The sequence below is a fragment of the Achromobacter sp. 2789STDY5608615 genome (genome assembly GCF_001298995.1).
Lineage (GTDB): Bacteria > Pseudomonadota > Gammaproteobacteria > Burkholderiales > Burkholderiaceae_B > Achromobacter > Achromobacter insuavis.
This window is the reverse complement of record NZ_CYTY01000008.1, coordinates 39989-97659: the sequence shown is the minus strand read 5'-3', so window position 1 is coordinate 97659 and position 57671 is coordinate 39989. Positions and strand designations below refer to the sequence as shown.

Annotated in this window: 45 protein-coding genes and 3 pseudogenes (1 of these 48 cut by a window edge); 15 read left to right on the top strand and 33 right to left on the bottom strand. The window is 68.1% G+C overall.

Annotated elements, in window-relative coordinates:
- The 13 genes from nuoL to AOZ49_RS09215 all read right to left on the bottom strand — a co-directional run.
- Nucleotides 1-1506, bottom strand: partial view of an NADH-quinone oxidoreductase subunit L gene (gene nuoL / locus AOZ49_RS09275; RefSeq protein WP_054474934.1) — the 5' portion only. It extends 543 nt beyond the left edge of the window; 1506 of the gene's 2049 nt are visible here — the first part of the coding sequence; the start codon lies at nucleotides 1504-1506; its stop codon lies off the left edge, out of view.
- Nucleotides 1507-1523: 17 nt separating this feature from the next.
- A complete protein-coding gene (gene nuoK, locus AOZ49_RS09270) occupies nucleotides 1524-1832 on the bottom strand; it encodes an NADH-quinone oxidoreductase subunit NuoK (RefSeq protein ID WP_006217969.1) in 309 nt (102 codons plus the stop codon).
- Nucleotides 1829-2470, bottom strand: coding sequence for an NADH-quinone oxidoreductase subunit J (locus tag AOZ49_RS09265; protein ID WP_054429649.1), 642 nt, complete (start codon nucleotides 2468-2470; stop codon nucleotides 1829-1831). Before AOZ49_RS09265 ends, nuoK begins: the two co-directional genes overlap by 4 nt.
- 17 nt (nucleotides 2471-2487) lie before the next feature.
- Nucleotides 2488-2976 (bottom strand): NADH-quinone oxidoreductase subunit NuoI, encoded by a 489-nt coding sequence (gene nuoI, locus AOZ49_RS09260; RefSeq protein ID WP_006389216.1) that lies wholly within the window; start codon nucleotides 2974-2976, stop codon nucleotides 2488-2490.
- A gap of 21 nt (nucleotides 2977-2997) precedes the next feature.
- Complete coding sequence (nuoH, locus tag AOZ49_RS09255; protein ID WP_054429650.1) at nucleotides 2998-4071, bottom strand: NADH-quinone oxidoreductase subunit NuoH; 1074 nt, start codon at nucleotides 4069-4071, stop codon at nucleotides 2998-3000.
- Nucleotides 4071-6398: an NADH-quinone oxidoreductase subunit NuoG gene (nuoG, locus tag AOZ49_RS09250; protein ID WP_054429651.1), complete on the bottom strand. Its 2328-nt coding sequence runs from the start codon at nucleotides 6396-6398 to the stop codon at nucleotides 4071-4073. Before nuoG ends, nuoH begins: the two co-directional genes overlap by 1 nt.
- 15 nt (nucleotides 6399-6413) lie before the next feature.
- Nucleotides 6414-7781, bottom strand: a complete 1368-nt coding sequence (gene nuoF / locus AOZ49_RS09245) for an NADH-quinone oxidoreductase subunit NuoF (protein ID WP_054429652.1) — start codon at nucleotides 7779-7781, stop codon at nucleotides 6414-6416.
- The gene (gene nuoE, locus AOZ49_RS09240; RefSeq protein WP_006393404.1) at nucleotides 7778-8272 is read right to left on the bottom strand and encodes an NADH-quinone oxidoreductase subunit NuoE; all 495 of its coding nucleotides are present in this window, start codon (nucleotides 8270-8272) and stop codon (nucleotides 7778-7780) included. Before nuoE ends, nuoF begins: the two co-directional genes overlap by 4 nt.
- 49 nt (nucleotides 8273-8321) lie before the next feature.
- Complete coding sequence (locus AOZ49_RS09235) at nucleotides 8322-9578, bottom strand: NADH-quinone oxidoreductase subunit D (RefSeq protein WP_054429653.1); 1257 nt, start codon at nucleotides 9576-9578, stop codon at nucleotides 8322-8324.
- Between the two features lie 3 nt (nucleotides 9579-9581).
- Complete coding sequence (locus AOZ49_RS09230; RefSeq protein WP_049072038.1) at nucleotides 9582-10208, bottom strand: NADH-quinone oxidoreductase subunit C; 627 nt, start codon at nucleotides 10206-10208, stop codon at nucleotides 9582-9584.
- 82 nt (nucleotides 10209-10290) lie between these two features.
- Nucleotides 10291-10767: a NuoB/complex I 20 kDa subunit family protein gene (locus AOZ49_RS09225; protein WP_006217960.1), complete on the bottom strand. Its 477-nt coding sequence runs from the start codon at nucleotides 10765-10767 to the stop codon at nucleotides 10291-10293.
- Between the two features lie 42 nt (nucleotides 10768-10809).
- Nucleotides 10810-11169 carry an NADH-quinone oxidoreductase subunit A gene (locus AOZ49_RS09220; RefSeq protein ID WP_006217959.1) on the bottom strand — a complete coding sequence of 120 codons (360 nt, stop codon included), beginning with the start codon at nucleotides 11167-11169 and terminating at the stop codon, nucleotides 10810-10812.
- Nucleotides 11170-11494: 325 nt separating this feature from the next.
- Complete coding sequence (locus tag AOZ49_RS09215; RefSeq protein ID WP_054474933.1) at nucleotides 11495-12658, bottom strand: porin; 1164 nt, start codon at nucleotides 12656-12658, stop codon at nucleotides 11495-11497.
- 445 nt (nucleotides 12659-13103) lie between these two features.
- On the opposite strand from AOZ49_RS09215, the gene AOZ49_RS09210 reads away from it, so the two are divergent.
- Genes AOZ49_RS09210 through AOZ49_RS09200 form a run of 3 tightly spaced genes read left to right on the top strand, consistent with a single transcriptional unit; the run spans nucleotide 13104 to nucleotide 14592 of the window.
- Nucleotides 13104-13718: a TetR/AcrR family transcriptional regulator gene (locus AOZ49_RS09210; protein ID WP_054474932.1), complete on the top strand. Its 615-nt coding sequence runs from the start codon at nucleotides 13104-13106 to the stop codon at nucleotides 13716-13718.
- A complete protein-coding gene (locus AOZ49_RS09205) occupies nucleotides 13715-14161 on the top strand; it encodes a PaaI family thioesterase (RefSeq protein ID WP_054429656.1) in 447 nt (148 codons plus the stop codon). The genes AOZ49_RS09210 and AOZ49_RS09205 overlap by 4 nt, the downstream gene beginning before the upstream one ends.
- Nucleotides 14158-14592, top strand: coding sequence for an NAD(P)-binding domain-containing protein (locus tag AOZ49_RS09200; RefSeq protein WP_054429657.1), 435 nt, complete (start codon nucleotides 14158-14160; stop codon nucleotides 14590-14592). The genes AOZ49_RS09205 and AOZ49_RS09200 overlap by 4 nt, the downstream gene beginning before the upstream one ends.
- Here the strand turns inward: AOZ49_RS09200 and AOZ49_RS09195 are convergent.
- From AOZ49_RS09195 to axyZ, 7 genes and pseudogenes are all read right to left on the bottom strand, one after another.
- Nucleotides 14563-15330 carry a phosphatase PAP2 family protein gene (locus AOZ49_RS09195; protein WP_054474931.1) on the bottom strand — a complete coding sequence of 256 codons (768 nt, stop codon included), beginning with the start codon at nucleotides 15328-15330 and terminating at the stop codon, nucleotides 14563-14565. The genes AOZ49_RS09200 and AOZ49_RS09195 overlap by 30 nt on opposite strands.
- A 30-nt stretch (nucleotides 15331-15360) precedes the next feature.
- A complete protein-coding gene (locus AOZ49_RS09190) occupies nucleotides 15361-16155 on the bottom strand; it encodes a metallophosphoesterase family protein (RefSeq protein WP_054429659.1) in 795 nt (264 codons plus the stop codon).
- Nucleotides 16152-17144: a diacylglycerol/lipid kinase family protein gene (locus AOZ49_RS09185; RefSeq protein ID WP_197286439.1), complete on the bottom strand. Its 993-nt coding sequence runs from the start codon at nucleotides 17142-17144 to the stop codon at nucleotides 16152-16154. The genes AOZ49_RS09190 and AOZ49_RS09185 overlap by 4 nt, the downstream gene beginning before the upstream one ends.
- Nucleotides 17145-17202: 58 nt before the next feature.
- Nucleotides 17203-19003 (bottom strand): annotated as a pseudogene (locus AOZ49_RS09180) (gamma-glutamyltransferase family protein).
- Nucleotides 19004-19095: 92 nt separating this feature from the next.
- Nucleotides 19096-20598, bottom strand: coding sequence for an ABC transporter substrate-binding protein (locus tag AOZ49_RS09175; RefSeq protein ID WP_054429662.1), 1503 nt, complete (start codon nucleotides 20596-20598; stop codon nucleotides 19096-19098).
- A gap of 258 nt (nucleotides 20599-20856) precedes the next feature.
- Nucleotides 20857-21753: a LysR family transcriptional regulator gene (locus AOZ49_RS09170; protein ID WP_054474930.1), complete on the bottom strand. Its 897-nt coding sequence runs from the start codon at nucleotides 21751-21753 to the stop codon at nucleotides 20857-20859.
- A gap of 84 nt (nucleotides 21754-21837) precedes the next feature.
- A complete protein-coding gene (gene axyZ / locus AOZ49_RS09165) occupies nucleotides 21838-22476 on the bottom strand; it encodes a multidrug efflux transcriptional repressor AxyZ (RefSeq protein WP_054474929.1) in 639 nt (212 codons plus the stop codon).
- Nucleotides 22477-22719: 243 nt separating this feature from the next.
- Between axyZ and axyX the strand changes: the two are divergent.
- From axyX to oprZ, 3 genes and pseudogenes are all read left to right on the top strand, one after another.
- Nucleotides 22720-23896, top strand: a pseudogene (gene axyX / locus AOZ49_RS09160) (multidrug efflux RND transporter periplasmic adaptor subunit AxyX).
- A gap of 6 nt (nucleotides 23897-23902) precedes the next feature.
- Nucleotides 23903-27040, top strand: coding sequence for a multidrug efflux RND transporter permease subunit AxyY (gene axyY / locus AOZ49_RS09155; protein WP_054474928.1), 3138 nt, complete (start codon nucleotides 23903-23905; stop codon nucleotides 27038-27040).
- Nucleotides 27037-28428, top strand: coding sequence for a multidrug efflux RND transporter outer membrane subunit OprZ (oprZ, locus tag AOZ49_RS09150; protein WP_054474927.1), 1392 nt, complete (start codon nucleotides 27037-27039; stop codon nucleotides 28426-28428). The genes axyY and oprZ overlap by 4 nt, the downstream gene beginning before the upstream one ends.
- Nucleotides 28429-28476: 48 nt before the next feature.
- Here the strand turns inward: oprZ and AOZ49_RS09145 are convergent, their stop codons facing one another.
- The 6 genes and pseudogenes from AOZ49_RS09145 to AOZ49_RS09120 form a co-directional block, all read right to left on the bottom strand.
- The gene (locus AOZ49_RS09145) at nucleotides 28477-29139 is read right to left on the bottom strand and encodes a helix-turn-helix transcriptional regulator (protein WP_054474926.1); all 663 of its coding nucleotides are present in this window, start codon (nucleotides 29137-29139) and stop codon (nucleotides 28477-28479) included.
- 25 nt (nucleotides 29140-29164) lie between these two features.
- Entirely contained in the window at nucleotides 29165-30595 is a 1431-nt protein-coding gene (locus AOZ49_RS09140) for an efflux transporter outer membrane subunit (RefSeq protein ID WP_054474925.1), read from the bottom strand.
- 8 nt (nucleotides 30596-30603) lie between these two features.
- Entirely contained in the window at nucleotides 30604-33723 is a 3120-nt protein-coding gene (locus AOZ49_RS09135; protein WP_054474924.1) for a MexW/MexI family multidrug efflux RND transporter permease subunit, read from the bottom strand.
- A 16-nt stretch (nucleotides 33724-33739) separates the two neighbouring features.
- Nucleotides 33740-34871: pseudogene (locus AOZ49_RS09130) on the bottom strand (efflux RND transporter periplasmic adaptor subunit).
- Between the two features lie 184 nt (nucleotides 34872-35055).
- Entirely contained in the window at nucleotides 35056-37026 is a 1971-nt protein-coding gene (locus AOZ49_RS09125) for a BCCT family transporter (RefSeq protein WP_054429672.1), read from the bottom strand.
- A 186-nt stretch (nucleotides 37027-37212) separates the two neighbouring features.
- On the bottom strand, nucleotides 37213-37836 hold the full coding sequence (locus AOZ49_RS09120) for a TetR/AcrR family transcriptional regulator (protein ID WP_054429673.1): 624 nt from the start codon (nucleotides 37834-37836) through the stop codon (nucleotides 37213-37215).
- Nucleotides 37837-38002: 166 nt separating this feature from the next.
- On the opposite strand from AOZ49_RS09120, the gene AOZ49_RS09115 reads away from it, so the two are divergent.
- The 3 genes from AOZ49_RS09115 to AOZ49_RS09105 are packed head-to-tail and all read left to right on the top strand — an operon-like array spanning nucleotide 38003 to nucleotide 43883.
- Nucleotides 38003-39181: an efflux RND transporter periplasmic adaptor subunit gene (locus tag AOZ49_RS09115; RefSeq protein WP_369815782.1), complete on the top strand. Its 1179-nt coding sequence runs from the start codon at nucleotides 38003-38005 to the stop codon at nucleotides 39179-39181.
- A complete protein-coding gene (locus AOZ49_RS09110) occupies nucleotides 39178-42351 on the top strand; it encodes an efflux RND transporter permease subunit (RefSeq protein WP_054474923.1) in 3174 nt (1057 codons plus the stop codon). Before AOZ49_RS09115 ends, AOZ49_RS09110 begins: the two co-directional genes overlap by 4 nt.
- Nucleotides 42352-42353: 2 nt before the next feature.
- On the top strand, nucleotides 42354-43883 hold the full coding sequence (locus AOZ49_RS09105) for an efflux transporter outer membrane subunit (RefSeq protein ID WP_054474922.1): 1530 nt from the start codon (nucleotides 42354-42356) through the stop codon (nucleotides 43881-43883).
- A 41-nt stretch (nucleotides 43884-43924) separates the two neighbouring features.
- Here AOZ49_RS09105 and AOZ49_RS09100 read toward each other — a convergent pair whose 3' ends face one another.
- Nucleotides 43925-44695, bottom strand: coding sequence for an IclR family transcriptional regulator (locus AOZ49_RS09100; RefSeq protein ID WP_054429676.1), 771 nt, complete (start codon nucleotides 44693-44695; stop codon nucleotides 43925-43927).
- 14 nt (nucleotides 44696-44709) lie between these two features.
- Here AOZ49_RS09100 and AOZ49_RS32410 point away from each other — a divergent pair, with 14 nt between their 5' ends.
- From AOZ49_RS32410 to AOZ49_RS09075, 6 genes are all read left to right on the top strand, one after another.
- The gene (locus AOZ49_RS32410; protein ID WP_156355621.1) at nucleotides 44710-44964 is read left to right on the top strand and encodes a hypothetical protein; all 255 of its coding nucleotides are present in this window, start codon (nucleotides 44710-44712) and stop codon (nucleotides 44962-44964) included.
- A complete protein-coding gene (locus tag AOZ49_RS09095) occupies nucleotides 44961-45974 on the top strand; it encodes a Bug family tripartite tricarboxylate transporter substrate binding protein (RefSeq protein ID WP_054429677.1) in 1014 nt (337 codons plus the stop codon). Before AOZ49_RS32410 ends, AOZ49_RS09095 begins: the two co-directional genes overlap by 4 nt.
- Complete coding sequence (locus AOZ49_RS09090; protein ID WP_054429678.1) at nucleotides 45974-46864, top strand: polysaccharide deacetylase family protein; 891 nt, start codon at nucleotides 45974-45976, stop codon at nucleotides 46862-46864. Before AOZ49_RS09095 ends, AOZ49_RS09090 begins: the two co-directional genes overlap by 1 nt.
- On the top strand, nucleotides 46861-47631 hold the full coding sequence (locus tag AOZ49_RS09085; protein ID WP_054429679.1) for a polysaccharide deacetylase family protein: 771 nt from the start codon (nucleotides 46861-46863) through the stop codon (nucleotides 47629-47631). Before AOZ49_RS09090 ends, AOZ49_RS09085 begins: the two co-directional genes overlap by 4 nt.
- A 228-nt stretch (nucleotides 47632-47859) precedes the next feature.
- Nucleotides 47860-48996 (top strand): C45 family autoproteolytic acyltransferase/hydolase, encoded by a 1137-nt coding sequence (locus AOZ49_RS09080; RefSeq protein ID WP_054474981.1) that lies wholly within the window; start codon nucleotides 47860-47862, stop codon nucleotides 48994-48996.
- A gap of 73 nt (nucleotides 48997-49069) precedes the next feature.
- Entirely contained in the window at nucleotides 49070-50632 is a 1563-nt protein-coding gene (locus AOZ49_RS09075) for an ABC transporter substrate-binding protein (RefSeq protein ID WP_054474921.1), read from the top strand.
- A 307-nt stretch (nucleotides 50633-50939) separates the two neighbouring features.
- Here the strand turns inward: AOZ49_RS09075 and AOZ49_RS09070 are convergent, their stop codons facing one another.
- The 6 genes from AOZ49_RS09070 to AOZ49_RS09045 form a co-directional block, all read right to left on the bottom strand.
- The gene (locus AOZ49_RS09070; protein ID WP_054474920.1) at nucleotides 50940-52499 is read right to left on the bottom strand and encodes an ABC transporter substrate-binding protein; all 1560 of its coding nucleotides are present in this window, start codon (nucleotides 52497-52499) and stop codon (nucleotides 50940-50942) included.
- A 190-nt stretch (nucleotides 52500-52689) separates the two neighbouring features.
- Nucleotides 52690-53310, bottom strand: coding sequence for a GntR family transcriptional regulator (locus tag AOZ49_RS09065; RefSeq protein ID WP_054474919.1), 621 nt, complete (start codon nucleotides 53308-53310; stop codon nucleotides 52690-52692).
- A gap of 91 nt (nucleotides 53311-53401) precedes the next feature.
- Nucleotides 53402-55057 carry an ABC transporter ATP-binding protein gene (locus tag AOZ49_RS09060; RefSeq protein WP_054474918.1) on the bottom strand — a complete coding sequence of 552 codons (1656 nt, stop codon included), beginning with the start codon at nucleotides 55055-55057 and terminating at the stop codon, nucleotides 53402-53404.
- A complete protein-coding gene (locus AOZ49_RS09055) occupies nucleotides 55054-55875 on the bottom strand; it encodes an ABC transporter permease (protein ID WP_054474917.1) in 822 nt (273 codons plus the stop codon). The genes AOZ49_RS09060 and AOZ49_RS09055 overlap by 4 nt, the downstream gene beginning before the upstream one ends.
- On the bottom strand, nucleotides 55872-56816 hold the full coding sequence (locus tag AOZ49_RS09050; RefSeq protein WP_054474916.1) for an ABC transporter permease: 945 nt from the start codon (nucleotides 56814-56816) through the stop codon (nucleotides 55872-55874). The genes AOZ49_RS09055 and AOZ49_RS09050 overlap by 4 nt, the downstream gene beginning before the upstream one ends.
- Nucleotides 56817-56877: 61 nt before the next feature.
- Nucleotides 56878-57671 (bottom strand): alpha/beta hydrolase family protein (locus AOZ49_RS09045; protein ID WP_054474915.1); only part of this gene is annotated, 794 nt, incomplete at its 5' end.

Below are 57671 nucleotides of genomic sequence, written 5' to 3'. Positions count from 1 at the left end.
CGGCAGGGTCACGACCCAGGGCGACTCGTGCGGCTTGCCGCCGTGGTGGCCGTGGCCATGGTCGTCGTGACCGTGGTCGTCATGGCCATGCGCGTCGTGGCCGTGGCCGTGGCCATGACCGTGGTCGCTGGTGTCGAAGCGTTCCTTGCCGTGGAAGACCAGGAAGTACACGCGGAACGAGTACAGCGAGGTCACGAACACGCCGATCAGCGTGGCGTAGTAGGCGAAGCTGGCGCCCCAGACGTGGGCGGCGCCGGCGGCCTCGATGATGTGTTCCTTCGAGTAGAAACCCGAGAAGAACGGCGTGCCGACCAGGGCCAGCGTGCCCAGGAGGAAGGTGATCCAGGTGATGGGCATGTACTTGCGCAGGCCGCCCATGTTGCGGATGTCCTGGTCGTGGTGCATGCCGATGATGACCGAGCCCGCGCCCAGGAACAGCAGCGCCTTGAAGAACGCGTGCGTCATCAGGTGGAAGATCGCCACCGAGTAGGCCGAGGCGCCCAGCGCGACGGTCATGTAGCCCAGCTGCGACAGCGTCGAATACGCCACCACGCGCTTGATATCGTTCTGGATGATGCCCAGGATGCCCAGGAACAGCGCGCCGATGGCGCCGATCACGATGATGAACGACAGCGCGGTGTCCGACAGCTCGAACAGCGGCGAGAAACGCGCGACCATGAAGATGCCGGCCGTCACCATGGTGGCGGCGTGGATCAGCGCGGAGATCGGGGTCGGGCCTTCCATCGAGTCGGGCAGCCAGGCGTGCAGGGGCACCTGCGCCGACTTGCCCATGGCGCCGATGAACAGGCAGATGCAGGCCACGGTCAGCAGCATCCAGTCCGAACCGGGCAGCGTCAGCTTGGACAGCTTGTCGGCCTGGGCGAACACTTCACCGTAGTGCATGGTGCCGGCGTAGGCGAACAGCAGGCCGATGCCGAGGACGAAACCGAAGTCGCCGACGCGGTTGATCAGGAACGCCTTCATGTTGGCGAAGATCGCGGTCGGGCGGGTGTACCAGAAACCGATCAGCAGGTACGAGACCAGGCCCACCGCTTCCCAGCCGAAGAACAGCTGCACCATGTTGTTCGACATCACCAGCATCAGCATGGAGAACGTGAACAGCGAGATGTACGAGAAGAAGCGCTGGTAGCCGGGATCGTCGGCCATGTAGCCGATGGTGTAGATGTGCACCATCAGCGACACCGAGGTCACCACGACCATCATCATGGCCGACAGCGGATCGATCAGGAAGCCGATTTCCAGCTTGGTCTGGCCGATCAGGCTCCAGGTGTAGACCGCGCCGTCGAAGCGCAGGCCGTTGAGCACGTCGCCCAGCACCACCACCGAACCGATGGCGGAGATGAGCACGCCCAGGATGGTGATGACGTGCGAGGCGCGGCGGCCGATCGGACGGCCCAGGAACCCGGTGCCGAAAAGGCCCGCGAGGATTGCTCCGGCCAGCGGCGCCAGCGCGATGAGCAGGTAGAGATTGGGTGAGCTAGACATTTTCTTCCAATACCCCGTCAGCCCTTCAGGCGATCGAGTTCGTCAACGTTGATCGTGTTCAGGTTGCGGAACAGCAGCACCAGAATGGCCAGACCGATCGCCGCCTCGGCGGCGGCCACGGTCAGGATGAAGAACACGAACACCTGGCCGGCGGTGTCGCCGAACCAGCTGGAGAACGCCACGAAGTTCATGTTGACGGCCAGGAGCACCAGCTCGATGGACATCAGCAGGATGATCAGGTTGCGGCGGTTCAGGAAGATGCCGAAGATCCCGATGGCGAACAGGATCGCCCCCAGGATCAGATAATGGGCCAGCGTCAGCGTCATTGTTTTTCTCCTTGGGGCGCGGCGGTACCGTTCTGGGCCTGGGCGCGCTCGCTCTGGGCGGGCATGCTCACCATGCGGAAACGGTCCTTCGAGCGCACGCGAACCGCGGCGACCGGGTCGTTGTACTTCACGTCGCGGCGGCGGCGCAGGGTCAGCGCGATGGCGGCGACCATGCCGACCAGCAGCAGCGCGGCGCCGACTTCGATGGCGTAGATGTAGTGCGTGTACATCGCTTCACCGAGCGCGCGGGCGTTGTTGTAGTCGCCGGCGACCGGGGCTTGCGGGCCCGAGCCGTACCAGGTCGAGCCCAGCACGAAGGCCATTTCCAGCACCATCACCAGGCCGATCACCAGGCCCAGCGGCAGGTAGGTCTTCATGCCTTGGCGCAGGGCATCCATGCGGATGTCCAGCATCATGACGACGAACAGGAACAGCACCATCACGGCGCCCACGTACACCAGCACCAGCAGCAGCGCGAGGAACTCGGCGCCCAGCAGCATCCACAGCATGGCCGCGTTGGCGAACGCCAGGATCAGGTGCAGGACGGCGGTGACCGGGCTGCGCGCGGTGATCACGCGGAACGCCGCGATCACCAGCACGGCGGCCAGTATGTAAAACAGGACAGTGGTAAAAGTCATGGATCAGGACCCTGGGCTCAACGGTAGGGAGCGTCTTCGGCCCGGCGGCGGGCGATTTCGGCTTCGTAGCGGTCGCCCACGGCGAGCAGCATGTCTTTGGTGAAATACAGGTCGCCGCGCTTTTCACCGTGGTATTCGTGGATGTGCGTTTCCACGATCGAGTCCACGGGGCAGCTTTCCTCACAGAAGCCGCAGAAAATGCACTTGGTCAGGTCGATGTCGTAGCGCGTGGTGCGGCGGGTGCCGTCGTCACGCTGGTCCGACTCGATGGTGATGGCCAGCGCGGGGCACACGGCTTCACACAGTTTGCACGCGATGCAGCGCTCTTCCCCGTTGGGGTAGCGACGCAGCGCGTGCAGGCCGCGGAAACGCGCCGAGGTCGGCGTCTTTTCCTGCGGGTAGCGCAAGGTGACCTTGCGCTTGAAGAAATACTTGCCCGTCAGGCGCATGCCCTTGAGCAGTTCGGCCAGCATCAAGCTGCCGAAGAAATCTTTGATCGCTTCCATATCCTGCCTCTGCCTGGCGGCTTAGCGCCAAATGTTCCAGGGCGTCTGCATCCAGATCGCCACAACGACCAGCCAAACGCCGGTCAGCGGGATGAAGATCTTCCAACCCAAACGCATGATCTGGTCGTAGCGGTAACGCGGGAACGACGCACGGAACCACACGAACAACGAAACCACGACGAACGTCTTGAGACCGAGCCAGATCCAGCCCGGGATCCAGGTCAGCGGCGCGATGTCGATCGGCGAAGCCCAGCCGCCCAGGAACATGATCGACGCCATGCACGACAGCAGGATCATGTTGGCGTATTCGCCCAGGAAGAACAGCGCGAAGGCCATGCCCGAGTATTCGACCATGTGGCCGGCCACGATTTCCGATTCGCCTTCCACCACGTCGAACGGGTGGCGGTTGGTTTCGGCCACGGCCGAGATCACGTAGATCACGAACAGCGGCAAGAGCGGCAGCCAGTTCCAGGACAGGAACGTCAGGCCCTTGTCGGCGAACCAGCCGCGGTTCTGCACATGCACGATCTCGGACATGTTCAGGCTGCCGGACACCAGCAGCACCGTCACCAGCACGAAGCCGATGGCCAGTTCATACGACAGCATCTGGGCCGAGGCGCGCAGCGCGCCCAGGAACGCGTACTTCGAGTTCGAGGCCCAGCCGGCGACGATCACGCCGTACACGCCGATCGACGTGATGGCCATGATGTACAGCAGGCCGGCGTTGACGTTGGCCAGGACCACGTCCGGGCCGAACGGCACCACCGCCCAGGCGGCCAGCGCCGGCATCAGCGTGACCACGGGGGCCACGATGAACAGCACCTTGTTGGCCTGGCTGGGGACCACGACTTCCTTGGTCAGCAGCTTGAACACGTCGGCGAACGGCTGCAGCAGCCCCTTGAAACCGACGCGGTTCGGACCCATGCGCACGTGCATGGCGCCGATCATCTTGCGCTCCCAGTACGTCAGGTAGGCGACGCACAGGATGATGGGCACGGCGATGACCACGATCTTGATGAGGGTCCAGAGGACCATCCAGACCGTCGGGCCCAGCAATGCCGTGCCGTGGCTTTCAAGAACATTGAGCCATTCCATCAGGCACGCTCCACGCTGAGTTGACCAAATGCGCCACCCAGGGCTGCGGTATTTTCAAAGGCTGCGGCGATGCGCACGGCGCGATCGGCCACGGCGTCATCCTGCACGGTTTCGAGCTCGACAGCGCCCTGCCCGCCCGTCACGCGCACCTTGACGCCGGCGGTCAGGCCGAGGCTGGTCAGCGTGTTGCCGTTCATGCGCGCGGCGGGCAGCTTCGAGGCCGGCGCGGCCTGCAGCGGCTCCGAGCGGCGCACCATGGCGTCGGTACGGTAGATCGGCACGTCGGCGACGCGTTCCAGGCCGGTCAGGGCCTGGCCCAGGCCCAGCGGCGCCTTGATGTCGTTGGACAGGCGGCCTTCGACGCCACCGGCCAGCGCGGTGTCGCGCACGGACTCGGAGGTTTCGTCATCGAAGCCGGCCAGGTGCAGGACGTTGCCCAGCACGCGCAGGACCTTCCAGGCCGGACGGGTCTGGCCGAACGGCGCAACCGTGCCCTTGAAGCTCTGGGCCAGGCCCTGGGCGTTGACGAACGTGCCCGAGGTTTCGGTGAACGGCGCCACCGGCAGCATGACGTCGGCCCATTCGGCGGCGGCCGAACGGTAAGGCGTCAGGGCCACGGCGAATTGCGCGCCGCGCAGCGCGGCGATGGCTTGCTGGCCGTTGTCGGCATCCAGCAGCGGCTCGGCGTGCAGCACCACGTAGGCCTTGAGCGGCTCGGCCAGCATGGCGGCGGCGTTCTTGCCGCCCTTGCCCGGGATGGCGCCGGCCAGGTAACCGCCGACGGTGTTGCCGCCGGAGGTCAGGAAGCCGAACTTGCCGCCGGCCAGGTCGGCCACGGCGCGGCCGTTGGCGGCCAGGGTCGAGGCCTGGGCGCTGGCCACGGCCAGGTTGCCCATCAGCACGGCGGTGTTGGAACCCGACGCCAGGCTGGCGGCGATGATCTTGGCGTTCTCGCCCGGGGTGACCGAGGCGAACTCGGCCGGCACCGCGGCTTCCTTGGCTTGCGCCAGGGCCACGGCCACTTCGGCCAGGGCGCGCGGCAGCTCGGACGGAGCCACGGTGAGGCGGCCGGCGACCGGCATCAAGGGATCGTCGGCGGCGCTGTCGACCATCAGGATCTGCGTGCCGCGCTTGGCGGCCTGGCGCAGGCGCTGGGCCATCAGCGGGTGATCCTTGCGCAGGAACGAGCCGACCACCAGGACGCGGTCCAGGTTGTCGAGTTCGGCGATCGGCATGCCCAGCCACGGCGCGCCGGTCAGGGCGGCGTCGAAGGCGGCATCGGTCTGGCGCAGACGGAAGTCGATGTTCTCGGAACCCAGCGCGCGGACCAGGCGGCCCAGCAGCGCGTATTCCTCGGTGGTGGCGTATTCGGACGCCAGGGCACCGATCTGGCCGGCGCCGAAGCTGTCACGCACGCGCGACAGGCCTTGGGCCACGGCGGCCAGGGCGTCAGCCCAGGAGGCTTCCTGCCACTTGCCGTCGGCGCCCTTGATCATCGGGGCGGACAGGCGGTCTTCGCTGTTCAGGCCTTCGTACGAGAAGCGGTCGCGGTCGCTGATCCAGCATTCGTTGACGGCTTCGTCTTCGAACGGCACCACGCGCATGACGCGGTCGCCCTTGACCTGGACCACCAGGTTGGCGCCCAGGCTGTCGTGCGGGCTGACCGAACGGCGACGGGCCAGTTCCCAGGTGCGGGCGCTGTAGCGGAAGGGCTTGGAGGTCAGCGCGCCCACCGGACAGATGTCGATCATGTTGCCCGAGAGCTCGGACTCGATCGAGCGGCCCACGAACGAGGTGATCTCGGAGTGCTCGCCACGGCCCAGCATGCCCAGTTCCATGACGCCGGCGATTTCCTGGCCGAAGCGCACGCAGCGGGTGCAGTGGATGCAGCGGCTCATTTCCTCGGCGGAAACCAGCGGGCCCAGGTCCTTGTGGAACACCACGCGCTTTTCTTCCTGGTAACGCGAGGAAGAGCCGCCGTAGCCCACGGCCAGGTCCTGCAGCTGGCATTCGCCGCCCTGATCGCAGATCGGGCAGTCGAGCGGGTGATTGATGAGCAAGAATTCCATCACCGACTTCTGAGCGGCGCGAGCCTTCTCGGAGCAGGTGTGCACGACCATCCCGTTCGTCACGGGGGTGGCGCAGGCGGGCAGCGCCTTGGGCGCCTTTTCCACTTCGACCAGGCACATGCGGCAGTTGGCCGCGATGGACAGTTTCTTGTGGTAGCAGAAATGCGGCACGTAAAGCCCGACTTTCTGGGCCGCATGCATCACCATGCTGCCCTCGGGCACTTCTACCGTATTGCCGTCGACGGTTAGTTCAACCATTGCTGTTCCTGAGACCTACAGATATTGCGGAACCACACACGACTTGTGCTCGATGTGGTGCGCGAATTCGTCGCGAAAATGCTTGAGGAAGCCACGCACGGGCATGGCGGCGGCGTCACCCAGGGCGCAGATGGTGCGGCCCATGATGTTGCCCGCCACGTTGTCCAGCATGTCCAGATCTTCCGGACGGCCGTGGCCGTTTTCGATGCGGTGCACCATGCGGTACAGCCAGCCGGTGCCTTCGCGGCACGGCGTGCACTGGCCGCAGCTTTCCTCGAAATAGAAATACGACAGGCGCAGCAGCGACTTGACCATGCAGCGCGTCTCGTCCATGACGATCACGGCGCCCGAACCCAGCATGGAACCCGCCTTGGCGATGGCGTCGTAGTCCATCGTGGTTTCCATCATGATGTCGGCCGGCAGCACCGGGGCGCTCGAGCCGCCGGGGATCACGGCTTTGAGCTTCTTGCCGCCGCGCATGCCGCCCGCCAGTTCCAGCAGGGTCGAGAACGGGGTGCCCAGCGGGATCTCGTAGTTGCCGGGACGCTCGACGTCGCCGGTGATCGAGAACAGCTTGGTGCCGCCGTTGTTGGGCTTGCCGACTTCGAGGTAGGCCTGGCCGCTGTTGCGGATGATCCAGGGCACCGCCGCGAAGGTTTCGGTGTTGTTGATCGTGGTGGGCTTGCCGTACAGGCCGAAGCTGGCCGGGAACGGCGGCTTGAAGCGCGGCTGGCCCTTCTTGCCTTCCAGCGATTCCAGCAGCGCGGTTTCCTCGCCACAGATGTAGGCGCCGTAGCCGTGGAATGCGTGCAGCTGGAAGTTGTATTCCGAACCCAGGATCTTGTCGCCCAGGAAGCCGGCGGCGCGCGCCTCTTCCAGGGCCTCTTCGAAGCGCTCGTAGACTTCGAAGATTTCACCGTGGATGTAGTTGTAGCCGACGCTGATGCCCATCGCGTAGGCGGCAATCGCCATGCCTTCGATCACGATGTGCGGATTGAAGCGCAGGATGTCGCGATCCTTGAACGTGCCGGGTTCGCCTTCGTCCGAGTTGCAGACGAGGTACTTCTGGCCCGGGAAGGCGCGCGGCATGAAGCTCCACTTCAGGCCGGTCGGGAAGCCCGCGCCGCCACGGCCGCGCAGGCCCGACGCCTTGACTTCGGCGATCACGTCTTCCGGCTTCATACCGGTGGTGAGGATCTTGCGCAGGGCTTCGTAGCCGCCGCGCTTGACGTAGTCGGCCAGGCGCCAGTTGGCGCCGTCGACGTCGGCCATGATCTGCGGCTTGATGTGGCGGCCGTGCAGGCACATCGAATTGGACAGGTCGTTCAGCGGGTTGGGCTCCAGGCCCTGCGCGAACTGCTTGTAGATGTCCGGCGCGTTCATGCCGACTCTCCTTGCGCCTTGAGGGTCGCGACCAGCGCGTCCAGCTTCTCTTCGGTCATGCGCACGCACATATGCTTGTTGTTCACGATCAGCACGGGGGAATCGCCGCAGGCGCCCATGCACTCGCCCTCGACCAGGGTGAACTGGCCGTCGGCGGTGGTCTCGCGATAGTCCACGCCCAGCTTGCGCTTGAGGTAGTCGCCGGCACGTTCGCCGTCGCGCAAGGCACAGGGCAGGTTGGTGCAGACCGCGATCTTGGTCTTGCCGACGGGCTTGACGTCGAACATGTTGTAGAAGGTGGCGACTTCCTGCACCGCGATGGGCGGAACGCCGATGTAGTTGGCCACATCTTCGATGATGTCGGTAGCCAACCAGCCCTTCTCTTCTTGCGCGATCGCAAGAGAGGCCATGATGGCGGACTGCCGCTGGTCGGCCGGGAACTTGGCGAGTTCTCGGTCGATTTTCTGGTAGGCCTGTTCGGAAAGCAGCATAGTTTGAATCCGGGTTAAGCGGGCGTGCTCGTGACTGTCTCTGGGCGGATCAGCGATCGATCTCGCCGAAAACGATGTCCTGCGTACCAATGATGGTGACGGCGTCGGCGATCATGTGACCGCGCGACATTTCGTCCAGCGATTGCAGGTGGACGAAGCCGGGCGCCCGAATCTTCAGGCGGTACGGCTTGTTGGCGCCGTCCGACACCAGGTAGATGCCGAACTCGCCCTTCGGGTGTTCCACCGAGGCGAACGCTTCGCCCGGAGGCACGTGGAAACCTTCGGTGAAGAGCTTGAAGTGGTGAATCAGCTCTTCCATGTTGGTCTTCATGGCGGTGCGCTTGGGCGGGGCGATCTTGTGGTTCTCGATCATGACCGGGCCCGGGTTGTTGCGCAGCCATTCCACGCACTGGCGGATGATGCGGTTGCTCTCGCGCATTTCGGCGATGCGGACCAGGTAGCGGTCGTAGCAGTCGCCGTTGACGCCGACGGGGATGTCGAAATCGAGCAGGTCGTAGACTTCGTAGGGCTGCATCTTGCGCAGGTCCCAGGCCACGCCCGAGCCGCGCAGCATCGGGCCGGTGAAGCCCAGCGCCTTGGCGCGTTCGGGATCGACCACGCCGATGCCGACCAGGCGCTGCTTCCAGATGCGGTTATCGGTGAGCAGGGTTTCGTACTCGTCGACGCACGCGGGGAAGCGGTTGGTGAAGTCTTCGATGAAGTCCAGCAGCGAGCCCGAACGCGCGTCGTTCATGACGCGCATTTCCTTCTCGCCGCGGTATTTGCTGGTGTCGCCGTACTGCGGCATGGTGTCCGGCAGGTCGCGGTAGACGCCGCCCGGACGGTAGTAGGCCGCGTGCATGCGCGCGCCCGAGACCGCTTCGTAGCAGTCCATCAGGTCTTCGCGCTCACGGAAGGCGTACAGGAACACCGCCATGGCGCCCACGTCCAGCGCGTGCGAACCGAGCGACATCAGGTGGTTCAGGAGACGCGTGATCTCGTCGAACATCACGCGGATGTACTGCGCGCGCAGCGGGGCTTCGACGCCCAGCAGCTTCTCGATGGCCATGACGTAGGCGTGCTCGTTGCACATCATGGACACGTAGTCCAGGCGGTCCATGTAGGGCAGCGCCTGGATGTAGGTCTTGTGCTCGGCCAGCTTTTCAGTGGCGCGGTGCAGCAGGCCGATGTGCGGGTCGGCGCGCTGGATGACTTCGCCGTCCAGCTCGAGCACCAGGCGCAGCACGCCGTGGGCGGCCGGGTGCTGCGGGCCGAAGTTGAGCGTGTAGTTCTTGATTTCTGCCATGATTCAACGTCCCAAGCCGTAGGTGTCTTCGCGCACCACGCGCGGCGTGATCTCGCGCGGGTCGATCGTGACGGGCTGGTAAATGACGCGCTTCTGTTCCGGGTCGTAGCGCATTTCGACGGTGCCGGAAAGCGGGAAGTCCTTGCGGAACGGGTGGCCGATGAAGCCGTAGTCGGTCAGGATGCGGCGCAGGTCCGGGTGGCCTTCGAAGACGATGCCGTACAGGTCGAACGCCTCGCGCTCGAACCAGCCCACGGCCGGCCAGCATTCCATCAGCGACGCGACCATCGGGAACTCGTCGTCCGGCGCCCAGGTGCGCACGCGCAGGCGCCAGTTGTTCTCGACCGACAGCAGGTGCGCGACCACGGCGAAACGCGCGCGGTGCACCTTGGCGTTGGTTTCCTCGGGCAGCTGGCGCGTGCCGTTGCCCCAGGTCAGGTAATCGACGCCACAGAGGTCGATACAGATTTCGAAGCGCAGGCCGGCTTCGGTGCGCAGCTTGTTGCAGACGGAGAACCACTGCTCCGCGGGCACTTCGAGCGTCAGCTCGCCCAGCGCCTCGGTCAGCGCGATGTCCGCGCCGAGGGTGGTCTGCAAATTGTTTTTCAGGGTTTCGAGCCTGGTCATCATCTTGTACGCTTAGGTGAACCGATACGCTGTTTCGCGGGGTCCTGCGGCGGCGTTTGCGGCGGCCGCGGACCGGAGCGCAAACTCAGCGCGCAATCGTGTTGGTCAGACGGATCTTGTTCTGCATCTGCAGCAAGCCGTAGACCAGCGCCTCGGCCGTGGGCGGGCAGCCCGGCACGTAGACGTCTACCGGTACGATGCGATCGCAGCCGCGCACCACGGAATACGAGTAGTGGTAGTAACCGCCACCATTGGCACAGGAGCCCATGGAGACCACCCAACGCGGTTCGGGCATCTGGTCGTAGACCTTGCGCAGCGCCGGCGCCATCTTGTTGCACAGCGTGCCGGCGACGATCATCAGATCGGACTGGCGCGGGCTGGGGCGGAAGATGATGCCGAACTGGTCCAGGTCGTAGCGGGCCGCGCCCGCGTGCATCATCTCGACCGCGCAACAGGCCAGGCCGAAGGTCATGGGCCACATGGAGCCGGTTTTCGCCCAGTTAAGGAACTTGTCGGCGCTGGTTGTGATGAACCCTTGCTTGAGAATGCCGTCTATAGCCATATTCGTCTCTGATAGCGTGCGGTGATGAAATAACCCGGCGGGTTATTCCCAGTCCAGCGCGCCCTTTTTCCATTCGTAGATGAAGCCGACGGTCAACACGGCGAGGAAAACCATGACCGTCCAGAAGCCGACGAGCCCGACCGTACCTTGGGCGATGGCCCACGGGAACAGGAACGCGATTTCCAGGTCGAAAAGAATGAACAGAATCGCCACCAGGTAGTAGCGCACGTCAAACTTCATGCGCGCGTCTTCGAACGCTTCGAAGCCGCACTCATAGGGGGATAGCTTCTCGGCGTAGGGACGCCGCGGGCCAAGGAGGGAGCCGGCCGTCAGAAGCGCGAACCCGATAAGGGTGGCCACTACGATAAACAGCAGGACGGGGAAATACTGTTGCAGGTTCATTCAGGCGTCCGTCAAATGCGCAAACCTTAGGATTGTAGCATTCGCGCGGTTACTTCCGGCTGAACTCTGTAGCGTGAACAGCGGGTGAAAGACTGCATTTCTCCAGTGGAACAATCGCAGTATTCAAGGGGGGACACGCAAGCTTACCGCCACGCGCGCCGATATGTCGCGCCGGCAGGGCAAAACGCCCGCACAGCGGTCGCGAATTACCGTAAAAACAGACTGACCGCAAACAAAAAACCACCCCGAAGGGTGGTTTCATATGAGCGGGCCGAAGCCCGCTCATGCACTAAGAATCTAGGCAGGACTTACGCCCTGCTTTCGATTAGAAGCGGTGACGCAGGCCCACGCCAACAGCGGTCGCCTTGACGCCGTCGTTGAACGCGTAGTTCTTCGAGTACGAACCGTAGGCGTACAGGTTGGTACGCTTGGACAGGTCGTAGGTGTAGCCGGCCGAGAACACGTTCATCGTGGCATCGTCGCCAGTCAGCTTGTTGTTCGACGGGTCAACGCGCTGCCACGAACCGAACAGGCTCGAAGCGCCGCCGATCGGAGCCGACAGACCCAGCAGGTACGAGTTGGCCTTGAAGCCATCAGCGAACTGGTTGGTGCCGAAGCCGAGCTTGCGCGACGTACCGTCAACGGTAATCGAGCCCGAAGCGCCAGCCGGGTTGGACGTGGCGAACCAGCCGTCGGTGGTGCGAGCGTAGGCCAGGGCCAGCTTGACCACTTCGAAGTCATACGAACCGCCGATCATGTACGAACGGGGCGTCGCGTCGACTTCGCCTTGGGCTTGGTTGTGCGAAGCGTTCAGCTGGTCGTACGACAGAGCGACGTTCAGGGGGCCGTTGACGTAACGCAGGCCGGTCGTGATGGCGCGGACGTTGTCGGCGGTCTTGAAGCCAACGCGAGCCGGATCAGCCTTGGTCGAACCGTCAGCATTGCCGCCATCGGCGCTGAACGAGTAGCCAACGCCGAACTGGAAGCCGCTGAACGACGGGGTTTGGTACATGACCATGTTGTCGTAGCGTTGCGTGTTGGCAGCGCTCATGCCGGTACCGATGTTGGCGACGTTGAAGCCGGCGCCGAACGGATCGATCGAGCCGAAGTACTTCGACGCGATGTTGGTTTGGCGACCGAAGTCCAGTTGACCCCAGGCGTCGCTGGCCAGACCGACGGTGGCTTGACGGCCGAACAGACGGCCGTTTTGGCCCGACTTGCCGTTACCCGAGTCGAAACCCGATTCCAGTTGGAAAACAGCGCGCAGGCCGTCACCCAGATCTTCCGAGCCACGCAGACCCCAGCGCGAACCGTTCTGGACGCCGTTGATCATGCCGATCTTGCTGCCGTTCTTGGCATCGCCAGCACCGCTGATCTTGTTGTAGCCGATACCCGTGTCGATGATGCCGTACAGGGTGACAGACGTTTCTGCCTGGGCGACACCGGCGAAACCGGCGAGCAGGGCGGCAGCGAGCAGAGTCTTTTTCATTTAAGAAATCTCCGTTGATTTGAGTGACAAGGGCAGCAATCCAGCAAACCAGCCTGCCGCCCCCTCCCTAACTCCGCGAAGGGAAGTTGACGCTATTGCATCAAAAATCAGGGGGGGCTGGCTATGGTCGACACCAGAAAAGTGCAGGTTTGCGACAGCCCTGTTGGGATATTGCAACATCAGACCAATCTCACTAGGGCTAACCCTGCATTTTTCAAATCACCACGTATTCATGCGACTTTCAGCCCTGGCCCCAATAAACAACGAATCGCCACGATCTTTCTTTCAGACTCCTTCCGCACTCCCCGCAGGCCGGTTGGGCGCATTTTCGCGGCGACCGCCGGGGACGCCCGCCAAGCCGGCATCCGTCAGTTTCGATAACATTGTTATTTAAATAAACCACCGATATTATTTCGGAACAACGCAATGGTCCTGATCCCCGCCCATGCCCACGCCCACCCAGCGCGCCGACCGCAATGAACGCCTGAGCGCCCTGCGCCGCCAGATGATCCTGGACGCCGCCCAGCGCGTCTTCGAGCGCGACGGCCTGGAAAAGACCACGCTGCGCGCCATCGCCAAGGAAGCCGGCTGCACCACGGGCGCGATCTACCCCTGGTTCGCGGGCAAGGAAGTCCTGTACGGCGCCCTGCTGGACGAATCGCTGCAGCGCCTGCACACCCACCTCTTGAGCGCCACGTCGGGCGGCAGCCCCGCGGCGGCGGCCCGCCAGGCGATCCAGGCGTTCTTCGGCTACTACGCCGAGCGTCCAACCGATTTCTCGCTGGGGCTGTATTTGTTCCAGGGGCTGGGGCCGCGCGGCCTGGGCCGCGACATGGACGAGCGGCTGAACCAGCGCCTGCGGCTGTGCGTCGACGTGCTGGGCCAGGCCGTGGCCCGGACCAAGTCCTGGCCGCCCGAGGCGGTGCAGGTCGAGCAGATGAACGTCTTTACCTATCTGATCGGGCTGTTGCTGCTGCTGCACACCCGCCGCCTGAAATCCCTGGGCCAGCAAGCCGATGTCCTGCTGGATCACTATTGCCTCGCGCTGGAACAACGATGACGCCCTCCCCCCTGCCCCGCGACGACGCCGATGCGTCGCTGATCAGCCTGGCCGACTTCCGGCTGCTGCTGGCCGAGCAGCATCCGTTTTCCCTGCTGTTGGGGATCGAGGTGGAGCGGATCGGCCGCGGCACCGCCCTGGCCGTCCTGCCCGCGCGCGACAGCCATCAGCGGCTCGGCGGCATCGTCGCCGGGCCGATGCTGATGGGGCTGGCCGACCTGGCGATGTACGCCGCGGTGGTCGGCGCCACGGGCCAGGCCCACGCGGTAACCGCCAGCCTGACCATCAATTTCCTGCGCAAGAGCCCGGCCGGCGCGATCCACGCCGACGCCCGGTTGCTGAAGGTCGGCCGCCTGTCCGCCGGCGAGGTCATCCTGACCGCCGCCGGCGCCGCTGAGCCGCTGGCGCACATCGTCAGCACCTGGTCGGTACCCAAATCATGAGCCTGCGCATCAGCATCGTCGGGATGGGCCACACCGGCACCCAGGCGGCGCGCCGCCTGCTGGCGGCCGAACCCGATATCGCCCTGACCGTTTACGACATCGATCCGGACCGTTGCGAGGACTTTCGCGGCAGCGCCACGCTGGCGACCTCGGCGCGCGAGGCGCTGGCGGAGTCCGACACCATCGTGCTGGCCCTGCCGCGCGAGCGCGAGATCGACCGCACGCTGGAACGGTTCAGCGATGGCGAGGTCAGCGCGCCGGTGGCCGGCAAGCTGATCGTGGATCTGGAGCCGCCGCCGCCCGAGCGCGCGCGGCGCCTGGACCAGGCCATCGCCAGCGCCGGCGGCCGTTATGCCTGCGCGCCGCTGCGGCCGGCGGGCGCGGGCGAGCCGGGCGCGCGGCTATTGAACGCCTTGATCGCGCCGCGCTGAACCCGCCAGGCCTTCAGTGGCCGCCACGCATAGCGACAGCCAGACGAAGGTGATGGCGAAGCCGGCCGCCACGTCGCTGGCGAAGTGCACCTGCAGCAGCACGCGGCTCAGGCCGATCGCCATCACCAGCCCCGCCGCCAGCGCCACGCCGGGCAGCCGCCAGGAAACCGGCGCCAGGCGCCAGGCCAGGTAGCAGGCCCCGCCGTACACCGCCATGGCGGCCGAGGCATGGCCGCTCGGAAAGCTCCAGCCCAGCGCGGTGGCGAATCCATGGTCATGCTCGGGCCGCACGCGCTCGAAACCCAGCTTGAGCATCCGGTTGAGCAGACCGCCACCAGCGGTGGCCACCGCATAGAACGCCGCCAGCCGCCACTGCCGCCGCCACAGCAGCGCGGCGGTCGCCAGGACGGCGAGGACCGTGAGGAACATCCGGTCGCCGAGCGTGGTGAACCACGACAGCAGCCACAGCGCGGAATCCCCCAGCGACATGCTGAGGGCGCCCGCCAGGGCGCTGTCGAACTCGACCACCACGCCGGGACGGGTCACCGCCGCGGCCAGCGCCAGGAACGCCGCGGCCGACAGGGCCACCGCCCCGATCCAGCCGGCCATGCGCATGGCCGGCGCGGCCTGCGCATAGGCGCGCGTCAGCGCCACCGCGATGGCGGCGGCGCCCAGCGGCAGCAGCGTGAACAGGAGCAACGCATGGGAGGCCACCCAGGCCGCATCGGCATCGATCATCGCGCCCCCTTCATGATGGCCCCGTCACTGCTAGCCGGCGACCAGGGTCTTGTCGACCGGCGCGAAGGCGTGGGTGGCGGCGGCATAGTCCCACCGCTCGACATGGCAGACCCGCGTGTCGCCGTCCGCTTCGCAGGTGATCACGTTGACCGAATTGGGAATGTTGCCGCGCACCCGGCGCGAGCACGTGGTGCCGGCCTGCACCACCCAGCCGGCCGCCACCGCCGGATTGGCGCTGGCGGGCAGGACATAGGGCAGGTGGATGTGGCCGCCCAGGATCAGGTCGACGCCGGCCTGGCCCCAGGCCGACAGCGCCCGTTCGCGGCCGATCAGCAGGTTGAATCGGTCGGATTCCACCTTGGCGCGCACCGGATGGTGCGCCACCACCACGCGCAACTGGCCCGGCCTGGCCTGGCGCAGGCGCTGCGCCACCCGCGCGATCTGCGCGTCGGAAATCTCGCCGTCCTTGCGCCGCCGGGGCCGCGTGGTGTTGACGCCGATGGCCAGCAGGCCCGGCGTCTCGTAGATCGGCTCCAGCACGGCGCCGAGCGCGCGCTTGTAGTTGCCGTAGGGATTGAGCGCGCGCGCGAAAAGATTGAACAGGGGGATGTCGTGGTTGCCCGGCACCGCCAGCACGGGCAGCGACAAGCGCTCGATGAACTTGCGGGCGGCGGCGAACTGGCCGCGCCGGGCGCGCTGGGTGATGTCGCCGCTGATCACCACCAAGTCCGGCGCCAGCGCGCGGGCCAGGTCCAGGGCGGCCTCGACCACCGGCTTGCGCTCGGTGCCGAAATGCGTGTCGGAGAATTGCAGGATGCGGGTCATGGGCGCGCTCCGTCCGGCGCATCGACCGGCACGACCAACGGCAGCGGCGTTTCGGACACCTTGAATTCCAGCGGGGCATCCATCCAGGAAATCTCTCCATCCATGGCGACCTTGACCCGGCGGCGTCCGCGGATGGACACCGCCAGGCGGTCGAAAGCGAAATTGACGACGTGTTCGGCGTCGCCCAGGCGGCTGAACAGCCCGCGCAGCAGCAGGCCGTACAGCGCCAGCGTGCCGACCGGCCGGGTCGCCATGGCCACCAGGCGGTTGCGGTCCAGTTCGGTGGGGTCGATGCCGATGTGTTCCAGCTGCAGGCGGTTGTTGCCCACCACCAGCGTCGGCGCGCGCAAGTCGCGCACGCGGCCTTCGTATTCCAGGCGCAGGCCGAGCTGGCGCGGCGCGCGCAGCAGGGTCACCAGTCCGGACCAGAGCGCCACCAGGCGGCTGCGGCCGAAGCGCTGCTTGTAGGCTTCGCGATCTTCCAGCAACTGGGGATACAGGCCGAGGCTGGCGTTCACCAGGAACAGGCGGCCGTTGAGCAGGCCGACCTGCACCGGCCGCAGCTCGCCGCCGAGCAGGCCGCGCAGCGCCGCTTCGGTGTCCTGCGAAATGCCGTAGCGGCGGCCGAAGTAATTGAAGGTGCCTTGCGGCAGGATGCCGAAGGGCACGCCCTGCCCCAGCACCTGGCTGGCGACGGCGTTGAGGGTGCCGTCGCCGCCCGCGGCGACCACGATGCCGTCGGCCTGGCGGGCCTGCGCCACGGCGTCGCGGGCGGTGGCGGTCAGGCGCGACGGGTCGTCGACCGGCATCAGCTGGTAGCGCCGGCCCGCTTCGTCGAGCACGCGGCGGATGATGTCCTGCAGCGCTTGCGCGTCGCCGCGCCCGGAGCCGGTGTTCAGGACGATGAAGAGAGGTTCGTGTCCCGTCAGGGGACGAGCCCCTGTCGCCGGGCTCTGCTGGATAGGCGTCATGGGCAAAAGATAGCCCATGCCGGCAAATCGTCGCAACCGTGCCGGCACGCCCCTCGCGGGCGCGCCGGCACGCGGCTCACCGGCCGACCGCGTAAGCCTGCATCAGGCGCGGCGTGGCGGCCGCGTGCAGCAGGCCGTCGGCGTCGCGCGAGGCCGCGGTCAGGCGGCCGACCGACCATTGCGGCACCTCCTCGATCTGGTGGCCGCGGGCGCGCAGGGCGGCGATGGTCTCGGCGCCGAAGCCGCTTTCCACCGCCAGATGGCCCGGCTTGCGGTCGCGCGGGTAGAACGACGAGGGAAAGTGCATGGTGTGCGACATCGGCAGGTCGATGGCCTCCTGCAGGTTCAGGCCATGGTGCGCGTGGCGCAGGAAGAACAGCAGCTGCCATTGCTCCTGCTGGTCGCCGCCCGGCGTGCCGAACGCCAGGTAGGGCCGGCCCTCGCGCAGCGCCAGCGACGGCGTCAGCGTGGTGCGCGGACGCTTGCCCGGCGCCAGCGTGCCCGGCAGGCCCTCTTCCAGCCAGAACATCTGGGCGCGGGTGTTCAGGCCGAAACCCAGTTCCGGGATCACCGGCGAGGACTGGAACCAGCCGCCCGACGGCGTGGCCGAGATCATGTTGCCCCAGCGGTCGATGACGTCGACGTGGGTGGTGTCGCCGCGCTTGACCGAGGCGCGCATGTCGGCCATCGTCGGCTCGTTGGTCGCGCTGCCGGGGGCCGAGACCTTGGACAGGCGCTGCAGCGTGTCCATCACCCGCGCCACCTGTGCCTCGAAACCGGGGATCTGGCCGGGCCGCAGGTCCTGCGAGGCCTGTTCGCCGATGAGGGTGCGGCGCGCGTCGTTGTACTCGTCGGACAGCAGCTGGGCCAGCGGCACATCGACGAAGGCGGGATCGCCGTAGTAGGCCTCGCGGTCGGCGAAGGCCAGCTTCATGGCCTCGGTGACGCGGTGCACGAACTCGGCGCTGGTCGGGCCGACGCCGGCCAGGTCCATGTCCTTGAGCAGCGCCAGGGTCTGCAGGAACACCGGCCCCCTGGCTCCAGGCGCCCGCCTTGGCCACGGTATAGCCGTGGTAGTCATAGGTGGCGGGCTGGTCGTAGCTGGCGGACCAGCCGGCCAGGTCGTCGGCGGTGATCACGCCGCGATGGCGTTCGCCGCTTTCGTCCATGACCTCGTTGCCGCGCGCGAACTTGTCGATCGCCTCGGCGACGAAGCCGCGGTAGAAGGCGTCGCGGGCCGCCTCGATCTGGCGCTCGCGGTCGCCGCCGGCCTGTTCGGCGGCCTGCAGCACGCGGGTCCAGGTGGCGGCCAGCGCCGGGTTGCGGAACAGCTTGCGGGCCTCGGGCACGTTGCCGCCAGGCAGGTAGACCTGCGCGGTGGTGGGCCAGTGGGCCTGGAAGAAGTCCTTCAGGCCGGCGATGGTGTTGGAGATGCGCGGCATCAGCGCGTGGCCGTGCTCGGCGTAGTAGATGGCAGGTTCCAGCACGTCGCGCACGCGCATCGTGCCGTGGTCGCGCAGCAATTGCATCCAGGCGTCGAAGGCGCCGGGAATGACGGTGGCCAGCAGGCCGTTGCCGGGAATCAGCTTGAGGCCTTCGGCGCGGTAGCGCTCGAGCGTGGCGGCGGCCGGGGTGGTGCCCTGGCCGCACAGCACTTCGACGCGGCCGGTGCGGGCCGAGTAGAACACCGCCGGCACTTCGCCGGCCGGGCCGACCAGGTGGGGCTCGACCACCTGCAGCACGAAGGCCGAGGCGACACAGGCGTCGAATGCGTTGCCGCCGCGCTCCAGCAGCGACATGCCGGCCGAGCTGGCCAGCCAATGGGTGGAGGTCACGACACCGAAGGTGCCGAGGATTTCCGGGCGAGTCGTAAACATGTTGCGATCCTGTTGCGGACGGCGCGCAGGCCGGTGGCCGCAAGATAAGTAAAAACGGGACCCGCAACCGGGTCCCGCGTCTGGCTTGATGCCTACTTCCTGGCGAGGCTGACGCCCTTCAGGCGGATCAGGCCATCGGGATACGGCACGAAGCCTTCCAGCTTCTTCTGCGTGCCGAAGGTCCACGGCAGGTAGAACAGGTAGACGATGGGACGCTGGTCCTGCATCACCGACAGCACCTTGTCGTACATGGCGCGGCGCTTGGCGGTGTCCGGCTCGGCGCGGGCGTCGTTGAGCAGCTTGTCGGCCTCGGGGTCGCAGAACTTGCCGTCGTTCAGGTTGCCCTTGCAGCTGAGGTACTGGTGGATGTTGCCGCTGGGATCGACCCGGCCCGACCAGCCGCTCTGGCCCACCTCGAAGTCACCGCGCGCCAGCGACGATTGCAGCGAGGCGAACTCGACGGGACGCAGGGTGATGTCGAAACCGGCCTCCGCGCCCATGGCCTGCACCAGCTCGAAGACCTGCTGCATGGTGGTGTTGTTGCCGAAGGTGATCTCGAACTTGACGCGGTCGAAGCCCGCTTCCTTGAGCAGGGCCTGGGCCTTCTTGGGATCGCGGCCGGCGTGCTCGAACGACTTGTTGTAGGCGAAGCTGGCCGGCGGGAACGGCTGGTAGGCCGGCTGGTACTGGCCTTCGCCGATGACCTGGTTGAGCACGTCGCGGTCGATGGCGAGGTCGAGCGCCTGGCGCACGCGCTTGTCCTTGGCCAGCGGATTGTTGGCGCGCGCGCCGTTGCCCAGGTTGACCGAGATCGACTGGAAGCCCAGGCCGGTGACCGGGGCCAGGCGCAGGTTGGCGTCGTCCTTGACCGCCTTGGCGTCGCTGGGCGCCACGCGCTCGATGATGTCGAGGTCGCCGGCGCGCAGGTTGTTCAGGCGCACGGTGTTGTCGGGGATCGGCGTGAAGACGACACGGTCGAAGTGATAGTTGGCGGCGTCCCAATACTTGGGAAATTTCTCAAGCACGATGCGGTCGTTCTGCACCCGTTCCTTGAACTGGTACGGGCCGGAGCACACCGGCTTGCCGCCGGGGTCCTTGTCGAACGAGGCGGGCGAGATCATCATGCCGGCGCGGTCGGACAGCTGCGACAGCAGCGAGGCGTCGGGCTCGGACAGGTGCAGCACCACGGTGCTGGCGTCGGGCGCGTCGACGCTGGCCACGGTGGCCAGTTCGCTCTTGCGGTTGCTGTCGGGCAGCGTGCGGGCGCGATCCAGGTTGGCCTTGACCGCGGCGGCGTCGATCGGCGTGCCGTCATGGAACACGGCGTCGGTGCGCAGCTTGAAGGTCAGCGTCTTGTTGTCCGGGCTGGTGCTCCAGGACTGGGCCAGCTGCGGCACGAACTTCAGGTCCGGGGTGATGTCGACCAGCTTGTCGCACAGCGAAGCGAACACGATGCGGCCGACGAAGGTGCGGGCGCGGGTCGGATCGAGCACGTCCGGGTCGTCCTGCAGGCCGACCCGCAGGGTCGATTGGGCGTGGGCCAGCCCGCTGGCCAGCATTCCCGCCATGGCCATGGCGAGGCAAAGTTTACGCATGAATGATCTCCGTCGATTCAGGCGGCCTGCTTCCCCGCGCGCCAGGCGGCGCGCCGCCTAGCAGTGAGGAAACAGACCCCGAGCCGTGCTGCATCGCCGGGCCCATCCCCCCGTTGCGCACGTTCTTGTTTGGATTCTGCGCCAGGCGCGGCACGATTGTATAGAGCGGCGGCTGTCAGCGACCCAAACGCCCCCGCGGCGACCACCTTGCGGACAGGTCGCCCGCGCGCCGTTGCCCGCCGGGCCCGAGGCGCGGTCTCAAGGCAGGCGGCAAGGCGCCGAGAAATCGACCGCCGCCAGCACGGATTCCCGCAGCTTGCCGACCAGCGGCCGGGTGTCGTCGCGGCGGTGCTGGAAGGAATAGGGCAACGCCGCCGGCGCCGGATCGCAATCGAGCACCCGCAGGCTGCCCTCGTCCTGCAGCGCCCGCGCCCAGTGGCTGGGCAGCAGCCCCACCCCGGTGCCTTCGATCAGCAGCCCGGCGATGGCGCCCCAGTTGTTGCAGCAGAGCCGCTCGCCGGCCACGTCGCGCCCGGCCAGCCAGTCGTCGACGATGCGGGTGGTGCCCGCGCCCGCAGGCAGGGTCACCAGCGGCAACCGCGCCAGCAGGCCGGGCGCCATGCGGGTCGCGCCCGCCAGCGCGGCCGGCGCCGCGGCCCAGGCGAACGCGGCTTCGCCGATCGGCGTGGAAGCGATGTTGGGGCGCGAGGAGCGCCCGGCGATGACGGCGAAGTCCAGTTCGCCGTCGGCCACGCGCTGCTCCAGCACCTGGCCGATATCCACATAGGGCTCCAGCACCAGGTCGGGATAGGCGGCGCGCACCACGCCGATCAGGCGCGGCAGCCAGGTCAGCGCGGTCAGCTCGCCCACGCCGAAACGGCAGCGGCCGCGCAGGCCCGGCGTCTCGGCCAGCGAGGCGCGGATCCGGTCGACGGCGGCCAGCAGCTCGCGCGCCTGCGGCAGCAGCCGCTGGCCGGCGTCGGTCAGGACCGCCTTGTGGCCGCTGCGGTCGAACAGCGGCTGGCCCAGCGCGTCCTCGAGTTCGGCGATGCGCTTGGACAGCGACGACACCGACAGGTGCAGCCGCTCGGCCGCCACGGCGAAACTGGCGCAGGTGGCGGCCCAATAGAAGGCTTCGAGTTGCTTGAGGGTCATGCCCGGATTGTAGGGGCGCGCGGATCCCCCCGGCGCGGCATCGCCACGCGGACGGCCGTGGCGGCGGCGTCCGCGTCGACGGGGTCAGGCGGCCTGCGGCAAGCGCAGTTGCGGCGACAGGCGCAGCGTGTCGATGGCGGCGCGGAGCATGCGCTCGACGCGCGGCCAGATATCGCCCTTGAGGCGATCGGACCAGCAGATCGTGCCGAACACGCCCTCGACCAGGGAGTGCAGGTAGACATTGGACAGGCGCACGTCGAGCGCGGGCAGCAGGTCCTCGCGGCTGACGGCGGCGCGCAGCAGTTTTTCGGACGTGCGCAGCGCGTGGCGCTCCCACAGGTCGCGGCGGCGCAGCAGCGGCGCGTTCTCGTCGCTGCGCTCGCATTTCAGGTAGAGGATTTCCAGCACGCGCTGCACCGAGCCCTCCTCGGCGTAAATCTGCACGTACTGGCGCATCGAGGCATAGAGCGCTTCCAGCGCCTCGCCATCGGTCGACACGCGGGTCAACGACACCGCTTCCCCCAGGGCCCGGTCGCACATGGCGATGCAGACGTCGATCTTGTTCTTGTAGTGGCCGTAGACGGCGCCCCGGGACACGCCCGCGAAATCGGCGATATCGCTCATGGTGGTGCTGGCCACGCCCCTGGACAGGAACACGTGCTCGGCGGCGTCCAGGATGCGGTCGCGGGTGCGTTGGGATTCTTCTTTCGTCTTGCGGGCCATACAGGGATCTCCTTGGGAAACAGGGGTTGAGGGAACGGGAACAGGCGATATGAAAACGGCGGCCCGTCTTGCGGGGGCCGCCGGCTGCGCACTGTAAAGAAGTATGCAGACGCCAGCATACTTTCGAACAAAACAATTAATCAAGCATGATGGATTAAATGATAGACTGCCGACCCCACAGGGAAAACCCGCGACTTTCCCTCTCTCGCCCGCAACGGGCGCCTCACAATAATTTTTAAAAAAATGACGCACCGAGTTCCCCTCAGAACGCTCGCATTCGCATCCGTACTGGTTCTCGTTTCCGCATGCTCGAAGCAGGAACCCCCCCGAAGCCGCCAAGGCCCCCGCCGAAGTCGGTGTCATCGTGGCCAAGGCCACGCCCACCGCCGTCGCCAGTGAACTGCCCGGCCGGCTGGAGCCCTATCGCGAAGCCGAGGTCCGCGCCCGCGTGGCCGGCATCGTGACCCGCCGCCTGTATGAGGAAGGCCAGGAAGTGACGCGCGGCACGCCGCTGTTCCAGATCGACCCGGCGCCGCTGCAGGCCGCCTACGATTCCGAGGCCGCCTCGCTGGCGCGCGCCCAGGCCAACCTGTCGGCCGCCGCCGACAAGCTGCGCCGCTATGCCGATCTGGTGTCGGACCGCGCCATCAGCGAACGCGACCATGCCGAAAGCGTGGCCGAGGAGCGTCAGGCCCGCGCCGAAGTGGCGCTGGCCAAGGCCAACCTGCAAAGCGCCAGGCTGCGGCTGGAATACGCCCGCGTCACCTCGCCGATCGACGGCCGCGCGCGCCGCGCGCTGGTCACCGAGGGCGCGCTGGTGGGCGAAGGCCAGGCCACGCCGCTGACGGTGGTGCAGCAGCTCGACCCGATCTACGTCAACTTCTCGCAGCCCGCGGCCGAAGTCATGCAGCTGCAGAAGCAGATCCGCGCCGGCGCCCTGCAAGGCGTCGCGCCCGACAAGATGCGGGTGCGCCTGCTGCTGCCGGACGGTTCCGAGTACGGCCAGGGCGGCACGCTGTCGTTCGCCGACCTGGCGGTCGATCCCGGCACCGACAACGTGACCATGCGCGCGCTGTTCGACAACCCGGGACGCGAACTGCTGCCGGGCATGTACGTGCGGGTGCGGCTGGAGCAAGCGGTCAACCGCGACACCTACCTGGTGCCGCGCAACGCCCTGCTGCGCAACGCCGACGGCGCGCACCTGCTGGTGGCCGGCGATGACGGCGAGCTGCGCAGCGTGCCGGTGGCGGCGCATCGGCTGCTGGGCCCGAACTGGGTCGTCACCGAGGGGCTGGCGGGCGGCGAACGCGTGGTGGTGGAAAACGCCGCGCAGCTGGCCCCGGGCCAGAAAATCAAACCGGTCGAGCGGGCCGCGCCGAGCGCGCCCGCGGCGACCGCGGGAAATCACGAAAAAAGGTAAACCGCCATGGCGCGTTTCTTTATCGATCGCCCCGTTTTCGCGTGGGTGATCTCGCTGCTCATCGCGCTGGTCGGCCTGTTGTCGATCCGCGCGCTGCCGGTGGCGCAGTATCCGGACATCGCTCCGCCCGTCGTCAACATCGGCGCCAGCTATCCCGGCGCTTCGGCCAAGGTGGTCGAGGAAGCCGTCACCGCCATCATCGAACGCGAGATGAACGGCGCCCCGGGCCTGATGTACACCTCGTCCAGCAGCGATTCGACCGGCTGGGCCAGCATCAACCTGACCTTCAAGCAGGGCACCAACCCCGACATCGCGGCGGTGGAAGTGCAGAACCGGCTGAAGGCGGTCGAGCCGCGCCTGCCCGAATCGGTGCGGCGCGACGGCGTGCGGGTGGAAAAGGCGGCCGACAACATCCAGCTGGTGGTGTCGCTGAAGTCCGACGGCAGCCTGGACGACATGCAGCTGGGCGAACTGGCCGCCTCCAACGTGCTGCAGGCGCTGCGGCGGGTCGAGGGCGTGGGCAAGGTGCAGCTGTTCGGCGCGGAAGCCGCGATGCGCATCTGGCCCGACCCGGTCAAGCTCACCGCCCTGTCGCTGACGCCGGGCGACATCGTCTCGGCCCTGCGCAGCCACAACGCGCGCGTCACCATCGGCGAACTGGGCAACCAGGCCGTGCCGAAGGACGCGCCGCTGAACGCCAGCATCGTGGCGGGGGAATCGCTGCACACGCCGGAGCAGTTCGCCAACATTCCACTGCGGGCGCTGCCGGGCGGCGCCACGCTGCGCCTGAAGGACGTGGCGCGGGTGGAGCTGGGCGGCACCGACTACATGTACCTGTCGCGCGTCAACGGCCTGACCGGCACCGGCCTGGGCATCAAGCTGGCGCCCGGCTCGAACGCGGTCGAGACCACCCGCCGCATCCGCGAGACCATGCGCGAGCTGGCGCAGTACTTCCCGCCGGGCGTGAGCTGGGACATTCCGTATGAAACGTCCACCTTCGTCGAGATCTCGATCAAGAAGGTGCTGATGACGCTGCTGGAGGCGGTGGCGCTGGTGTTCTGCGTGATGTACCTGTTCATGCAGAACCTGCGCGCCACGCTGATCCCGACGCTGGTGGTGCCGGTGGCGCTGCTGGGCACGCTGGGGGTGATGCTGGGACTGGGCTATTCGATCAACGTGCTGACGATGTTCGGCATGGTGCTGGCCATCGGCATTCTGGTGGACGACGCCATCGTGGTGGTCGAGAACGTCGAGCGCATCATGGCCGAGGAAGGCCTGTCGCCGCATGACGCCACGGTCAAGGCCATGGGCCAGATCAGCGGCGCCATCGTCGGCATCACGGTGGTGCTGGTGTCGGTGTTCGTGCCGATGGCGTTCTTCGACGGCGCGGTGGGCAACATCTACCGCCAGTTCGCCGTGACGCTGGCGGTGTCGATCGCCTTCTCGGCCTTCCTGGCGCTGTCGCTGACGCCGGCGCTGTGCGCCAGCCTGCTCAAGCCGATCCCGGCGGGCCACCACGAGAAGCGCGGCTTCTTCGGCTGGTTCAACCGCGCCTTCGCGCGCCTGACCACGCGCTATACGGCGCGCGTGGCCGGCGTGCTGGCGCGGCCGGTGCGCTTCGGGCTGGCCTACGCGCTGGTGATCGGCGTGGCGGCGCTGCTGTTCGCGCGCCTGCCGTCGTCGTTCCTGCCGGACGAGGACCAGGGCAGCTTCATGGCCATGGTGATCCTGCCGCAGGGGTCGCCGCAGGCCGAGACCATGGCGGTGGTCAAGGACGTCGAGCGCTACATGATGGAGCACGAGCCGGTGCAGTACGTGTACTCGGTCAACGGCTTCAGCCAGTACGGCAGCGGGCCGAACTCCGCCATGTTCTTCGTCACGCTCAAGGACTGGCAGGAGCGGCGCGACGCTTCGCTGCACGTCGATGCGGTGGTCAAGCGCATCAACAAGGCATTCGCGGATCGCAAGAACCTGATGGTGTTCGCGCTCAACTCGCCGCCGCTGCCGGACCTGGGCTCGACCTCGGGCTTCGACTTCCGGCTGCAGGATCGCGGCGGCCTCGGCTACGAAGCCCTGACACAGGCGCGCCAGAAGCTGCTGGCCAAGGCCGCCGAGCATCCCGCGCTGACCGAAGTGGTGTTCGCCGGCCAGGAAGAGGCGCCGCAACTGCAATTGCGCGTCGACCGCGACAAGGCGCAGGCCATGGGCGTGCCGATCGACGAGATCAACACCGCGCTGGCGGTGATGTATGGCTCGGAGTACATCGGCGACTTCATGCTCAACGGCCAGGTGCGGCGCGTGACGGTGCAGGCCGACGGCAAGCGCCGCGTGGACGTGGACGACATCTCGCGCCTGCACGTGCGCAACCTGCAGGGCCAGATGGTGCCCCTGTCGGCGTTCGCCACGCTGAAATGGTCGATGGGCCCGCCGCAGCTGAACCGCTACAACGGCTTCCCGTCGTTCACCATCAACGGCTCGGCGGCGCCGGGCCACAGCAGCGGCGAGGCCATGCGCGCCATGGAAACGCTGGCGGCCGAGCTGCCGCGCGGCATCGGCTTCGACTGGTCGGGCCAGTCGTACGAAGAGCGGCTGTCCGGCAACCAGGCGCCGGTGCTGTTCGCGCTGTCGGTGCTGATCGTGTTCCTGGCGCTGGCGGCGCTGTATGAAAGCTGGTCGATTCCGCTGGCGGTGATCCTGGTGGTGCCGCTGGGCGTGATCGGCGCGCTGTTGGGCGTGACGGTGCGCGGCATGCCCAACGACATCTACTTCAAGGTCGGCCTGATCGCCACCATCGGCCTGTCGGCCAAGAACGCGATCCTGATCGTGGAAGTGGCCAAGGACCTGGTGCGCGACGGCCAGGGCATCCTGTCGGCCACGCTGGAGGCGGCGCGGCTGCGGCTGCGGCCGATCGTGATGACCTCGCTGGCGTTCGGCGTGGGCGTGCTGCCGCTGGCGCTGGCCAGCGGCGCCGCCTCGGGCGCGCAGGCCGCCATCGGCACCGGCGTGCTGGGCGGGATCATCACCGCGACCGTGCTGGCGGTGTTCCTGGTGCCGCTGTTCTTTCTCATCGTGGGGCGCATGGTCGGCATGCGCGCCCGCCCCGCGCGCCCCGAGGGCCGCGAATCGCTGGAGACGACGCCATGAAACCCGTGGCAATGACCCTGCTGGCGCTGGCCCTGTCCGGCTGCTCGCTGGCGCCCACCCATGAGCGCCCCGCGGCGCCGGTGCCGGCGCAGTACGACACGCCGGCGCAGCCCGGCCAGGCGGCCGCGCCGCCGGACTGGCGCGCCTATTTCAACGACCCGGCGCTGCAGGCCTGGATCGCGGCCGCGCTGGCCAACAACCGCGACCTGCGGGTGGCGGCGCTGCGCATCGAGGAGGCGCGCGCGCTGTATGGCGTGCAGCAATCGGAACGCCTGCCGTCGATCGACGCCAGCGGCGAATTCGGCCGCGGCCGCGCCGCCGAACCGGGCCAGCCGCGCATGCCGGTGGCCAACCGCTACCGCGCCGCGGTCGGCATCACCGCGTTCGAGCTGGATTTCTTCGGCCGGGTGCGGAGCCTGTCGGATGCGGCGTTGGCGCGCTACCTGGCGAGCGAAGAGGCGCACCGCGCCGCGACGCTGGCGCTGGTGGCGGAAACCGCCACCGCCTACTTCAACCAGCGTTCGCTGGCCGAGCAGTTGCGCCTGACCGACAGCACCCTGGCGCTGCGCGAGGCCTCGCTCAAGCTGACCCAGCGCCGTTATGACGTCGGGCTGGAGACCGCCATCGGCCTGCGCACCGCGCAGATGCTGGTGGAAAGCTCGCGCGCCACGCGCGCCGAGCTGACCCGCGAGGCCAGCCTGGCGCGGCATGCGCTGGGCCTGCTGGCGGGCGACTTCACCCTGCCGGTCGGCGTCGATGCGACGCCGCTCGAAAGCCAGGCGCTGACGCCGCTGGCGGCTGGCCTGCCGTCCGAGCTGCTGATGCGCCGCCCCGACCTGCGCCAGGCGGAACAGGCGCTGCGCGCGGCCAACGCCGACATCGGCGCGGCGCGCGCGGCGTTCTTCCCGTCGGTGCAGCTGACCACGGACATCGGCACCACCGCCGACCGCTTCTCTGACCTGTTCAGCGGCGGCACCGGCGGCTGGAGCTTCGCGCCGCGCCTGACGCTGCCGATCTTCAACGCCGGCCGCAACCGCGCCAACCTGTCGCTGGCCGAGACCCGCAAGCACATCGCGGTGGCGCAGTACGAGGGCAGTATCCAGGCGGCGTTCCGCGACGTGGCCGACGCCCTGTCGGCGCGCGACGCGCTGCGCGACCAGATCGAGGCCCAGCGCAAGGTGCGCGACGCCGACCGCGAGCGCCAGCGGCTGGCCGAGCGGCGCTATGCGCGCGGGGTGGCGAACTACCTGGAGATGCTGGAGGCCCAGCGCAGCCTGTTCGAGTCGGAGCAGGAATACATCCGGCTGCAGCAGCGCCGGCTGGTCAATGCGGTGGATCTGTACAAGGCCCTGGGCGGCTGGGACGACGGCGCATCGCCGGCGTCCTGACGCCACCGGGCCATTTGGGGGGGATGCGGGACGCGCCGCCCTGGCGGGTCAGGCGCGCGCGCTGACGCGGTAGGCGCAGCGGCGCGCGCCCAGCAGGATGTGCTCTTCGCGCTCGACCCGCACGCCCTCGCCCAGCACCTGTCGGAACAGTTCCAGCTCGCTGCGGCAAAAGCCCATACAGGCCTGGGCCGCCGCACAGATGGGACAGTGGTTCTCGATGAACAGGAAGTCGTCGCCGTCGCGGCGCATCTCGGCCATGTAACCCTCGGCCGAGCGCACCCGCGCCAGGCATTCGAGCCGCTGCGGCAGATCGCGGGCGCCTTCCAGCGCCTGCCGGTAGGTGGCCAGCATGGCGACCTCGCGCACCGAGATCAGCTTGTCCACGCCATCGTCGCCGAACACCTGGCGCACGGCGTTGATCATCTGCACCGTCATGTCGACGTGCGTGTCGGGGAAGCGCCGGTTGCCGGCATCGGTCAGGAACCAGATCTGCGTGGGCCGGCCGCGCCCGGCGCTGCGGCTTTCCGAATCCACCAGGCCGTCCGCGTGCAGGCGCGCCATCTGCTGGCGCACCGCCTCGGCCGTGACGTCGAGCGCCTTGGCGATGACCGCGACCGACTGCGGGCCGCGCGTCTTGAGCGTCATGAGCACGCGGTCCGCCGGCTGGTGCGGTTGCCAGGAAATGGGATGGGACAGGCTGTCGTCGGACATGGAAAGTGGGAAAGGCGCCAAGCCCCTATGGTGCCACGGATTGCGCCTCCCAGCCGCCGCCCAGCGCCTTGTAGAGGGCGACCAGGCTGGTATAGGAAGCCGTTTCGGCCTGCGCCACCGCATCCTGCGCCCGCAGTTGCGTGCGCTGCGCGTCCAGCACCGTCAGGTACGGCGCGCTGCCTTCACGGTAGCGCAGGCGCGCCAGCTCCGCCGCGCGGCCGCTGTGGCCGGCCGCCTGCGCCAGGTTGCCGAGCCGCTGCTGGGTCTGGCCGTACTGCGTCAGCGCCCCCTCCAGTTCCTCGACCGCCTGCAGCACGGTCTGCTCATAGCGCGCCACCTCGCCCTGCGAACGCGCCTGGGCGGCGCGCTTGCGGGCCAGCGCGGTCGGCAGGTGGAAGGCCGGCCAGTTGACACCGGGCGCCACGCTGAAGGCGCGGCTGGAGGCGCTGCCGAAATCGGCCCCGCGCAAGGCCACGAAGCCGAGGAAACCGCCCAGGTCGATGCGGGGATACAGCTCGGCGGTGGCCACGCCCACGTCGGCATTGGCCGCCGCCATGTTGCGCTCGGCCGCCCGGATGTCGGGACGGCGCGACAGCAAGGCGCCGACGTCGCCGATCGGCAGGCGCGCCGCCAGCGGCGGCTGCGGCGTGGCCGCGTCCAGTTCGCCCAGTTCCACCGGGCGCAGGCCGGCCAGCACCGCCAGGCGGTACAGCGCCAGGCGCCGGGCGGTTTCCTGCAGCGGCACGCTGGCCTGCACGGTTTCGAGTTCGGCGCGGGCGCTGGCCAGGTCGCCCTCGTCGCCGCGGCCGGCCGACACCATGGCCTGGATCACGCGCAGGCTGTCGCGCCGGCTGTCCAGGTTGGCGCGCGCCACCGCCAGGCGTTGCTCGGCGCCGCGCAGCTCGAAGTAGTTGCGCGCCACCTCGGCCACCACCACGATGCGGGCCTGCGCCAGGTCGGCGGCCTGGGCTTCGCTACGCGCCGCCGCGCCCTTGGCCGCGCGGCGCAGGCGGCCGAACAGGTCGATCTCCCAGGTGGCGTCAAAACCGGCGCGATAACTCTTGGCCAGGTTGCGCTCGCCCGCCACGCCGGGATTGGCCTGCGACAGGCTGCGCTCGAAGCGCCCGCCCAGCGTCACGGTGGGGAACTGGTCGAGTTCCTTCTCGTCCAGCACCGCGCGCGACTCGGCCAGGCGGGCCTGGGCGATACGGATGTCATGGTTGCGTTGCAGCGCCAGCGTGATCAGCCGGTCCAGTTGCGGGTCCTGCAGCTGCTTCCACCAGTCCTGCTGCAGCCGGTCGGTGGAGAACAGCGCCTGCTCGGGGCTGGCCAGCGCCACCGGCGCGGCCTGGGGTTTCTGGTAGTCGGGGCCCGCGGCGCAGCCGGCGGTGGCCAGCGCGGCCAGCAGCACCGTGGCGCCGCGGCGCAGACGTTTGGAGAGGTCGGGATGTTTCATGAGATTCCTCAATGCGTGGCGGCCGGCTGCGACGTCGCGAGCGGCGGCGCGTCCTCGGCCTGCGCCTGCGCCAGTTCGCGGGCGCGCGGCGTGTCGTTGGCGGCGCGGTGATCGCGCGCCAGCACGGTGTAGACGGTGGGCAGCACGAACAGCGTGAAGAGCGTGCCGACCAGCATGCCGACCACGATCACCAGCCCCAGGCTGTAACGGCTGTGGGCGCCGGCGCCACTGGCGAACAGCAGCGGAATCAGGCCCACCACCATGGCGGCGGTGGTCATCAGGATGGGGCGCAGGCGGATGCGGGCGGCGTGTTCCATCGCGCTGCGCCGGTCCAGGCCGTGGCTGACCTGCATCTCGTTGGCGAACTCCACCATCAGGATGCCGTGCTTGCTGATCAGCCCGATCAGCGTCACCAGCCCGATCTGGGTGTAGATGTTGATGGTCGCCATGCCCAGCGCCAGCGGGATCAGCGCGCCGCAGATCGACAGCGGCACGCTCACCAGGATGATGAACGGGTCGCGCAGGCTTTCGTACTGCGCCGCCAGCACCAGGTAGATGACGATGATGGCGAAGATGAAGGTGATCATCAGCGCCGAACCTTCCTGGCTGAACTGGCGCGCGTCCGATTGCCAGTCATAGCTGAAGCCGGCCGGCAGCTGCTGCGCCTGGCGCGTCAGGAACTGCACCGCGTCGCCCATGGTCACGCCCGGCATCGGGATGGCCTGGAAGGTGGCGGCGTTGAGCTGGTTGAACTGGGTCAGCTTGTTGGGCTCGACGCCCATCGACACCGACACGATGTTCGACAGCGGCACCTGCGCGCCGCTGGCGCTCTTGACGTAGTACCGCGCCAGCGATTCGGGCGAGATGCGCTGCTCGCGCAGGCTCTGCGGGATCACGTCGTACGAGCGACCATCCATGCCGAAGCGGTTGATGTAGTTCTCGCCCACCAGCACCGCCAGTGTGTCCCCCACCGCCTTCATGGTGACGCCCAGGCTGTTGGCCTTGGCGCGGTCCACCTTCAGCTGCACCACCGGGTTGTTGTAGTCCAGGTCGCTGTCGACCACCATGAAGAGGCCGCTGGCGCGCGCCGCCTGCTTCAGGTTTTCCATGGCCTCGTAGACCACCGGGTAGTCGGCCGCGCTCATGATGACCATCTGCACCGGCAGGCCGCCGGTCGAGCCGGGCAGCGGCGGCAGCTGGAAGGCGAAGATGTTGCTGCCCTCGATCTGGTTGACCATCGACTGCATGTCGGCCTGGATCTGGTCGGCCGAGCGCTTGCGCTCGTGCCAGTCGACGAAGTCGACGCCGCCGATGCTGTTGGACACGCCGTCCGAGCCGTTGATCAGCCAGCGGCCCTTCTGTTCGGGCAGCGTCGCCATCACGTCGTCCCACTTCTTGCCGAATCTCTCGACGTAGTCGATGTTGGCGTGCTGCGGCGACTTGATCGCGGTGAGCACGGTGGACTGGTCCTCGACCGGCGCCAGCTCGCGCTGGGCGGCGTTGTACAGGAACGGCAGGCTGGCCATCACCGCCACCGCCAGCAGGCCGGTGACCCAGCGATGGTGCAACGACACATCCAGCAGCCGGCCGTAGGCCTCGCCCAGGCGGCCGAAGAAATGCTCGGCGCGGCGCGCCATCCAGCCTTCGGACACCTGGCTATTGAGCAGGAACGAACTCATCACCGGCGACAGCGTCAGCGCGATCACGCCCGACACCACCACCGCCCCCGCCAGCGTGAAGGCGAATTCCTTGAACAGCGAACCGGTCAGCCCGCCCATCAGCCCGATCGGCGCGTACACCGCCGCCAGCGTGATGGTCATGGCGATCACCGGGCCGGCCACTTCGCGCGCGCCGATCAGGGCCGCGCGCACCGGCGACTTGCCTTCCTCGATATGGCGGTGCACGTTCTCGACCACCACGATGGCGTCGTCCACCACCAGGCCGATGGCCAGCACCATGGCCAGCAGCGTCAGCAGGTTCACGCTGAAGCCGAACAGCGCCATGATGGCCGCGCCGCCCAGCATCGACAGCGGAATGGTGACCACCGGGATCAGCACCGCGCGCAGCGAGCCCAGGCACAGGAAAATCACCGCCACCACGATGACGATGGCTTCCATCAGCGTGTGCACCACGCCGTCGATCGAGGCGCTGATGAAGCGCGCCAGCTCGAACGGCACTTGCACGCTGGTGCCGGGCGGCAGGTTCTGCTTGATGTTGGGCAGCAGTTCGTTCAGGCGCTTGACGATCACCAGCGGGTTGCCGACCGGCGTGGCGTTCAGGCCGAAATACACGGCCGGCTCGCCATCCATCAGGCCGCTGGAGTCGGTCGAGGCCGCGCCCAGTTCAACCGTGGCCACGTCACCCAGGCGCACGATGGCGTCGCCCTCGCGCTTGATGACCATGTCGCGGAACTCGGCCACGTTGACCAGGTCGGTGTTGACCTTGATGTTGGACACCACGTACAGGCCCTTGGCCTGGCCGGGCGCCGCCTGCACGTTGTTCTGGCGCAGGGCCTCGGCCAGTTCGCCGGCCGAGATGCCGCGCGCGGCCAGCCGGTCGGGGTCGAGCCAGACGCGCATCGCCAGCTTCTGGCCGCCATACAGCTCCACGCTGGCCACGCCGTCGATGGACGACAGCTGCGGCTGCACCACGCGCGACAGGTAGTCGGTCAGCGCCGGCAGCGACATGGTGGAACTGGAGAACCCCACGTAGGCCACGGCGGTGGCCTCGCCGGCGGACTTGACCAACACCGGGTCGTAGGCGTCCTGCGGCAGGCGGTATTTGACTTCGTTGACCTTGGCCATGACCTCGGTCATGGCCTTGTTGGAATCGGCATTGAGCTTCATGCGCACCGTGATCACGCTGCGCCCCTGGGTCGAGGACGACGACAGGTAGTCGATGCCCTCGACGGTGGCGACGGATTGCGCGATGGGCTGGGTGACGAAGCCCTGCATCAGGTCGGGCGAGGCGCCCGGGTACTGCGTGGTGATGGTGATGGTGGTGCTTTCGGTCAGCGGGTACTGGCGGATCGGCAGGCCGCTCAGGGCGCGCAACCCGAGCAACAGCAGCAGCGTGCTGACCACCAGCGCCAGCACCGGCCGGCGGACGAACAGATCGGTGAACTTCATGATCGGCTCCGCGGGTTCAGCGGGCTTGCGCCACGGATTGCGGCGCGGCGTCCAGCGCCACGGTGTCCTGGGCGCTGATCTCGACGGGTGCGCCGTTGTGCAGGCGCAGCTGGCCCGAGGTCACCACGCGGTCGCCCGGCTTGAGGCCCTTGGTCACCACCACCCGGCCGCGCACGCGCTCGGCGGTCTGCACGTAGGCCTGGGTCACGGTCGGCGGCGCCGACGCCTCGCCGCCCTTGGGCGGCGTCACCACGTAGACCGAGTCGCCATAGGCGCTGTAGCTGATGGCGGTTTCTGGCACGGTCAGCACGCCGGGCCGCGGCGGCAGCACCACCTGGCCATGGGCGAACATGCCGGCCGCGAGCGCGCCGTCGGCGTTGGCCAGCGTGGCCTGCACCCGCACGGTGCGCGAGCCCGGGTCGACCTGCGGTTCGATGGTGGTGACGGTGCCGTCGAAGACCCGGCCGGCGTGGGCGTCGACCGTCACGGTCACCGGCTGGCCGGCGCGCAGCGCGCCCAGCGCCTGCTCGGGCAGCGTGATGTTGGCGTAGACGCTGGCCGCGTCGGTCAGCGACACCAGCGGATCGCCGGCGCGGGCGAACTGGCCCAGGTTGACCCGGCGCACGCCGAGCACGCCGTCGAACGGGGCCTTGATGCGCTTCTGCTCGATCAGGGCCTGGATCCGCTTGATCTCGCCGGCGGCCTGGTCGTAGTCGGCCTGGGCCTGGTCCAGCTGCTCGCGCGTGGCCGCCTGCTGCGGCACCAGGCGGCGGGTGCGTTCCAGCAGCGCCCGGGCGTTCCTGGCCTGGGCCTGCAGCCGCGCCAGTTCGCCCTGCTCGGGCGCGTCGTTCAGCTGCACCAGCAGCTGCCCGGCGCGCACCCGCTCGCCGGGGGTGAACAGGATCTGCGCCACCCGGCCGTCGACTTCGGCCGGCACCAGCACCTGCCGGGTCGCCTCGAGCGAGGCGATGCCCGACAGCGCCGCCGGGAAATCCGCCTGCAACACGGGCGCCACCGCCACCTTGGCCGGCGCCATGGCCCAGCCGCCCTTGTGCGACGCGCCGCCGAATTTCCAGTACAGCCCGCCCCCCCGCCACTACCGCCAGGGCCAGCACCCCGGCCGCCCATGCGCCTGATTTCGCCTTCATGACTCTCTCACTATTTATCAAAGGAATTGCTTGGATAATCCTTGAAAAATCGGACGAAGTCAAAAAACCTAAAGTAATGTTTAGGATTAAGAAAACCTATCGGCGGGAAATGGCCAAAAAAAACGCCGGCGAAGGCCGGCGGTTTGCGGGGAAACAGGCTTGCGCCCAGGGCGCAACGCCAGGGCTACGTGCGCACCATGTGCAGGTAGTGGCGGTGGCGTTCGTACTGGTCGAGGATGTCGCCGATGACGGCGTCGCGGCTCCAGCCCATGATATCGTAGTCCTGTCCGCCCTCGCGCAGGTGGACCTCGGCGCGGAAGTACTTGCGCTCTTCCTCGTCGGCGGCCTCTTCGGGCGTCAGGCTGGGCCGCACGAAGGCCTGCGGCCGCACCGAATAGAAGAAGTCCAGGTGTTCGCCGTGGTTCACCTCCAGCACCACCCCGCCCTCGCCGTCGCTTTCCTTGACCGCGACGGCGTAGCCCTGCTTGCGCAGTTCATCGGCCACGTCCTCCAGCGCCGGGGTCACCACATCCGCGATGAAGCGCAGCACGTGGGCGCGGCGCGGCATCATGACCATGTTGCGCAGCCGCCGCTCCCACGACTGGCCACCGCGCGCGGGGCGCGACAGCGTCAGCGACTGGTAGCGGATGCCACGCTTGGTGGCGTCGAGCCTGAGCGCCTTGAACAGCCCCCACAACGACAGCAGCAGGATGATCGAGAACGGCAGCGCGCTGGCGATGGTGGCCGTCTGCAACGCCGTCAGGCCGTCGGCCAGCAGCAGCGCGATGGCCACCGCGCCCATCGACAGCGACCAGAAGATGCGCTGCCACACCGGCGTGCGGTCGGCGCCGCCCGAGGCCAGCAGGTCCACCACCAGCGCGCCCGAGTCGGCCGAGGTGACGAAGAACACCGCCACCATCGCGATGGCGAAGATCGAGATCACGCTGCTCCAGGGCAGCAGCTCGAAGAACGCGAACAGCGCCAGCGAATTGTCTTGTTTGACCGTATCGGCGAACCCCTTGATGCCATCGACCAGGATGAAGTGGATGGCGGTATCGCCGAACACCGTCATCCAGAACAGCGTGAAGCCGGCCGGCACCAGCAGCACGCCGCTGACGAATTCGCGGATGGTGCGGCCGCGCGAGATGCGGGCGATGAACAGACCCACGAACGGCGACCAGGCGATCCACCAGCCCCAGTAGAACAGGGTCCAGCCGCCGATCCAGTCGGTCGGCTCGTAGGCGTACAGATTGAAGGTCTTGTTGACGATGTCCGACAGGTAGGCGCCGGTGTTCTGCACGAAGGTCTGCAGCAGGAACACGGTGGGGCCGGCCACCAGCACGAACAGCAGCAGGATCACCGCCAGCACCATGTTGGCCTCGGACAGGATGCGGATGCCCTTGTCCAGGCCGCTGGCCACCGACAGCGTGGCCAGCCCGCAGGTGATGACGATCAGGATGATCTGCGGCATCACGCCCACGGGAATGCCGAACAGGTGGTTCAGGCCGCTGTTCATCTGCGCCACGCCCAGTCCCAGCGAGGTCGCCACGCCCAGCACGGTGCCGATGATGGCGAACACGTCGACCGCGTGGCCGATGGGGCCGTGGATGCGGTTGCCGATCAGCGGGTACAGGGCCGAGCGCAGGGTCAGCGGCAGGCCATGGCGGAAGCTGAAGAATGCCAGCGTCAGCGCCACCACCGCGTAGATGGCCCAGGCGTGCAGGCCCCAATGGAAGAAGGTGATCTTCATGGATTCGCGCGCGGCGGCCGCGGTGGCGCCCTCGCCCACCGGCGGCGACATGAAGTGCATGACCGGCTCGGCCACGCCGAAGAACATCAGGCCGATGCCCATGCCCGCCGAGAACAGCATGGCGAACCAGGTGAAGTTGCGGTAGTCGGGCTCGCTGTGATCGGGCCCCAGCTTGATGTCGCCATAGCGGCTGATGGCCAGGAACGCCACCGACAGCAGGATGATGGCGACCACCAGGATGTAGAACCAGCTGGCGTTGCCCAGGATCCAGGCCTGGATCGATTCGAACAGATTCTGCGCGGTCCTGGGCGCCGTGATGGCAAAGCCCACCAGCAGCAGCGTGAACAGCGCCGCCGAATAGAAGACCGGGCGGTTGATGGTGGATGGTCGGGTTTCTGAAGACATGCTGCCGCTCCTTTCGCCCGAGGGATGCCAAAGGCTGCGGCGCTGGCCCCCTCAGTCCAGCCGGCGCGCCGCCGTTATTACTATCATGCCGCCGCTGGCCGTGACAATGCCCGCGTCGCATGGCCGCACCGCGCCCGGCATCCGGGCCCGGGCCGGCCGCGCGGGTCGCCGTCGGGCCGGGCGGCCCTAGCCGGGGTCGCGTTCGCCGAATACCACGCGGCGGAAGAACCCCGCCAGCACCGATTCGGTGGTCTCGGCGCTGACGTTCTGCGGGTCGAAGGCGAAGCTGAATTGCATGCCGTCGGACAGCGCCAGCAGGCCGATGGCCAGCTCGCGCGCGGGCAGCGGCAGGGGCGTGCCGACGCGCTCGGAGAACTGGCGGATGTATTCGGTGGTGGCTTCGCGCAGCTCGCCCATACAGGCGATGAAGCCGACGCGGAATTCGGGATCGCGGGCGGCCTGCAGCTTGGCTTCCATCCACAGCAGGAAGCACTCGTTGTCGCGGAAATGGTTGCTGTAGTAGTGCAGCACGCTGTCTTCCATCTGCTGGCGGGTCTCGCCGGCCTCGAAGATGGCGCGCATGTCGCTCATCACGTTTTCATGGTCGCGCTTGAGCAGCTGCAGGAACAGTTCGGACTTGCTGGCGAAATTGGAATAGAAGGCGCCGCGGGTATAGCCGGCCAGTTCGGCGATGTCCTCGACGCTGGCGGCGACGAAACCCTTGGTCAGGAAGATCGATTGCGCGGCATCGAGCAGACGCTGGCGCGTCTGGTCGCGGCTTTGCTCTCGGGTAAGGCGGACTTTTGACATGGGGCGATTCTATCATCTGGAACGATTTCAGATTCACACTTGTATTTGAATACACACCCGAATTAGAATCCATCCCGTATCGGATTGCCAGGGTGCCGCGCCGGCCTGCAAGGGCCTGCCGCCTCGCGTCCCGTTTCCCCCTCCTGCCCGCGTCGCGAGGTGTTTCGTGAATTCTTCAGGTTCTTGCGCGCCCGTCGCCGCGCGCAATCCCGCCGCCCGTGCCGCGGCGCTTTCCCATCCTGTCCTGCGCCGCCCCTGGCCCGCGCTCGCCCTGGCGCTGACGCTGGCGCTGGCCGGCTGCGGCAGCAAGGAGGCCGAGCCGCCGCCGCCGCGTCCAGTGGTGGCCATGCCGGCCAAGGCCGATTCGGCGCTGCCGGCCTGGACCCTGCCCGGCGAAGTGCAGGCGCGCTACAGCACGCCGCTGTCGTTCCGGGTGGGCGGCAAGATCATCGAACGCAAGGTCCGGCTGGGCGACACGGTCAAGCCGGGCCAGGTGGTCGCCAGGCTCGACCCCGCCGACGCCACCAAGAACGCCGCCGCCGCCCGCGCCCAGCTGTCGGCCGCCCAGCACCAGCTGGACTACGCCAAGCAGCAGCTGGACCGCGACCGCGCCCAGTCCAGGGAAAACCTGATCGCCGCCAACCAGCTCGAACAGACCCGCAACGCCTACGCCTCGGCGCTGGCGCAGCGCGACCAGGCGGCGCAGCAGGCGGCCCTGTCGGCCGACCAGCTCAACTACACCACCCTGGCCGCCGACCACGCCGGCGTCATCACCGCCGAGCAGGCCGACACCGGCCAGAACGTGGCGGCGGGCCAGGCGGTCTACAACCTGGCCTGGGCGGGCGACGTCGACGCCCTGTGCGACGTGCCCGAAAGCGTGCTGGCGGGCCTGGCCATCGGCCAGCGCGCCACCGTCACGCTGGCGCCGCTGCCCGGCCAGACCTTCAGCGCCGTGCTGCGCGAGATCGCGCCGGCGGCCGATCCGCAGAGCCGCACCTACCGCGCCAAGCTGACGCTGGAGTCGCCCTCGCCCGAGGTGCGACTGGGCATGACCGCCAACATCAGCTTCGACAACCGCCAGGCCAACGGCGCCACCACCTACACGGTGCCGGCGACCGCGCTGTTCCATGACAACGGCGAGCCGGCGGTCTGGATCGTCAAGCCGCAGGAAGACACGCTGGAACTGCGTCGCGTGCAGGTGCTGCGCTACGACGCCCGCAGCGTCACCCTGACGCAGGGCGTGCAGGCCGGCGAGCGCGTGGTCTGGCAAGGCGTGCACGCCGTGTCGGCCGGCGAGAAGGTCCGCGCGGTGCCGCCGCTGCACCCCGAGGACTTCGCATCATGAGCGCGCCGGTTCCCGAGAATCAGAACGCCGCGCACCGCCACGAGGAAGGCAAGTTCAACCTGTCGGCCTGGGCGCTGCGGCACCAGCCGCTGGTGATCTTCCTGATCACGCTGGTGACGCTGTTCGGCGTGCTGTCGTATTCGCGCCTGGCGCAGTCCGAAGACCCGCCCTTCACGTTCCGCGTGATGGTCATCAAGACCCTGTGGCCCGGCGCCACCTCGCAGCAGGTGCAGGAGCAGGTCACCGACCGCATCGCCAAGAAACTGCAGGAAACACCGTCCACGGACTTCCTGCGCAGCTACTCGCGTCCCGGCGAATCGCTGATCTTCTTCACCATGAAGGACTCGGCGCCGGCCAGCGAGGTGGCCAACGAGTGGTACCAGGTGCGCAAGAAGGTCGGCGACATCGGCGCGACGTTGCCGCAGGGCGTGCAGGGGCCGTTCTTCAATGACGAGTTCGGCGACGTCTACACCAACATCTACACCCTGGCGGGCGACGGCTTCTCGCCGGCGCAATTGCGCGACTACGCCGACAGCCTGCGCACCGTGCTGCTGCGCGTGCCGGGCGCGGCCAAGGTCGATTACTTCGGCGAGCAGCCCGAGCACGTCTATATCGAGATCAGCAACACGCAGCTGACGCGGCTGGGCGTGTCGCCGCAGCAGATCGCCGAGGCCATCAACAGCCAGAACGCGGTGGCCAGCGCCGGCACCCTGACCACGGCCGACGACCGCGTGTTCGTGCGTCCCAGCGGCCAGCTCCAGGACACCCGGGCGCTGGCCGAGACGCTGATCCGCGTCAACGGCAAGTCGATCCGGCTGGGCGATATCGCCACCATCCACCGCGGCTATGACGATCCCCCGGCCGAGCAGATGCGCACGCGCGGCGAGCCGGTGCTGGGCATCGGCATCACCATGCAGCCCGGCCAGGACGTGGTGCACCTGGGCAAGGCCCTGGACGCCAAGTTCGGCGAACTCAAGGCGCGGCTGCCGGCCGGCCTGACGCTGACCGAAGTGTCGAGCATGCCCAAGGCGGTGTCGTTCTCGGTGGACGAGTTCCTGCGCTCGGTGGCCGAGGCCGTGGCCATCGTGCTGATCGTCAGCCTGGTGTCGCTGGGCCTGCGCACCGGCATGGTGGTGGTGATCTCGATTCCGGTGGTGCTGGCGGTGACCGCGCTGTTCATGGACATGTTCGGCATCGGCCTGCACAAGGTCTCGCTGGGCACGCTGGTGCTGGCGCTGGGCCTGCTGGTGGACGACGCCATCATCGCGGTCGAGATGATGGCGGTGAAGCTGGAACAGGGCTGGAGCCGCGCGCGCGCCGCCGCCTTCGCCTACACCAGCACCGCCTTCCCGATGCTGACCGGCACGCTGGTGACGGTGGCCGGCTTCCTGCCGATCGCGCTGGCCAAGTCCAGCACCGGCGAATACACCCGCTCGATCTTCCAGGTGTCGGCGATCGCGCTGATCACCTCGTGGTTCGCCGCGGTGGTGCTGATCCCGCTGCTGGGTTATCGCATGCTGCCCGAGCGCAAGCGCGAGGCGCACCTGCCCGATGACCACGAGCACGACATCTACAACACCCGCTTCTACCAGCGCCTGCGCGGCTGGGTGGCGTGGTGCGTGGACCGTCGCTGGCGCGTGCTGCTGGCGACCGTGGCGCTGTTCGTGGTGTCGATGGTCGGCTTCGGCCTGGTGCCGCAGCAGTTCTTCCCCAGCTCGGACCGCACCGAGCTGCTGGTGGACGTGCGGCTGCAGGAAGGCGCCTCGTTCGCCGCCACGCTGCGCCAGGTCGAGCGGCTTGAAAAGGTGCTGGACGGCCGGCCCGAGATCGCCCATTCGGTGAGCTTCGTCGGCACCGGCGCGCCGCGCTTCTACCTGCCGCTGGACCAGCAGCTGGCCACGCCCAACTTCGCGCAGATCGTCATCACCGCCAACTCGGTGGAAGACCGCGAAAAACTGGCGCACTGGCTCGAACCGGTGCTGCACGAGCAGTTCCCGGCGATCCGCAGCCGCCTGTCGCGGCTGGAGAACGGCCCGCCGGTGGGCTTTCAGGTGCAGTTCCGCGTCAGCGGCGACAAGATCCCCGAGGTGCGCCAGGTGGCCGAGAAGGTGGCCGCCGAAGTGCGCGCCGACAGCCGCTCGGTCAACGTGCAGTTCGACTGGGACGAGCCGTCCGAGCGCTCGGTGCGCTTCGACATCGACCAGCAGAAGGCGCGCGAAGTGGGCGTAAGCTCGAACGACATCTCCAGCTTCCTGGCGATGACGCTGTCGGGCTACACCGTGACGCAGTACCGCGAGCGCGACAAGCTGATCAACGTCAGCCTGCGCGCCCCCGACAGCGAACGCGTCGACCCGGGCCGCCTGGCCACGCTGGCCATGCCCACGCCCAACGGCCCGGTGCCGCTGGGCAGCCTGGGCCAGGTGCGCTACGGCCTGGAGTACGGAGTGATCTGGGAACGCGACCGCCAGCCCACCATCACCGTGCAGGCCGACGTCAAGGCCGGCGCGCAGGGCATCGACGTCACCCACGCCATCGACAGGAAGCTGGACGCGCTGCGCGCCGAACTGCCCGTCGGCTACCGCATCGAGGTCGGCGGTCCGGTCGAGGAAAGCGCCAAGGGCCAGTCGTCCATCAATGCGCAGATGCCGATCATGATCGTGGCGGTGCTGACGCTGCTGATGGTGCAGCTGCAAAGCTTCGCCCGCGTGCTGATGGTGGTGCTGACCGCGCCGCTCGGCCTGATCGGCGTGGTGGCCGCGCTGCTGCTGTTCGGCAAGCCGTTCGGCTTTGTCGCCATGCTGGGCGTGATCGCGATGTTCGGCATCATCATGCGCAACTCGGTGATTCTGGTCGACCAGATCGAACAGGACATCAGCGCCGGCCACAAGCGCGTCGACGCCATCGTCGGCGCCACGGTGCGGCGCTTCCGTCCCATCACGCTGACCGCGGCGGCCGCGGTGCTGGCGCTGATCCCGCTGCTGCGCAGCAACTTCTTCGGCCCCATGGCCACCGCGCTGATGGGCGGCATCACCAGCGCCACGGTGCTGACGCTGTTCTTCCTGCCCGCGCTGTACGCGGCCTGGTTCCGCGTGCGCCACGACGAGCGCGAGGAACCCGAAGGCGTGCCGCCCGGCGCCCACGCCGGCGACAACGTAGAACGAGGAGCCTGACGATGTCCCTCCGTCTCCCGACCCCGGCCTGGCGCCTGGCCACCCTGCCGCTGCTGCTGGCGCTGGGCGCCTGCGCCTTCGCCCCCGACAGCAAGCCGCCGGCCATGGCGCAGCCCGCGCAATACGGCGTCGAGGCGCTGCCCGCCGCCGGCGCGCCGGCGCAGGGCGTGGCGCAGCGTTATGCGCGCGACGCCGGCCCGGTGCCCGAATGGTGGAAACGCTTCGGCTCCGAGGCGCTCAACGCCATGGTGGAAGAAGGCCTGGCCAACAGCCCCGACCTGGCCGCCGCCGAGCGCAACCTGGCCGGCGCCCGCGAGCAATTGCGCGGGCAGGTCAATTCTTCGTTGATGCCTACGGTCGACGCTGGCGGCGACGTCACGCGCAAGCGCGCGCTGACCATGCCGAACCTGCCGGAACCCACCGCGCTCTACAACGTCTTCACCGGCCAGATCCAGGCCAAGTACGACCTGGACCTGTTCGGCGCGGCGCGCTTCGAGAACGTGTCGCGCGCGGCGCACGTCGAGCAGCAGGCGTTCCAACTGGAATCGGCGCGCCGTTCGCTGGCCGACAACATCGTCACCGGCGCCATCACCTCGGCCTCGCTTGCCGAGCGCGTGGCGCTGACCGAAAAGCAGGTGGTGCTGGCGCGCCAGGTGGCGCGCGACACGCAGCGCCGCTACGAACTGGGCTCGGCCTCGCAGAACGACGCACTGCAGGCCGACCAGGACGCCGCCACGCTGGAGGCCTCGCTGCCGGGCCTGCGCGCGCAGTGGCAGACCACCCGCCACGCGCTGGCGGTGCTGATGGGCCGCAGCCCCGACCAGGCGCCGCCGGACCTGGCCTTCGCCATGATCGCCGTGCCCGGCGAAGTGCCGGTGCTGGTGCCGTCCGAACTGCTGGCGGCGCGGCCCGACATCCACATCGCCGAGGCCGTCCTGCGCGCGGCGGCGGCCGACGTCGGCGTGGCCACGGCGCAGCTGTTCCCCAGCCTGTCGCTGTCGGCATCGATGGGCAAGGGCGGCTTCAGCTGGCCGGCGGCGCTGTCGGGCGCGGGCTCGATCTGGGCGGTGGGCGCGTCGCTGACGCAGCCGATCTTCCATGGCGGCGCGCTGCTGGCCGAGCGCAGCGCCGCCAAGGACCGCTATGAAGCGGCGGTGCTGCAATACAAGCAGACCGTGCTGACCGCCTTCCGCGACGTGGCCGACACGCTGGCGCAGCTGGATGCGGATGGGCAGGCGCTGGCGTCGGCCGAGGCCTCGCGCCGGTCGGCGGAGCAGTCGCACCGCAACACCGCCAACCGAGTGCGCCTGGGCGCGCTGGCGCCCTACACCGCGTACGCCAGCGAACAGCATTACGTCGCGGCGCGGGTGCGGGAAGTGGAATACGCCAATGCCCGCCTGACCGAGACGGCGGCGCTGTTCCAGGCCATGGGCTCGCCGGTGCGCGCGCCGCAGGCGCCGGCGCAACCGGCCACCGGCGGCAATACGGGCGAACCGCCAGCGCCTCAGCAGCAGCAGCAGCAGCAGCAGTAACCCGCGCCGCTCGATCCGAGCGGCCCACAGGCCCCCGACGCCTACGGCGCGGGGGCCTGTTCCTTGATGCGGGACGCCAGCGCCAGGGATTCGATGCGCCGCGCCGCCGCCTGCAGCAGCGCCGTGGTCTTGTCCTGCGCAATGGTGTTGAGCCGGGTCGCCAGGAAGGTCACGGTCAGCGCGCCGAAGATGCGCCGGTCTTCCTGAAACACCGGCACCGCGATGCCGGCGCGTTCCGGCGAAATCTCGCCCACCCCCAGATACGCCCCACGCACCCGGATCTCGTCCAGGTGGCGGATGAACTCGGCCTGCGTCGGCCCCAGGCCCGCGGCCTCGACCTCGGCGGCGTGCCCTTCGTAGAGTCTGCGCTGGTCCTTGCGCGGCAGGAACGCGATGATGGTCTTGGCGGTGGCGCCGCGGAACAGCGGGTGGGCGCGGCCGCGGCCGTGCGGGATGCCGAGCGCGTCGGGCCCGCGTTCGTGGTGGATGTTGAGGATCCGCAGGCCGTGGATGACGCTGAGCAGCACGTCGCCGCCGACCTGGTCCACCACCTCGCGCATGATCGGCCGGGCCACGCCCAGCACCGGATCGCCGTCGATGATGAGATGGTCCAGCTCGATGATGCGCGGCCCCAGCTTGTAGCCGCCGCCCGTCATGCGCAGCAGGTAGCCCAGGTCCGACAGGTCGCGGATGTAGCGGTAGCCGGTCGGCGCCGAGTAGGACAGCTTGGAGATGATCTCTTCGGCCGTCAGCACCGGCGTGGCCAGGCTGAAGAGGTCGAGGATCGCGAGGGCGCGCTTCAGGGTGGACATGGAATCGGCGGACGGTGGGCGAGGCGGAACCGGCGCAGCGTATCACAGCGATCCCGGCGCGCCCCTGCGCCATAACCCGCCGCTATCGCTTCTCGCCCAACGCTCTGCTTCTCGCTATCGTCTTCGCTATTTTTATCATTTATAGAGAAAAACTAATTGGTGAAGATTGTTTTTTATCGAATAATGATACTGAAGCAGCAGACCAGCGGACAGCGAAAAGTCCGCGGCCCGCCTCGCCCGGCATGCACATCCAAGGGGAAATCGCATGAAGCAGTCCAGCAGCAGGCCCGGCGGCATCAGCCGCCGGCAATTCATGGCGGCGTCGGCCGCCTCGTTGGCGGGCGCCGCGCTCGCCCGTCCCGGCCTGGCCCGCGCGGCCGGCTACCCGTCGGAACACCCGATCCAGTTCATCGTGCCGTTCCCGGCGGGCGGCGGCACCGACCTGGTGGCGCGGCCGCTGGCCCAGGGCATCGGCGAAGCGCTCAAGCAGAGCGTGGTGGTGATCAACAAGGGCGGCGCGGCCGGCATCATCGGCACCCAGCAGGCGGCGCGTTCGGCGCCCGACGGCTACACCGTCGCGCTCGGCTCCACCGGCACCCACACCGTGAACCAGAGCCTGTACGAGAACATCGCCTACGACCCCATCAAGGACTTCGAGCCGGTCTCGATGGTCTGCTACTACAACAACGTGCTGGTGGTGCATCCGTCGTTTCCGGCCAAGACCCTGCAGGAGTTCGTCGCCCTCATCAAGGCCAACCCCGGCAAGTACTTCTACGGCATCACGCAGAACGGCAGCTCGGCGCACCTGGCGATGGAACTGCTCAAGGCCACGGCCGGCCTCGACCTGCCCGGCGTGCCCTACAAGGGCGCGGCGGCGGCGGTCAACGATTTCCTGGGCGGCCAGTTCCCGGTGCTGATGGACGTGGTGATCAACCAGCAGCAATTCATCCAGGGCGGCAAATCACGGCCGCTGGCGGTGACGTCCGCCGCGCGCTCGCCTGCCCTGCCCGACGTGCCGACGGTGGCCGAGTCCGGCTATCCGGGCTATCAGGCGATCGGCTGGAACGGCGTGTTCGTGCCCGCCGGCACGCCACCGGCCATCGTCCAGACGCTCAACGGCGCGGTGCAGAGCGCGCTCAAGCAACCCGCCCTGGCGCAGCTGACGCAGAACGGGCTGGAACTGCACGGCGGCACGCCCGAAGAACTGCGCCGTTTCGTCGCCACCGAAAGCGAGAAATGGCGCACCCTGATCAAGAACGCCAATATCAAGGCCACCTGATGCAAGCCATTCCCTATGGCGTCCCGCTGGACGCCGCCGCCAATCCCTGGCTGGCGCTCGACCATGAACTGCGCGCCGAGGGACGGCGCGCGCCATCAGCCCCGCCGGTGCGCGCCGTGGTGTGCGTGACCGTGCACGTCGACGGCCCCGCCGTCGAGGTCGGCCGCAAGCAATTCCCCAGCGCCGGCATCCATACCGCCGGCCGCTACGCCATCCGCCGCGGCGTGCCGCGCCACCTGGAGATCCTGGCGCGCCACGCCATGCCGGCGACCTTCTTCGCCTGCGGCTACGACGTCGAGCATTACCCGGACACCTTCCGCGCCATCCTGGCCGCCGGCCACGAGATCGCGGCGCATGGCTACCTGCACGAAGCCTGGGACCTGGGCGAGGACGAACCCGCGCTGCTGGAAAAGACCCACACCCTGATCCAGCGGCAGCTGGGCGTGACGCCGGTGGGCTGGTGTTCGCCGTCGGGCCGCAAGAGCCACCGCACCCTGCCCACGCTGCGCCGGCTCGGCTATTGCTACGACGCCAGCGAAAAGGACCGCGACCGCCCCTACCTGCCGGCCGAGGGCGGCGATGGCTTCGTCATGCTGCCCAACAACACGGTGTCGCTGGACGACTATCCGTTCTATTTCACCGGCCACAGCCTGGCCGCCGAGGCCTGCGACAACTGGATCGAGGAATTCGAGGCGCTGCGCCAGGCCGAGGGCTACATCCACCTGACGGTGCACCCCAAGGCCGCCGGCGGTTCCGGCACGCCGGCCCGCGCCGCCGCCATGGACCGCTTCCTGGCCTACGTCGGCGCCCAGCCGGACGTGCACTGCATGACGCTGGCCGCGCTGGCCCGCCACTGCCTGGCCCACCCCGCCGCCTGGAGAACCGCATGACGGCCCCCAAGACCGTACTGGTCACCCTCAACGTGCAGGGCATCGGCCCCGAAGCCGCCGCCCGCCCGGAACACGAACTGCACGGCCGCGACGGCCACGGCCGCTACACCTATGGCGGCGGCCTGGCGCGGGTGCTGGACATGCTGCGGCGCCAGGAAATCCGCGCCACCCTGTTCTGGCCCGCCTTCGAGGCCGAGCGCTGCCGCGACCTGCTGGAACGAAGCCTGCGCGACGGCCACGAAGCCGCCTCGCAGGGCAACGCCTTCGAAGACCTGGCCACGCTGGGCGAGCGCGAGGCCGAGGTGCTGCAACGCGGCCGCGACCGCCTGGCGGCGCTGACCGGCCAGGCGCCGCAGGGCTTTCGCTGGACCGGCGGCGGCTTCAGCGCGCGCACCCTGCCCTTGCTGCGCGAGCTGGGCTACCGCTACGACAGCAGCGCCATCGACGACGACGCGCCCTACGCGCTGGACGCCGACGGCGCCCCCGGCATGATCGAACTGCCCTGGAGCGAGGGCCTGTGCGACGCCAGCCATTTCGGCCGCCGCGTGACCCAGGACCGCGCCTATGCGCACCTGGCCGAACAGGGCGACGCGCTGCTGGCGGCCGAGGGCTACGCCTGCCTGACGCTGCACCCGCGCGCGGACAACGGCGTGGGACGCGCCGCCCGGCTGCAGATGATCGAGCGGCTGCTCGACCGGCTGCGCGCCGCCGGCGCCGGCTTTGCCCGCTGCGACGACCTGGCGCGCGAACACGCGGCCGGCGCCTGACCGATGCGCCGCCGCCCTGCCGGCGCGGCCTGTCCGCCGGCAGGGCGGCGGGAGCCGGCGGACGCGGCGGCGCCCCTCCCAGACCGCTGCCGCGGGGCTTTCGCGGGTCCTGGCGGACCGTTATCCCCGGGCAAACCCTGGGTAATATTGGCGCCAAAATAAGCTAATATTTTTGCAACATTCCCTCCTATCCCCCGACCTCACGGCGCCTTGCGCCGCTATCCGTCCATGACCCAGATCACCCAATTCCCGTTCGTATCGGTCTCCGGTACCCCCGAGGCCCGCGGCCGCGCCTACGGCCAGCAGGCCGCCGACCGCGTGCGCAAGAGCGCCGCCATGTACGGCCAGACGCTGGTCGACCTGGGCTACGACGCCATGGCGCGCACCCGCCTGATCGAAAGCTTCGCCCGCGAGATCGAGAATTTCGCGCCGCATTACCTCGAGGAAATGCGCGGCATCGCCGCCGGCGCCAACGTGCCCTTCGAAGACATCGTGATGGTCAACGCCCGCACCGAAGTCATCGCCAAGGCCCGCGCCGAAAAGAAGAAGGCCGCCGAGCTCGAACCGGGCGACGGCTGCACCGGCGCCCTGATCCTGCCGACCCGCTCGGCCAACGGCCGCCTGATCCACGGCCAGAACTGGGACTGGCGCGCCGAGTGCGCCGAGACCGCCATCGTGCTGCGCGTGCGCAACGACAACGGCCCGGACATCCTGACCTTCGTCGAGGCCGGCGGCCTGGCCCGCAGCGGCCTGAACAGCGCCGGCGTGTCGATCACCGCCAACTACCTGGAGTCCGACCGCGACTTCCGCCAGCTCGGCGTGCCGCTGTCGCTGATCCGCCGCAAGGTGCTGGAGCAGGAACACTTCGCGCTGGCCATCAAGGCCGTCAGCACCACCCAGAAGTCGTGCTCGAACAACATCATGATCGGCATGGCCGCCGGCTTCGGCGTCGATTACGAGTGCACCACCGATGAAGCCTTCCCGATCTACCCGGGCGCCGACGACCTGATCGTGCACGCCAACCACTGGGTCAGCGAAGTCGCCCTGGGCAAGCTGCGCGACACCGGCCGCGCCAGCACCCCGGAAAGCACCTACCGCGACTGGCGCGTGCGCCGCCTGCTGAACGAGAAGGACAAGCTGACCCGAGAAGACCTCAAGCGCGCGCTGTTCGACGACTTCGGCACGCCCTACTCGGTCTGCCGCCCGCCGCGCCCCGGCAGCCACGACAACCTGTCGGCCACCGTCGCCATGGTCGTCATGGAACCGGCCGCCGGCCTGATGGAAGTGGCGCCGCTGCCGGCGCTGAACCGCACCTTCACCCGTTACAGCCTGGACGCCGAGCCCGAGCTGCTGGCCGCGGCCTGAGCTTTCCCGGTCCCCTGACCGCTGGCGGCGGCCGGATCCCCCGGCCGCCCGCGCAACCCCTGGAAACGCATCCATGAAAACAAAACTCCTGACTACCGCGGTTGCCCTGGCGTTGGGCACGCTGGCCGGCTCCGCCCTGGCCCAGGCGCCGGCCCCGCTGCGCATCTCGTTCACCGCCGACATCCGCTCGACCGAGCCCGGCGTCAACCGCGACAGCAACAGCGACGCGGTGGTGCTGCACATCGTCGAGGGCCTGGTGGCCTACGGCGAGGACGCCGAAGTGCGCCCGCTGCTGGCCGAGTCCATCGACATCAGCCCCGACGGCAAGACCTACACCTTCAAGCTGCGCCAGGGCGTCAAGTTCCACAACGGCGCGCCGCTGACCTCGGCCGACGTGCTCTGGACCTGGCAGCACTACACCGCCGCCAACTCCGGCTGGCGCTGCGCCAGCGAATTCGATGGCCGCGGCACCGTCAAGGTCACCGGCGTCGAGGCGCCCGACGCCCAGACCGTGGTCTACCACCTGGAAAAACCCAGCAGCCTGTTCCTGGCCTCGCTGGCGCGCGCCGACTGTGGCGGCACGGGCATCCTGCAGAAGGCCTCGGTCAAGGCCGACGGCAGCTGGGACAAGCCCATCGGCACCGGCCCCTTCGCCTTCGCCGAATGGAAGCGCGGCGAATACGTGCGCCTGACCAAGTTCGCCGACTACGCCAACCGCGACGGCAAGCGCGACGGCTACACCGGCTCCAAGCGCCCCCTGGTCGATGAAGTGCGCTTCGTCATCGTGCCCGACGACTCCACCGCCAAGGCCGCCCTGCAACGCGGCAACATCGACATCATCGAGGACGTCTCCAACAACGACGTGCCGGTGCTGCAAGGCACCCCCAACGTCAAGGTCGCCTACGCGCCCGTCATGAGCATGACCGCGCTGCTGCTGCAGACCAAGGACCCGCTGCTGTCCAACCCCAAGATCCGCCAGGCCCTGGCCCACGCCATCGACTACGACCAGCTGGCCGCCGCCGTCACCGAAGGCCTGGCCAAGCCCAACAACTCCATCGTCCCGCTGGTCTCGCCGCACAACGACGCGACCCAGAAGGAAGGCTGGAAATACGACCCCGCGCTGTCCCAGAAGCTGCTCAAGGAAGCCGGCTACAAGGGCCAGGAGCTGGAGCTGATCACGACCAAGCGCTACCCGCAGTCGTACAACTCCGCCGTCATCATCCAGGCCATGCTGCAGGCCGTCGGCATCAACGCCAAGCTGTCCGTGTCCGAATGGGCCACGCAGCTCGACCGCTACAACGCCGGCACCTACCAGATGATGACCTTCCCGTACTCCGCCCGCCTGGACGCGGCGCTGAACTACGAAATGGTCACCGGCGACAAGGCCAAGCAGCCGCGCAAGGTCTGGGACAACCCCGACGCCCAGAAACTCCTGGACGCCGCCTCGGTCGACACCGACCACGCCAAGCGCCAGGCCTCCTTCGACCAGCTGCACAAGCTGTTCCTGGCCGACGTCCCCAGCATCCCGCTCTACAACGGCCTGGACATCGGCGCCTTCCGCACCGACATCAAGGGCTACACCCCCTGGGCCGTGAAGAAACCGCGCGCCTGGGAAGTGGAACGCGTGGCGAAGTAACCACCGCAACACCGCACCAAACGAAGAGGCCGCGAAAGCGGCCTCTTTGCATTGCGACACCCGAAAAAATAAAACCGCCCCGGCAACCGTCAAGTTTCAACGGTCGAGTCCGGGGCGGCGTTGGCCTGGCGTGCGCGGGGCGTGTAGATGCGCCCGAGGGAATCTGAAGGAACAGCCGAAGGCTGTGACGAAGATGACGAAGGGAAAGTCCGGAGCGAACGCTCCGGACCGCAATCGTAGCCCCGCGCACGCCAGGCCAACGCCGCCCCGGACGGCCCCAGAAAAAAGACCGCCCGAAAAAAGCTACTTACTTGCCAACGACCTTAGTCTCCCAGGCCCGCGGCTTCCCCTCCCAAACCGAAAACCCCTCAACCCGCTTATTCGTAGCCCAGGCATCCGCCCCGTTATAAAGCACCAACATCGGCGTCTGCTCCAGCATCAACGTATGCAGCTGGTCAAACAGCTTCTGCCGCTTCGCCGGATCCGACTCCAGGAAGCTCTCGTCGATCAGCTTCTGCACCTCGGGATCATCCCAGACCTTGCGCGGCTGCTTGGTCTTGTCGCCCGCGAACTGCTCGAAGCTCAGCGCCGGATCGATCCGCGACGAGAACGTGAACGAACTGATCTGGTACTTGCCCGTGTTGTAGCGGTCCAGCTGCGTGGCCCATTCCAGCACCTCGATCTTGGCATTGATGCCCACCGCCTGCATCATCGCCTGCGCGATCACCGCCACCTGATAGCTCGGCACGTGCGCCCGCTTGTTGGCGTAGATGACGATCGGCTCGCCCTTGTAGCCCGCTTCCTTGAGCAGCTGCTGCGCGCGCGCCGGATCGTACTTGTAGGTGCGCTTCTCGGTCTCCTGGTAGTAGGCCGACCCCGCGTACACCGCCGAGTTGTTCAACTGGCCCAGGCCTTCGGAGGCCGCCGCCACCACCTGCGGAATGTCCAGCGCCGCCGCGATCGCCTGGCGCAGCTTGACGTTCTTGAGCACCGGATCCTGCGTCTGGAACAGCAGCGTGTGCTTGGTGGCGTCGTGTGGGCTCATCACCGACACGGTCTTGCTCTTCTTGAGCTCGGCCACGTCCGTGATGGTGATCTGGCTGGCGTCGATCGCGCCCGACACCAGGCCGGCCTTGGCGGTCGACGGGTCCGGCACCACCAGGAACTTGACCTCGTCGGCCAGCGGGCGCTTGGCGCCGACGTAGCCGTCCGGCTTGTTGCCGGCGCTGGGCGAGACGTAGTCCTTGAACGCGGTCAGCAGCACGTACTCGCCGCGCTTCCACTCCTTGAACTGGTACGGGCCGGTGCCGACCGGCTCCTTCCAGGAGCCATCGGCGTTGACCGAATCCTTGCTCAGGACCGCGGTCATGCCGCAGTCGGTGCGGGCCAGCGAATCGAGGAACACGGCCGACTTGCGGTCGATCTTCATGATGACGGTCTGCGCGTCGGGCGCGGTCACGTCCGTGACCTTCAGGCCGTTGCGGCCGTCGAAGTCGCTGCGGCAGCGCCAGTCCGTCTTCGCGTCCATGTAGCGCTGCCAGCTCCAGATCACGTCGGCCGAGGTCAGCGTGGCGCCGTTGTGGAACTTGACGCCGTCGCGCAGCTTGAAGGTATAGGTCAGGCCGTCTTCGGACAGGTCGACCGATTTGGCCAGCAGCGGCGCCACCGTGCCGTTCTCCCGGTAGCCGACCAGGCCTTCCACCATGTTCAGCACCACGCCGTCGGTGGTGTTGTCGCGGTTGACGCCCGGATTGGTCGAGCGGATGTCGGCCGGCTGGGCGATGGTCAGGGTGGCGGCCTGGGCCGCGCCTGCGGCGGCCAGGGCCAGGCTGAGCGCGAGCGCTCGGGAAACAGGAAGGTGGTGCATTGCGGAAATTCCCCCGGGGGCATGCGACGCCGGATTCATGACTATATTGGCGCCAAAATAGCTGCCCATTATGCAGGCTAATGGCCGATGCGGTATCCGGGGTATCCCTGAAAGCGGCCCCGAAATGACCGCGGCGGCCTCCTTTTCAGGAAGGCCGCCGCGAAAACCGGGCCGTCGCGCCCGCGCCGGGTCAGGAAATGTCCTGGCCGACGTGCTGGGCGATGATCTTCTGCAGGCGCTTGACGTCGCGCGCCTCTAGCGCCTCGACCATGTCGAAGTGCTCGCGCGCCGAGATCTCGATGCGCGAACGCGTAACCCATTCCTTGGCCGGCGCCGCCGGTCCGCGCGCGCGCGTTTCCTGGATCAGGGCCGCCAGTTCGCGGTTCGAGCACATGTCGTACATGCCGGCGTGGAACGCCAGGTTGACCTCGTACTGCTCCAGCAGCGTGCCGTCCTGCAGCAGCTTGGAGAAACGCTCGGCCAGCACCCGCAGGGCGCGCACCTTGGCGGCCGTGACGTTGGGCATCAGGTCGGCCGCGGCGCCGGTTTCCAGCAGCACGCGGATGTCGCGGATCTGCACATGCTGGTCCGGATCCATCGTGTAGACGTGGTAACCCCGGTTGGGGATGTGCGCGATCAACCGCTTGGCGGTCAATTGGTCGAGCGCGCGCCGCACGTCCAGGCGCTTGGCGCCGTAACGTTCCTGCAAATCGATCTGTTTCAGCCACGCGCCGGGGCCGTATACCCCCGACTGAATATCCAGGGCAATACGGTCAACCAGGCCCGGCTGTGTCGCCGCCGCTTTCGGCATGGACCACTCCCGTGAATCAAATCCAAACCGCGTATTTTATGCATAAGTCCGCGCCGGGACGGCAAGCCCCGGCCGGCGCGGACCCATCCCCTCAGGCCGTGGCCCGCGAAGGCTCCTGCTGGTCCAGCCGCCAGCGCAGGCGCACGCCCCCGGTTTCGGTCGATTCCAGCGCGGGAATCGCCGACAGCAGGCTGCGGGTGTATTCCTCGCGCGGCTGGTCGAACACCGTGTCGCGCGTGCCCTGCTCGACAATGCCGCCGTCGCGCATCACCACCACCCGGTCGGCCACCTGTTCCACCACGCCCAGGTCGTGGCTGATGAACAGGCAGGAGAAGCCGTGGCGTTCCTGCAGGTCGGCGAACAGGTCCAGCACCTGCGCCCGCACCGTCACGTCCAGCGCCGACACCGGTTCATCGGCGATGACGAAGGACGGCCGCCGCACCACCGCGCGGGCGATGGCCACGCGCTGGCGCTGGCCGCCGGACAGTTCGTGCGGAAAGCGCTTGGCGTATTCCGAGCCCAGGCCGACTTCGGCCAGCACTTCGTCCACGCGGCGGCGCTTGTCGGCGGCCGGCATGTCGACCAGCATGCGCAGGCCCTCGCCCACCAGCTCGCCGATGGTCATGCGCGGGTCGAGCGACGAATACGGGTCCTGGAACACCATCTGGCAGTTCAGGCGGTAGTCGCGCCATGCCGGCGAACGGCGGCTGACCGGCTGGTTGCGGAACAGGATCTGGCCGGAAGTCGGCGACAGCAGGCCGGCGATGGCGCGGCCCAGCGTGGTCTTGCCGGAACCCGAGCCGCCCACCACCGCCACCACTTCGCGCGGCTTGACGTGCAGGTCGATGCCATTGAGCGCGCGCTTGGCGCCGGTGCGCGAGAACAGGCGCTGGTGGCCGGCGTAGTCGACCACCAGGTTCCTGACCTCGACGATCGGCGCTTCCTGGATCGGCGGACGCGCCGGCAGGCGGCGCGGCATCGCGTCCAGCAGCTTGCGGGTGTAGGGATGCTGCGGCCGTTCGAGGATGCCGGCGGTGGTGCCGGTCTCCAGCACCTTGCCGTGCTGCATCACCACCATGCGTTCGGTATAGCGCGCCACCATCGGCAGGTCGTGGCTGATCATCAGCACGGCCGTGTTGTGCTCGCGCGTCAGGTCGACCATCAGTTCCAGCACGTCGCGCTGCACCACCGCGTCGAGCGCGGTGGCGGGCTCGTCGGCGATCAGCAGCGCCGGCTCCAGCAGCATCACCGAGGCCAGCATCATGCGCTGGCGCATGCCGCCCGAGAACTCGTGCGGCCAGGCCTCGACGGCGGCCTTCGGGTCGCGGATGCCGACGCGGCGCAGCATCTCCAGGATGCGTTCGCGGCGCTGCGCCGTCGACAGGTCGCGGCGATGCAGCTTGAGCCCTTCGTCCAGCTGGCGCCCGATGGACATGGACGGGTTGAGCGAGGTCATGGGTTCCTGGAACACCATGCCGATGCGCGCGCCGCGCAGCTTGCGCAGCGCGGCCGGGCTGGCCTGGGTGACTTCCACGCCCTCGAAGCGGATCGAGCCGCCGGCCACCACCAGCGGCGGCGGCGTCAGGCCCATGATGGCGCGCGCCGCCTGGGTCTTGCCGCTGCCGGACTCGCCGACGATGCCGACCATTTCGCCCGGCGCCACCTCGAAGGACACGCCGCCGACGATTTCGCGGCCGCCACGGCCGACGGTCAGGGACAGATTCGATACGGTAACCAGTGCGCTCATTGCACGCCCCTCATGCGGGGATCGAAGCGGTCTCGCACCGCGTCGCCCAGCAGGTTGATCCCGAGCAGCGCGAGCGCGATGGCCAGGCCGGGAAGAATGGAAAGATAGGAGGCCTGCGCCATGAACGGACGGGCGGCGGCCAGCATGTTGCCCCAGGTCGGCGCGGGAGGCGGCACGCCCAGGCCCAGGAAGGACAGCGCGCTTTCCGCCAGGATCACCCAGCCGAACATCGAGGTCGCCAGCACCGTCAACGGCGCGACGCAATTGGGCAGCACGTGGCGCACCATGGTGTAGAGCTCGGAGTTGCCCAGCACGCGCGAGGATTCGATGAACTCCTTCTCGCGCAGCGACAGCACCGTGCCACGCACGATACGGGTCACCGACGGCGTGTAGGCCAGGCCCAGCGCCAGGATGATGCCGTACTTGTTGGCGCCGACCACCACCAGCAGGCCCAGCGCCAGCAGCAGGCCGGGGAAGGCCAGCAGGGCGTTGTTGAAGGCCATGATGATGCGGTCGGTCCAGCCGCGCACGAAGCCGGTCAGGGTGCCGATGATGGTGCCGGCGACGATGGCGAAACCCACCGTCAGCAGGCTGATCCAGACGCTGCTGGAAGCGCCGGCCAGCAGGCGCGACAGCTCGTCGCGGCCGAACTCGTCGGTGCCCAGCAGGAATTCGCCGCCCGGCGGCTTCAGGCGCGCCACGAAGTTGATCTTGAGCGGGTCGTGCGGCGTCCAGAAGGCGCCCATGATCGCCGCGACGATCATCGCCGCCACGATCACGCCGCCTATCAGCGCGTTAGCTGCAATTCGCTTTTTCATTCGGCGGTCACTCTCGGGTCAAAGATGGGATAGCAGAGGTCGATCAGCAGGTTGACGATCACGTAGATCACGCCGACGAACAGCAGGCAGCCCTGAATCACGGGATAGTCGCGGGCGAAGATCGAATCCACCAGCAGCCGGCCCAGGCCGGGAATGGTGAACACGGTTTCGACCACGGCGATGCCGCCGAGCAGGTTGCCCAGCACCAGGCCGATCAGGGTCCAGGTGGGGCCGAAGGCGTTGCGGAAGGCGTGGCGCATCAGCACCGCGGATTCCGACAGGCCCTTGGCGCGGGCGTGGGTGATGTAGTCCAGCCGCAGCACTTCCAGGGTGCTGGCGCGCGCCATGCGCATCAGCACGCCGATCTCGTGCAGGAACAGCGTCAGGATCGGCATGGCCAGGTACAGCAGGCCGGCCTTCCAGTCTTCGCCGATGGACACGTAGCCCACCACCGGCAGCCATTGCAGCTTCAGGCCGAAGAAGATCAGCGGCAGCAGGCCGAGCCAGAACGTGGGGATGGACACCAGCAGCGTGGCGGTGCCGACCAGGATCAGGTCGGGCGCCTTGTTCTGCTTCCAGGCGGCGATCATGCCGGCGGGCACGGCCACCAGCGCGGCGAACAGCACGGCCACCAGCACCACGCGGCCGCTGATCAGAAAGCGGTCCCACACCAGCGGCAGCACGGGCTGGCCGGTGTTGATGGACGAACCCAGGTCGCCATGCAGCATGTTGCCGAACCAGATGCCGAACTGGGTGGGCCAGGTCTGGTCCAGCCCCAGGCGCGCGCGCAGGTCGGCCAGCGCCGCCGGCGTGGCCAGGTCGCCCAGCAGCAGTTGCGCGGGATCGCCCGGAATCAGGCGGATCATGACGAACACCGCCACTGCCACGATCAGCAGTGTCGGAATGGCCATGACGATACGGGATAGCGCGAAACGCAGCATGGCCCTCTCCTATCGCGGCAGACAGGCGCTTGCGCGCCCGCCGCCGATCTTGTTTTTGATGTTATTCATTTCGCAGTTTGCGCAGTTCGGCGGCCAGGAAGTCCTGCACCTGGCCGACGCACTTGAGACCGTCGTGCGGCACGTTCTCGACCACGTCCAGCACGGCCTTGACGCCGGCCGCCTCGAACGAGCGGCGCAGCGATTCCAGGCGTTCCGGGCGGGTGGCGCCGGCGGAGTTCGCGCCGGGCATGAAGAACTTGCCGCCTTCGCGGTGGGTGATTTCCCAGGTTTCCAGGTCGGCCTTGCCGACGATCATGTGCACCGCGACCTGGCGCAGGGCCTCGATGTCGACGGCCTTGCCGAAGCGGGCTTCGGCGCCGCGCACGCCGACCCACCAGTCCTGGCTGGGGTCGAGCAGCGTGACCGAGCCGGGCGCGCCGATCGAGGCGGCCCACAGGGTTTCCGGGTGCAGCAAGGTGTAGCGGTTGACGAACTGGCCGCCGCCCGAATAGCCGAACAGGGCGAAGCGGGTGAAGTCGCGGCCGAATTTCTCGCCGACTTCGGCGACCATGCCCTGCAGGATGTGGTCGTAGCGGATGTCGCCTTCGATCAGTTGCTTGAAGCCGTCGCGGTTGCCGTCGCCGAGCGGGCTGACGGGGAACAGCGGGCACAGCACGATGCAGTCGTTCCAGCGGGCGAATTCGGCGAAGGCGTCGCGGTATTCGACGAAGGCGCGGCCGGTGCCGTGCATGATGACGACCAGCTCCATCGGGTGCTTGGCCTGGTCGATGTGCGGGGGGACGTACATGCAGTACGAGAAGCGCGGGTCGATGCGCGAGGCGAAGACGGTGCTGT

Bases quoted from the DNA above. Each gene is read 5' to 3' on its own strand.
- AOZ49_RS09195 (WP_054474931.1), bottom strand. From the start codon at position 15,330: ATGATCGATGCCGATGCGGCCTGGGTGGCCTCCCATGCGTTGCTCCTG.
- AOZ49_RS09190 (WP_054429659.1), bottom strand. From the start codon at position 16,155: ATGACCCGCATCCTGCAATTCTCCGACACGCATTTCGGCACCGAGCGC.
- AOZ49_RS09055 (WP_054474917.1), bottom strand. From the start codon at position 55,875: ATGAAAAAGCGAATTGCAGCTAACGCGCTGATAGGCGGCGTGATCGTG.
- AOZ49_RS09085 (WP_054429679.1), top strand. From the start codon at position 46,861: ATGACGGCCCCCAAGACCGTACTGGTCACCCTCAACGTGCAGGGCATC.
- AOZ49_RS09140 (WP_054474925.1), bottom strand. From the start codon at position 30,595: ATGAAACATCCCGACCTCTCCAAACGTCTGCGCCGCGGCGCCACGGTG.
- AOZ49_RS09230 (WP_049072038.1), bottom strand. From the start codon at position 10,208: ATGATGACCAGGCTCGAAACCCTGAAAAACAATTTGCAGACCACCCTC.
- AOZ49_RS09135 (WP_054474924.1), bottom strand. From the start codon at position 33,723: ATGAAGTTCACCGATCTGTTCGTCCGCCGGCCGGTGCTGGCGCTGGTG.
- AOZ49_RS09060 (WP_054474918.1), bottom strand. From the start codon at position 55,057: ATGAGCGCACTGGTTACCGTATCGAATCTGTCCCTGACCGTCGGCCGT.
- nuoK (WP_006217969.1), bottom strand. From the start codon at position 1,832: ATGACGCTGACGCTGGCCCATTATCTGATCCTGGGGGCGATCCTGTTC.
- nuoF (WP_054429652.1), bottom strand. From the start codon at position 7,781: ATGAACGCGCCGGACATCTACAAGCAGTTCGCGCAGGGCCTGGAGCCC.
- nuoH (WP_054429650.1), bottom strand. From the start codon at position 4,071: ATGGAATGGCTCAATGTTCTTGAAAGCCACGGCACGGCATTGCTGGGC.
- AOZ49_RS09205 (WP_054429656.1), top strand. From the start codon at position 13,715: ATGACGCCCTCCCCCCTGCCCCGCGACGACGCCGATGCGTCGCTGATC.
- AOZ49_RS09210 (WP_054474932.1), top strand. From the start codon at position 13,104: ATGCCCACGCCCACCCAGCGCGCCGACCGCAATGAACGCCTGAGCGCC.
- AOZ49_RS09050 (WP_054474916.1), bottom strand. From the start codon at position 56,816: ATGCTGCGTTTCGCGCTATCCCGTATCGTCATGGCCATTCCGACACTG.
- AOZ49_RS09075 (WP_054474921.1), top strand. From the start codon at position 49,070: ATGAAAACAAAACTCCTGACTACCGCGGTTGCCCTGGCGTTGGGCACG.
- AOZ49_RS09120 (WP_054429673.1), bottom strand. From the start codon at position 37,836: ATGTCAAAAGTCCGCCTTACCCGAGAGCAAAGCCGCGACCAGACGCGC.
- AOZ49_RS09200 (WP_054429657.1), top strand. From the start codon at position 14,158: ATGAGCCTGCGCATCAGCATCGTCGGGATGGGCCACACCGGCACCCAG.
- nuoG (WP_054429651.1), bottom strand. From the start codon at position 6,398: ATGGTTGAACTAACCGTCGACGGCAATACGGTAGAAGTGCCCGAGGGC.
- axyY (WP_054474928.1), top strand. From the start codon at position 23,903: ATGGCGCGTTTCTTTATCGATCGCCCCGTTTTCGCGTGGGTGATCTCG.
- AOZ49_RS09225 (WP_006217960.1), bottom strand. From the start codon at position 10,767: ATGGCTATAGACGGCATTCTCAAGCAAGGGTTCATCACAACCAGCGCC.
- AOZ49_RS09265 (WP_054429649.1), bottom strand. From the start codon at position 2,470: ATGACTTTTACCACTGTCCTGTTTTACATACTGGCCGCCGTGCTGGTG.
- AOZ49_RS09125 (WP_054429672.1), bottom strand. From the start codon at position 37,026: ATGTCTTCAGAAACCCGACCATCCACCATCAACCGCCCGGTCTTCTAT.
- AOZ49_RS09110 (WP_054474923.1), top strand. From the start codon at position 39,178: ATGAGCGCGCCGGTTCCCGAGAATCAGAACGCCGCGCACCGCCACGAG.
- oprZ (WP_054474927.1), top strand. From the start codon at position 27,037: ATGAAACCCGTGGCAATGACCCTGCTGGCGCTGGCCCTGTCCGGCTGC.
- AOZ49_RS09235 (WP_054429653.1), bottom strand. From the start codon at position 9,578: ATGGCAGAAATCAAGAACTACACGCTCAACTTCGGCCCGCAGCACCCG.
- AOZ49_RS09070 (WP_054474920.1), bottom strand. From the start codon at position 52,499: ATGCACCACCTTCCTGTTTCCCGAGCGCTCGCGCTCAGCCTGGCCCTG.
- AOZ49_RS09220 (WP_006217959.1), bottom strand. From the start codon at position 11,169: ATGAACCTGCAACAGTATTTCCCCGTCCTGCTGTTTATCGTAGTGGCC.
- AOZ49_RS09185 (WP_197286439.1), bottom strand. From the start codon at position 17,144: ATGGGCTATCTTTTGCCCATGACGCCTATCCAGCAGAGCCCGGCGACA.
- AOZ49_RS09145 (WP_054474926.1), bottom strand. From the start codon at position 29,139: ATGTCCGACGACAGCCTGTCCCATCCCATTTCCTGGCAACCGCACCAG.
- AOZ49_RS09105 (WP_054474922.1), top strand. From the start codon at position 42,354: ATGTCCCTCCGTCTCCCGACCCCGGCCTGGCGCCTGGCCACCCTGCCG.
- AOZ49_RS09215 (WP_054474933.1), bottom strand. From the start codon at position 12,658: ATGAAAAAGACTCTGCTCGCTGCCGCCCTGCTCGCCGGTTTCGCCGGT.
- AOZ49_RS09100 (WP_054429676.1), bottom strand. From the start codon at position 44,695: ATGTCCACCCTGAAGCGCGCCCTCGCGATCCTCGACCTCTTCAGCCTG.
- AOZ49_RS09170 (WP_054474930.1), bottom strand. From the start codon at position 21,753: ATGACCCTCAAGCAACTCGAAGCCTTCTATTGGGCCGCCACCTGCGCC.
- AOZ49_RS09095 (WP_054429677.1), top strand. From the start codon at position 44,961: ATGAAGCAGTCCAGCAGCAGGCCCGGCGGCATCAGCCGCCGGCAATTC.
- AOZ49_RS09080 (WP_054474981.1), top strand. From the start codon at position 47,860: ATGACCCAGATCACCCAATTCCCGTTCGTATCGGTCTCCGGTACCCCC.
- AOZ49_RS09175 (WP_054429662.1), bottom strand. From the start codon at position 20,598: ATGCGTAAACTTTGCCTCGCCATGGCCATGGCGGGAATGCTGGCCAGC.
- axyZ (WP_054474929.1), bottom strand. From the start codon at position 22,476: ATGGCCCGCAAGACGAAAGAAGAATCCCAACGCACCCGCGACCGCATC.
- AOZ49_RS09090 (WP_054429678.1), top strand. From the start codon at position 45,974: ATGCAAGCCATTCCCTATGGCGTCCCGCTGGACGCCGCCGCCAATCCC.
- nuoI (WP_006389216.1), bottom strand. From the start codon at position 2,976: ATGGAAGCGATCAAAGATTTCTTCGGCAGCTTGATGCTGGCCGAACTG.
- nuoE (WP_006393404.1), bottom strand. From the start codon at position 8,272: ATGCTGCTTTCCGAACAGGCCTACCAGAAAATCGACCGAGAACTCGCC.
- AOZ49_RS09065 (WP_054474919.1), bottom strand. From the start codon at position 53,310: ATGCCGAAAGCGGCGGCGACACAGCCGGGCCTGGTTGACCGTATTGCC.